General features: G+C 71.4%; 49 protein-coding genes, 1 tRNA gene and 6 pseudogenes. 23 read left to right on the top strand and 33 right to left on the bottom strand.

Annotated features, from left to right (window positions below; translation table 11 throughout):
- A partial coding sequence (locus ACTWQH_RS25340) for an NmrA family NAD(P)-binding protein (protein ID WP_443289045.1) occupies positions 1 to 699 on the top strand: 699 nt, incomplete at its 5' end.
- A 186-nt stretch (positions 700 to 885) separates the two neighbouring features.
- Here ACTWQH_RS25340 and ACTWQH_RS25335 read toward each other — a convergent pair.
- Positions 886 to 1,392 (bottom strand): MarR family winged helix-turn-helix transcriptional regulator, encoded by a 507-nt coding sequence (locus ACTWQH_RS25335; RefSeq protein WP_443289044.1) that lies wholly within the window; start codon positions 1,390 to 1,392, stop codon positions 886 to 888.
- Positions 1,393 to 1,480: 88 nt separating this feature from the next.
- Here ACTWQH_RS25335 and ACTWQH_RS25330 point away from each other — a divergent pair, with 88 nt between their 5' ends.
- Together ACTWQH_RS25330 and ACTWQH_RS25325 are read left to right on the top strand one after the other, a co-directional pair.
- The gene (locus ACTWQH_RS25330) at positions 1,481 to 2,527 is read left to right on the top strand and encodes a zinc-binding dehydrogenase (RefSeq protein WP_443289043.1); all 1,047 of its coding nucleotides are present in this window, start codon (positions 1,481 to 1,483) and stop codon (positions 2,525 to 2,527) included.
- Between the two features lie 13 nt (positions 2,528 to 2,540).
- Positions 2,541 to 3,158 (top strand): NAD(P)-dependent oxidoreductase, encoded by a 618-nt coding sequence (locus tag ACTWQH_RS25325; RefSeq protein ID WP_443289042.1) that lies wholly within the window; start codon positions 2,541 to 2,543, stop codon positions 3,156 to 3,158.
- 66 nt (positions 3,159 to 3,224) lie between these two features.
- Here ACTWQH_RS25325 and ACTWQH_RS25320 read toward each other — a convergent pair.
- The 7 genes and pseudogenes from ACTWQH_RS25320 to ACTWQH_RS25290 all read right to left on the bottom strand — a co-directional run.
- Positions 3,225 to 3,344, bottom strand: a pseudogene (locus ACTWQH_RS25320) (IS110 family transposase); the annotation flags it as partial.
- 258 nt (positions 3,345 to 3,602) lie between these two features.
- Positions 3,603 to 3,959 (bottom strand): hypothetical protein, encoded by a 357-nt coding sequence (locus ACTWQH_RS25315; protein WP_443289041.1) that lies wholly within the window; start codon positions 3,957 to 3,959, stop codon positions 3,603 to 3,605.
- Positions 3,960 to 4,084: 125 nt separating this feature from the next.
- A pseudogene (locus tag ACTWQH_RS25310) lies at positions 4,085 to 4,252 on the bottom strand (recombinase family protein); the annotation flags it as partial.
- A 375-nt stretch (positions 4,253 to 4,627) separates the two neighbouring features.
- A pseudogene (locus ACTWQH_RS25305) lies at positions 4,628 to 4,897 on the bottom strand (Tn3 family transposase); the annotation flags it as partial.
- Between the two features lie 35 nt (positions 4,898 to 4,932).
- The gene (locus ACTWQH_RS25300) at positions 4,933 to 5,634 is read right to left on the bottom strand and encodes a DUF4158 domain-containing protein (RefSeq protein ID WP_443289040.1); all 702 of its coding nucleotides are present in this window, start codon (positions 5,632 to 5,634) and stop codon (positions 4,933 to 4,935) included.
- Positions 5,635 to 6,085: 451 nt separating this feature from the next.
- Positions 6,086 to 6,778: a metal-dependent transcriptional regulator gene (locus tag ACTWQH_RS25295; RefSeq protein ID WP_443289039.1), complete on the bottom strand. Its 693-nt coding sequence runs from the start codon at positions 6,776 to 6,778 to the stop codon at positions 6,086 to 6,088.
- Positions 6,779 to 6,786: 8 nt separating this feature from the next.
- Complete coding sequence (locus tag ACTWQH_RS25290) at positions 6,787 to 7,326, bottom strand: YbhB/YbcL family Raf kinase inhibitor-like protein (RefSeq protein WP_443289038.1); 540 nt, start codon at positions 7,324 to 7,326, stop codon at positions 6,787 to 6,789.
- Positions 7,327 to 7,452: 126 nt separating this feature from the next.
- Between ACTWQH_RS25290 and ACTWQH_RS25285 the strand changes: the two genes are divergently transcribed.
- Positions 7,453 to 8,157, top strand: a complete 705-nt coding sequence (locus ACTWQH_RS25285; protein WP_443289037.1) for a GntR family transcriptional regulator — start codon at positions 7,453 to 7,455, stop codon at positions 8,155 to 8,157.
- Between the two features lie 291 nt (positions 8,158 to 8,448).
- A complete protein-coding gene (locus tag ACTWQH_RS25280; RefSeq protein ID WP_443289036.1) occupies positions 8,449 to 8,907 on the top strand; it encodes an ISL3 family transposase in 459 nt (152 codons plus the stop codon).
- Positions 8,908 to 9,477: 570 nt separating this feature from the next.
- On the opposite strand, the gene ACTWQH_RS25275 is transcribed toward ACTWQH_RS25280, so the two are convergent.
- Both ACTWQH_RS25275 and ACTWQH_RS25270 read right to left on the bottom strand, forming a co-directional pair.
- On the bottom strand, positions 9,478 to 9,927 hold the full coding sequence (locus tag ACTWQH_RS25275; RefSeq protein ID WP_443289035.1) for an ester cyclase: 450 nt from the start codon (positions 9,925 to 9,927) through the stop codon (positions 9,478 to 9,480).
- A gap of 86 nt (positions 9,928 to 10,013) precedes the next feature.
- A pseudogene (locus ACTWQH_RS25270) lies at positions 10,014 to 10,742 on the bottom strand (NADPH-dependent F420 reductase); the annotation flags it as partial.
- Between the two features lie 138 nt (positions 10,743 to 10,880).
- Between ACTWQH_RS25270 and ACTWQH_RS25265 the strand changes: the two are divergent.
- A complete protein-coding gene (locus tag ACTWQH_RS25265; protein ID WP_443289034.1) occupies positions 10,881 to 11,462 on the top strand; it encodes a TetR/AcrR family transcriptional regulator in 582 nt (193 codons plus the stop codon).
- A gap of 37 nt (positions 11,463 to 11,499) precedes the next feature.
- Here the strand turns inward: ACTWQH_RS25265 and ACTWQH_RS25260 are convergent.
- The 3 genes and pseudogenes from ACTWQH_RS25260 to ACTWQH_RS25250 form a co-directional block, all read right to left on the bottom strand.
- Positions 11,500 to 12,141, bottom strand: a pseudogene (locus ACTWQH_RS25260) (helix-turn-helix domain-containing protein); the annotation flags it as partial.
- 79 nt (positions 12,142 to 12,220) lie between these two features.
- Positions 12,221 to 13,822: an MFS transporter gene (locus ACTWQH_RS25255; protein ID WP_443289033.1), complete on the bottom strand. Its 1,602-nt coding sequence runs from the start codon at positions 13,820 to 13,822 to the stop codon at positions 12,221 to 12,223.
- A gap of 102 nt (positions 13,823 to 13,924) precedes the next feature.
- Positions 13,925 to 14,932, bottom strand: a pseudogene (locus ACTWQH_RS25250) (NAD(P)/FAD-dependent oxidoreductase).
- Positions 14,933 to 15,020: 88 nt separating this feature from the next.
- Between ACTWQH_RS25250 and ACTWQH_RS25245 the strand changes: the two are divergent.
- Positions 15,021 to 15,641, top strand: a complete 621-nt coding sequence (locus ACTWQH_RS25245) for a helix-turn-helix domain-containing protein (protein ID WP_443289032.1) — start codon at positions 15,021 to 15,023, stop codon at positions 15,639 to 15,641.
- A complete protein-coding gene (locus ACTWQH_RS25240) occupies positions 15,642 to 16,028 on the top strand; it encodes a transposase (RefSeq protein ID WP_443289031.1) in 387 nt (128 codons plus the stop codon).
- 363 nt (positions 16,029 to 16,391) lie between these two features.
- Here ACTWQH_RS25240 and ACTWQH_RS25235 read toward each other — a convergent pair whose 3' ends face one another.
- From ACTWQH_RS25235 to ACTWQH_RS25225, 3 genes are all read right to left on the bottom strand, one after another.
- Positions 16,392 to 16,601 carry a hypothetical protein gene (locus ACTWQH_RS25235; protein ID WP_443289051.1) on the bottom strand — a complete coding sequence of 70 codons (210 nt, stop codon included), beginning with the start codon at positions 16,599 to 16,601 and terminating at the stop codon, positions 16,392 to 16,394.
- A 199-nt stretch (positions 16,602 to 16,800) separates the two neighbouring features.
- Positions 16,801 to 17,745, bottom strand: a complete 945-nt coding sequence (locus ACTWQH_RS25230; protein WP_443289030.1) for an NADP-dependent oxidoreductase — start codon at positions 17,743 to 17,745, stop codon at positions 16,801 to 16,803.
- Positions 17,746 to 18,200: 455 nt separating this feature from the next.
- The gene (locus ACTWQH_RS25225; protein WP_443289029.1) at positions 18,201 to 19,034 is read right to left on the bottom strand and encodes an enoyl-CoA hydratase/isomerase family protein; all 834 of its coding nucleotides are present in this window, start codon (positions 19,032 to 19,034) and stop codon (positions 18,201 to 18,203) included.
- A 106-nt stretch (positions 19,035 to 19,140) separates the two neighbouring features.
- Between ACTWQH_RS25225 and ACTWQH_RS25220 the strand changes: the two genes are divergently transcribed.
- The 5 genes from ACTWQH_RS25220 (at position 19,141) to ACTWQH_RS25200 (ending at position 25,713) form a co-directional block, all read left to right on the top strand.
- Positions 19,141 to 19,533 (top strand): winged helix-turn-helix transcriptional regulator, encoded by a 393-nt coding sequence (locus tag ACTWQH_RS25220; RefSeq protein WP_443289028.1) that lies wholly within the window; start codon positions 19,141 to 19,143, stop codon positions 19,531 to 19,533.
- A gap of 405 nt (positions 19,534 to 19,938) precedes the next feature.
- The gene (locus tag ACTWQH_RS25215) at positions 19,939 to 20,721 is read left to right on the top strand and encodes an IS5 family transposase (protein WP_443289027.1); all 783 of its coding nucleotides are present in this window, start codon (positions 19,939 to 19,941) and stop codon (positions 20,719 to 20,721) included.
- 827 nt (positions 20,722 to 21,548) lie between these two features.
- Positions 21,549 to 21,719, top strand: a complete 171-nt coding sequence (locus ACTWQH_RS25210; protein WP_443289050.1) for a helix-turn-helix transcriptional regulator — start codon at positions 21,549 to 21,551, stop codon at positions 21,717 to 21,719.
- 94 nt (positions 21,720 to 21,813) lie between these two features.
- On the top strand, positions 21,814 to 23,421 hold the full coding sequence (locus ACTWQH_RS25205; RefSeq protein ID WP_443289026.1) for a tyrosine-type recombinase/integrase: 1,608 nt from the start codon (positions 21,814 to 21,816) through the stop codon (positions 23,419 to 23,421).
- Positions 23,422 to 24,117: 696 nt separating this feature from the next.
- Complete coding sequence (locus ACTWQH_RS25200) at positions 24,118 to 25,713, top strand: N-acetylmuramoyl-L-alanine amidase (protein WP_443289025.1); 1,596 nt, start codon at positions 24,118 to 24,120, stop codon at positions 25,711 to 25,713.
- 1,358 nt (positions 25,714 to 27,071) lie between these two features.
- On the opposite strand, the gene ACTWQH_RS25195 is transcribed toward ACTWQH_RS25200, so the two are convergent.
- Positions 27,072 to 27,144 (bottom strand) — tRNA-Arg (locus ACTWQH_RS25195).
- Positions 27,145 to 27,372: 228 nt separating this feature from the next.
- Between ACTWQH_RS25195 and ACTWQH_RS25190 the strand changes: the two genes are divergently transcribed.
- The 6 genes from ACTWQH_RS25190 to ACTWQH_RS25165 all read left to right on the top strand — a co-directional run bounded on the left by ACTWQH_RS25190 (position 27,373) and on the right by ACTWQH_RS25165 (position 35,457).
- Complete coding sequence (locus ACTWQH_RS25190) at positions 27,373 to 29,103, top strand: dynamin family protein (RefSeq protein ID WP_443289024.1); 1,731 nt, start codon at positions 27,373 to 27,375, stop codon at positions 29,101 to 29,103.
- 61 nt (positions 29,104 to 29,164) lie between these two features.
- The gene (locus ACTWQH_RS25185) at positions 29,165 to 30,865 is read left to right on the top strand and encodes a GTPase (RefSeq protein WP_443289023.1); all 1,701 of its coding nucleotides are present in this window, start codon (positions 29,165 to 29,167) and stop codon (positions 30,863 to 30,865) included.
- Positions 30,866 to 31,028: 163 nt separating this feature from the next.
- Positions 31,029 to 32,438, top strand: coding sequence for a Cys-Gln thioester bond-forming surface protein (locus ACTWQH_RS25180; RefSeq protein WP_443289022.1), 1,410 nt, complete (start codon positions 31,029 to 31,031; stop codon positions 32,436 to 32,438).
- Positions 32,439 to 32,623: 185 nt separating this feature from the next.
- Entirely contained in the window at positions 32,624 to 34,288 is a 1,665-nt protein-coding gene (gene ettA / locus ACTWQH_RS25175; protein ID WP_443289021.1) for an energy-dependent translational throttle protein EttA, read from the top strand.
- A gap of 50 nt (positions 34,289 to 34,338) precedes the next feature.
- Entirely contained in the window at positions 34,339 to 34,755 is a 417-nt protein-coding gene (locus tag ACTWQH_RS25170) for an acyl-CoA thioesterase (protein WP_443289049.1), read from the top strand.
- 36 nt (positions 34,756 to 34,791) lie between these two features.
- On the top strand, positions 34,792 to 35,457 hold the full coding sequence (locus tag ACTWQH_RS25165; RefSeq protein ID WP_443289020.1) for a hypothetical protein: 666 nt from the start codon (positions 34,792 to 34,794) through the stop codon (positions 35,455 to 35,457).
- A gap of 63 nt (positions 35,458 to 35,520) precedes the next feature.
- Here the strand turns inward: ACTWQH_RS25165 and ACTWQH_RS25160 are convergent, their stop codons facing one another.
- The 3 genes from ACTWQH_RS25160 to ACTWQH_RS25150 all read right to left on the bottom strand — a co-directional run bounded on the left by ACTWQH_RS25160 (position 35,521) and on the right by ACTWQH_RS25150 (position 36,927).
- A complete protein-coding gene (locus ACTWQH_RS25160; protein ID WP_443289019.1) occupies positions 35,521 to 35,655 on the bottom strand; it encodes a hypothetical protein in 135 nt (44 codons plus the stop codon).
- A gap of 203 nt (positions 35,656 to 35,858) precedes the next feature.
- Complete coding sequence (locus ACTWQH_RS25155) at positions 35,859 to 36,056, bottom strand: DUF397 domain-containing protein (RefSeq protein WP_443289018.1); 198 nt, start codon at positions 36,054 to 36,056, stop codon at positions 35,859 to 35,861.
- A gap of 16 nt (positions 36,057 to 36,072) precedes the next feature.
- A complete protein-coding gene (locus ACTWQH_RS25150) occupies positions 36,073 to 36,927 on the bottom strand; it encodes a helix-turn-helix domain-containing protein (protein ID WP_443289017.1) in 855 nt (284 codons plus the stop codon).
- Positions 36,928 to 37,083: 156 nt separating this feature from the next.
- Here ACTWQH_RS25150 and ACTWQH_RS25145 point away from each other — a divergent pair, with 156 nt between their 5' ends.
- A complete protein-coding gene (locus ACTWQH_RS25145) occupies positions 37,084 to 37,467 on the top strand; it encodes a globin (RefSeq protein WP_443289016.1) in 384 nt (127 codons plus the stop codon).
- A gap of 57 nt (positions 37,468 to 37,524) precedes the next feature.
- Here ACTWQH_RS25145 and ACTWQH_RS25140 read toward each other — a convergent pair whose 3' ends face one another.
- From ACTWQH_RS25140 to ACTWQH_RS25100, 9 genes are all read right to left on the bottom strand, one after another.
- Positions 37,525 to 38,772: an acyltransferase family protein gene (locus ACTWQH_RS25140; protein ID WP_443289015.1), complete on the bottom strand. Its 1,248-nt coding sequence runs from the start codon at positions 38,770 to 38,772 to the stop codon at positions 37,525 to 37,527.
- A gap of 141 nt (positions 38,773 to 38,913) precedes the next feature.
- Positions 38,914 to 39,984, bottom strand: a complete 1,071-nt coding sequence (locus tag ACTWQH_RS25135; protein WP_443289014.1) for an FHA domain-containing protein — start codon at positions 39,982 to 39,984, stop codon at positions 38,914 to 38,916.
- 84 nt (positions 39,985 to 40,068) lie between these two features.
- Complete coding sequence (locus tag ACTWQH_RS25130) at positions 40,069 to 41,421, bottom strand: vWA domain-containing protein (protein ID WP_443289013.1); 1,353 nt, start codon at positions 41,419 to 41,421, stop codon at positions 40,069 to 40,071.
- A 63-nt stretch (positions 41,422 to 41,484) separates the two neighbouring features.
- The gene (locus ACTWQH_RS25125) at positions 41,485 to 42,921 is read right to left on the bottom strand and encodes a protein phosphatase 2C domain-containing protein (RefSeq protein WP_443289048.1); all 1,437 of its coding nucleotides are present in this window, start codon (positions 42,919 to 42,921) and stop codon (positions 41,485 to 41,487) included.
- 2 nt (positions 42,922 to 42,923) lie between these two features.
- Positions 42,924 to 45,713 carry a tetratricopeptide repeat protein gene (locus tag ACTWQH_RS25120; protein ID WP_443289047.1) on the bottom strand — a complete coding sequence of 930 codons (2,790 nt, stop codon included), beginning with the start codon at positions 45,711 to 45,713 and terminating at the stop codon, positions 42,924 to 42,926.
- 11 nt (positions 45,714 to 45,724) lie between these two features.
- Entirely contained in the window at positions 45,725 to 47,068 is a 1,344-nt protein-coding gene (locus ACTWQH_RS25115) for a hypothetical protein (RefSeq protein WP_443289012.1), read from the bottom strand.
- A gap of 106 nt (positions 47,069 to 47,174) precedes the next feature.
- Complete coding sequence (locus ACTWQH_RS25110) at positions 47,175 to 48,260, bottom strand: glutamate ABC transporter substrate-binding protein (protein ID WP_443289011.1); 1,086 nt, start codon at positions 48,258 to 48,260, stop codon at positions 47,175 to 47,177.
- Positions 48,261 to 48,312: 52 nt separating this feature from the next.
- Positions 48,313 to 49,752, bottom strand: coding sequence for a hypothetical protein (locus ACTWQH_RS25105; RefSeq protein WP_443289010.1), 1,440 nt, complete (start codon positions 49,750 to 49,752; stop codon positions 48,313 to 48,315).
- 259 nt (positions 49,753 to 50,011) lie between these two features.
- The gene (locus ACTWQH_RS25100; RefSeq protein ID WP_443289009.1) at positions 50,012 to 50,647 is read right to left on the bottom strand and encodes a GNAT family N-acetyltransferase; all 636 of its coding nucleotides are present in this window, start codon (positions 50,645 to 50,647) and stop codon (positions 50,012 to 50,014) included.
- Positions 50,648 to 50,819: 172 nt separating this feature from the next.
- On the opposite strand from ACTWQH_RS25100, the gene ACTWQH_RS25095 reads away from it, so the two are divergent.
- Positions 50,820 to 51,476 carry a TetR/AcrR family transcriptional regulator gene (locus tag ACTWQH_RS25095; protein WP_443289008.1) on the top strand — a complete coding sequence of 219 codons (657 nt, stop codon included), beginning with the start codon at positions 50,820 to 50,822 and terminating at the stop codon, positions 51,474 to 51,476.
- A gap of 46 nt (positions 51,477 to 51,522) precedes the next feature.
- On the opposite strand, the gene ACTWQH_RS25090 is transcribed toward ACTWQH_RS25095, so the two are convergent.
- The 4 genes from ACTWQH_RS25090 to ACTWQH_RS25075 all read right to left on the bottom strand — a co-directional run bounded on the left by ACTWQH_RS25090 (position 51,523) and on the right by ACTWQH_RS25075 (position 54,539).
- Entirely contained in the window at positions 51,523 to 53,037 is a 1,515-nt protein-coding gene (locus tag ACTWQH_RS25090; protein ID WP_443289007.1) for an MFS transporter, read from the bottom strand.
- Positions 53,038 to 53,221: 184 nt separating this feature from the next.
- On the bottom strand, positions 53,222 to 53,587 hold the full coding sequence (locus ACTWQH_RS25085) for an ArsR/SmtB family transcription factor (protein WP_443289006.1): 366 nt from the start codon (positions 53,585 to 53,587) through the stop codon (positions 53,222 to 53,224).
- Between the two features lie 52 nt (positions 53,588 to 53,639).
- A complete protein-coding gene (locus tag ACTWQH_RS25080) occupies positions 53,640 to 53,876 on the bottom strand; it encodes a hypothetical protein (protein ID WP_443289005.1) in 237 nt (78 codons plus the stop codon).
- Between the two features lie 126 nt (positions 53,877 to 54,002).
- Positions 54,003 to 54,539 (bottom strand): HNH endonuclease, encoded by a 537-nt coding sequence (locus ACTWQH_RS25075; protein ID WP_443289004.1) that lies wholly within the window; start codon positions 54,537 to 54,539, stop codon positions 54,003 to 54,005.
- A gap of 188 nt (positions 54,540 to 54,727) precedes the next feature.
- Here ACTWQH_RS25075 and ACTWQH_RS25070 point away from each other — a divergent pair, with 188 nt between their 5' ends.
- Together ACTWQH_RS25070 and ACTWQH_RS25065 are read left to right on the top strand one after the other, a co-directional pair.
- On the top strand, positions 54,728 to 55,585 hold the full coding sequence (locus ACTWQH_RS25070) for a mechanosensitive ion channel family protein (RefSeq protein ID WP_443289003.1): 858 nt from the start codon (positions 54,728 to 54,730) through the stop codon (positions 55,583 to 55,585).
- Between the two features lie 12 nt (positions 55,586 to 55,597).
- Positions 55,598 to 55,858 (top strand): hypothetical protein, encoded by a 261-nt coding sequence (locus ACTWQH_RS25065; RefSeq protein WP_443289046.1) that lies wholly within the window; start codon positions 55,598 to 55,600, stop codon positions 55,856 to 55,858.
- Positions 55,859 to 55,872 lie beyond the last annotated feature (14 nt).

Raw genomic sequence — 55,872 nt, 5'->3', positions numbered from 1 at the left:
CCCGGCAGTCTCAAGCACGCCTTCGAGGGTGCCGAGCGCGTCCTGGTCGTCTCCGCGGCCATCCGAGGCGGCGGCGCGCTGACCGCCAACAGCGCGGCCATCGACGCGGCACGGGAAGCGGGCGCCCAACGCATCCTCTACACCAGCCACCAGGCCGCCTCTCCCACGTCGCTCTTCCCGCCGCAGAAGGTCCACGCGGCCACCGAGGAGCACCTCAAGCAGCAAGGAGTCCCCTATACCGCCCTTCGCAACGGGTTCTATGCCTCCACCTTGGGCTACTACATCGGCGCGGCGCTGAAGACCGGCACACTCGCCGTGCCGCAGGACGGCCCGGTGTCCTGGACGGCCCACGAGGACCTGGCAGAAGCCGCGGCCTCCGCCCTGACCGAAGACGGAGCACTCGAGGGGATCACGCCGCCGCTGACAGCCCCCCACACGCTGGACTTCGCCGACGTTGCCGACATCCTCAGCCTCATCGCCGGCCGGACCATCACCCGAGTCGTCATGGACGACGACGAGTGGACATCCGCGGCCGTCGCCGGCGGGATGCCGCGGCCGGCTGCGGAGTTCTCCTTGACGATGTTCGCCGCATCCCGCAATGGTGAGTTCAACACCACCGACCCCACGCTGGAAGCCACCATCGGCCGCCCCGCGAAGACCGTCCACGAGGTCTCGGAGGCCGTCGTGCGCTCCCGGTAGACGGGACCAGTCCATGGAGGTGCAACGCGGTCTGTGTGGCGTCCGGGCCGCTCGGAGGCCTCGAGCGCCTGGTCGACCATGCGGCCAATGGCGATGACTGTGACGTCCATCCCGGATCACCCGCACCCCGGCGACGACGAGCGGGAGCAACAGCCCGCATGAGTCCGCCGAGACTGCGTGTTCTGGTCAATCCCCGTGCGGACCGAAGATCGTGGTGCCTCGGGGGGAGAGGGCGTCCCGTATCCGGCGGTGGATCTCGCGCAGCTGCCGGATCTGTGCCTTGGTGAGCGGGTCCAGCACCAGCCTGCGGACCGTCTCGACGTGCCCGGGCGCGGCCTCGTCGACCTTGGTCCGGCCCTTGGGCGTGAGGACGGCCAGGGTGGTGCGGCCGTCGTTCGGATCGCGGCTGCGCCGCAGCCAGCCGCGGGCCTCGAGCCGAGTCGCGACCTGAGAAAGCCGCGACAGCGACCCGTTCGTGAGCAGGGCCAGGTCCCGCAGCCGCAATGTCCCGTCGGGGGCGTGGGTCAGGCTGGAGAGCACCATGTACTCGTAGAACGACAGCTGTGAGTCGGCCTGGAGCTGCGCGTCCAGCGCAGCCGGCAGGGTGGAGAGCACCGATACGAGTGCCAGCCACGCGGCCGTCTCGTCGTCGTCGAGCCAGCGTGGCTCGTCCGCCTCACGTCCCGGTTCCACGACCCGATCATAAAGCCTGGGAATAACTTCACGCATGAAGTGTTGTTGCTTCATGCGTGAAGTTATTGACGAACAGGACGAGAGGTCCATGATGCGTGCATCCGTACTGCGCAACGGCAGGATGATCTACCGCGACGACGTCCCCGAACCCGTTCCCGGGCAGGGCCAGGTCCTGGTGGAGGTGACCGCTTGCGGCGTCTGCGGCGGCGACCTGCACTTCGCCGCCCACGGCGCCAGGATGGTCGAGCTCGCCGACCAGATGACCGGCGCCCCGAGCCTGACCGACGGCCTTGACCTCGGCCGCGACGTGTTCATGGGCCATGAGTACGCCGCCGAGGTGATTGGCGCCGGGCCGGACACAGACGCACCCGCCCCGGGCTCCGCGGTCACCTCGGTCCCGGCCCTGGTGACCGCCCAGGGGATCGCACCGCGTCTCTTCTCCAACACCCAGCCGGGCGGCTACGCCGAGCGGATGCTGCTCAGCGCGGATCTGCTGCTGCCGATCCCGAACGGGCTCGACCCGCGGCTCGCCGCCCTCGCCGAGCCGATGGCCGTCGGCCTGCACGCCCTGAACCGGTCCGGGATCGAGGCGGGCACCGGGGCGGTCGTCATCGGCTGCGGACCGGCCGGACTGGCCGCCGTCGCCGAGCTGCACACCCGAGGGATTGAGCCGATCGTCGCCGCCGACTTCTCCCCCGCCCGACGCGAGCTCGGCCGGCTCATGGGCGCGCACGAGGTCGTTGACCCGGGCGTGGAGTCCGTGTGGGACGTGTGGCGGCGGACTGGCACTGGTAGAGGCGCGCCGGTGGTGTTCGAGGCCGTCGGCGTGCCCGGAGTGCTCGACGCCATCCTGCGCGAGACTCCCGTTGCCACCCGGATCATCGTGATCGGGGCGGCGATGGAGCCGGACGCCCTCACGCCCTACTTCGGCATCGCCAAAGAGGTCGAGTTCCGGTTTGTGCAGGCTTACACCCCCGCGGAGTTCACCGAGACGCTGTGCCAGATCGCCGAGGGCGAGCTGGACGTGGCTCCCCTGATCACGGGTGAGGTCGGTCTGGCAGACGTCGGTTGGGCTTTCGACCAGCTCGGCGATCCCGAGCAGCACTGCAAGATCCTCGTCCTGCCCAACGGCTGACCCGGAGGCCACCATGAGGATCGTCCTGTTCGGTACCGGATTCGTCGGCGACGCCCTGGCCCGCGAGCTCTCCGCCCGCGGGCACGAGCTGACCGCCGTCGCCCGCCGCCCCTCCCCGGCTGCCACCGCGACCGGGAGCGTCCACGACCCGTCGTTGGTCGCCGAGGTGACGGCCGGGGCCGAGGTGATCGTGTCCGCCCTCCCACCGATCGACGACGACGGCGGGCTCGCGGCGAGCACCCCTGTCCTCGTCACCGCGGCCAAGGCGACCGGTGCCCGACTCGGCATCGTCGGCACCTCAGCGCTGCTCCCGCTCACCCCCGGCGGCCCGCCCCTGGCCGAGACCCCCGGCTTCCCCGACTGGCTGGCTCCGCGCGTGGCCGCCCACCAGCACACCCTGGAGCTACTCGGATCCACACCGCACTCGGTTGAATGGCTCTACCTCGCTCCCGCCGCCGAGTTCGGGCCGCACGTCCGCAGTGCCCGGACCGGCCGGTACCGCACTGCGGCCACGCAGCTCATCGACCCCGACGGTCGCTCCTGGATCGGCGTGGCGGACTACGCCCTCGCCTTCGCCGACGAACTTGAGCGACCCACCGTGCACCGTGGCCTGCTCGTTGTCGGCTACTGACCCCGAAGGGATTTCCAATGCTGAAGTCAAGCCCTGGCGGTGACCGGACGTGATGGGTCCTGTCGCTGCGGCGGTGGCCCGTGGCGCGGTGGCTTCGAAGGTGCGGTTGTCGCGTCTCAGCGCCCAGAGCACGTTGAGGCGGCGTCTGGCGAGCGCGAGGATAACTAGCTTGTGGTTCTTCCCCTCGGTGGCTTCGTTCGCTTCCGGTGGTTCTGGCTCGCTTTCCGTGACGCGGTCACGCGAGTGACTGCTGACGCTCGGATCGGACTCCGGGAGGTTGCCTGAAAATGATCAGTGATGATCTTGGTGTGGCCGACAGTTCGGTGCCATGGAAGTGACGACGCTCCGGCTGGAGGAGCTGCCGTTGCCGTCCATCACGGACGTGGCGGGCCCTCGGGGAGTATCGGAACGGGAATTAGCGGTAGCCGCTGACGCAGCCTCGCGTCACCGCGCGTGTTCCGCTGTGGCGCGCGGGCCGGGGAGTTCACCGGCGTGGAGGGCGGCGAAGTCGGCGTGCGCCTGCTCGACGGCCTCGGGGTACGCCTCGCGTTCGGCGTGCTCGGCGAGCGCCCGGTAGATGCTGGCGACGGACGGGTTCTGTCCCTTGCGCTTGCCGGTGGGGATGATCAGGTCGGGCTGGATCTGCGCGACGGACTCGCCGAGCGCCTTCCGGCGGAGCACGGTATGCAGCATGTCCTCGGTGATGACCGGTGGCCGACCGCCGTGCTTGCCCTTGCGCGCGGCCGTGTCGAGCCCCTCCAGTGTCGACTCCCGGATCTTCTCCCGCTCGGTCTCCACCATGGCCGCGAAGAACGCGAACAGCAGCTTCTCCCGGGGCCGGTCGGGTCGTAGATGCCGGGCAGGGGCCCGGCGAGCATCTCCAGGACCAGGCCGTGGGCGGTGAGGTGGTCGGCGAGCGCGGTGAGTTCGGTGGCGTCGCGGCCGAGCCGCTTCATCTCGTACACCGTCAGGATGACCCGGCAGTGCGGCGCGTGCGCCTTGATCTCCCGCGCCGCGCGCAACGCCTCATCGAACGTGGGGCGGACCCGGAGGCAGGTGCTGATCTTTTCGCTGAAGACCTTGTCGCGGGGGATGCCGTGCGCGGTGAGCGCGTCGAGCTGGGAGTCTTTCCTGCGTCACATGCGAGCACCGGGCGTAGCCGATGCGGATGTCCGCGCCCGTGATATTCCTCAACGACCGGGGCCGGGGCCGGGGGCGGGGAGCCGGGCGGCCATGGTTGCCCCGGTCCCCGGTCGGCCGGGGTCGGCATCCGCAGCAAATTGGCGAGCCGGGGCACCTTGGTGAACCGGCCGGTGTGGTAGGCGTCGGCGACCGCGCCGCCGCGCGAGCGGCAGGGCGAGCCGGGCTGGGCACCGCAGCGGGGGCAGGGGTGGCGCTCGACGTCGTCCGGTGACCGGGAAGCCGTCGGCGGTCAGTTGCTTGACGGCGGCGTCGATGTAGAGGCTGTTGAACAGCACCACGGCGTTGAGCGCCAGGCCGAGAGCGCTGAGCTGGTCCTCCATGCCCTCGCGGTAGTGCTGGCGCAGTTCGCCGCGCTGCCCGAAAAAGATCCTCTGGGCGAGGCGGTGGCGGGCCTCGGTGACGTTGAGCTGGGCGCCAATCATCCGCCGGTATCCCTCGTCGGAGACGAACTGGAGCAGGTGCAGGGTCTTGAAGATCCGCCCGTAGTGGGCGAACGCGTCGCCCAGCCCAGTCGGCTTGCCGTCCCGGGAGAGCATGCGGATCAGGTCGTGGCCGCGGACCTCACTGAGGGTCACGGAGCCTGCCATGCGGCGAGTTCCATCGCCCTGCCGGACACCCGCATCGGGCCCAGCCGCAACCGCTCCAGTTCCGAGACCCGCTTTTTCTCCGGCACTTCGAGTAGCCGGACCATCACGGTGCGCAGGTCGTACGGCACCGCCTCGTACAGCGTGGCGTGCAGGCGGTCGTTCTCCTCCTGGCGGAGCGCGGCCACCATCCGGGCCAGCGTCGTCACACCGGGCAGCAGGACCCGGTTGTTCACCAGCCACACCACCGCCCGGTCGAACACGGCCCGCGGCCCTTCCGGCGAGGACCACACCCGCGCCGCCAGGAACTCTCGCAGCCCCGCCTCACCCGCGGCGAAGTCCCGGTAGCCGTACTCGCTGCGGATCTCCCACGCGTGCTCGTACGCCGTCAGTGAGCGCGCCCCGTACCCGGCGAAGTGCTCGTCATCGGTGCCGAACTGCTCGGCGACGAACTGCACCACGGAGGCCGGGACCGCCGTGGGGTCCTCAGTCAGGAACGTGCCGAGCATCCGCACAGTGCCCCACTGCACCGCCCACCCCAACCGGGTTGCCAGACGGCGCTTGGCCCGTGCTAACTCCAGGGCTTTGGGGTCCAGACGGAAGAACTGTTCCAGCTCGCCAGGCGACGGTTCTGTGGCGAACCGCCCGTAGCGGGCCTCTTGCTCAGCAGACAAGTACTCGACAGGCATGCCGAGGAACGCACGGCCCGCTGACCAGGCAAAACAGGAACGTCACCGAACCGGAATCAAGATCGCCCTGCTACCGCTAATTCCCGTTCCGATACTCCCCGAGGGCCTGGCGGTGCTGTCGATGGACGTGAACAACGAGGCGATACGCATCGAGGCCCGCAGTACGGCGGCCGGAGCGGCATGTCCGGACTGCCGGAGCGGGTCGAGCCGGGTGACAGCTCCTACCTGCGGTTTCCGGTCGATGGGCCCGCTGCGGGGCGGCGGGTGTCGGCGTACAACCGAACGTGCCCAGGCAGGTACGGCTGACTGTGACCAATGCTCCCGCTGTGGGTGCCGGGGTCACGTGCCGGGTTCTCACCGTACAGACGAGGATGGCCCTCGGCTACGGTCGTGGTCGAGGGCCATCCTCGTGCCCACACGGGCCACGGCAATGGTCGGTGGCCGGTTGGGCTCAGCGCTTGGCTACCAGGATGTGCGCGGCGGTCTGGGTGGGGAGTTCGGCGGCCTGTCTGCCGTTGCCGACTGTCACGCCGCCGGGCGAGGCCGTCACGCTCACGACCGCGCCGGGTTGCACTCCGGCGTGCCGCAGGGTGTGCATCAGCTCGGGGTCGGTCTGGATCGGCTCGCCGATGCGCCGTACGACCGCGCTTGCGCCGTTGGGCCCTGGCTCCAGGGAGTTGAGGCTGACCACGCTCTCGTCGGGGTACGGCTCCGCGGTGGGCTTCTCGCCGAGCTCTTCCAGGCCCGGGATGGGGTTGCCGTAGGGCGACTGTGTCGGGTGCCGCAGCAGCTTGAGGATGCGGCGTTCGACGGCCTCGCTCATCACGTGCTCCCAGCGGCAGGCCTCGGCGTGGACCTGCTCCCACTCCAGCCCGATCACGTCGATGAGCAGGCATTCGGCGAGCCGGTGCTTGCGCATCACGCGTACGGCGATCTGTCGGCCCTCGTTGGTCAGCTCCAGGTGCCGGTCGTCGGCGACGTGCAGCAGACCGTCGCGCTCCATGCGGGCGGCGGTCTGGCTGACGGTGGGGCCGCTGTGGTTCAGGCGCTCGGCGATGCGGGCGCGCAGGGGGGCCACGCCTTCCTCCTCGAGCTCCAGGATCGTGCGGAGATACATCTCGGTGGTGTCGATGAGTCGGGACATGGGGTGTGTCAGGCGGGGGTTTCTGCCGTGGCGGTCAGGACCGCGCGGCCGAGGATGTGGCCGGACATGGTGAAGCCGAGGAGGGCCGGGGTGGCGTCGGCCGGGACGCCGATGGATTCGGTGTCGAGGGCGTGCACCACGATGACGTAGCGGTGCGGGCCGTGGCCGGGTGGCGGGGCGGCGCCGGTGAAGCGGGCCGCGCGGGCGTCGTTGGGCAGCTGGAAGGCGCCCTCGGGCAGGCCCGAGCCGGTGTCGTCGCCGGCGCCCTCGGGCAGCTCGGTGACGGCGGCGGGGATGTCGGCGACCGCCCAGTGCCAGAACCCGGAGCCGGTGGGGGCGTCGGGGTCGTAGACGGTGACGGCGTAGCTCTTGGTGCCTTCCGGGGCGCCGCTCCAGGACAGCTGCGGGGAGAGGTCCTTCCCGCCGGGGACGCCGAAGATGCCGGAGAACTGCTCGGGCGGCCAGGCGGCGCCGTCGGCGACGGTGGTGCTGGTGACGGTGAAGGAGGCTGCCTCGGGGAGGCGGGCGAAGGGGTCGTTGGCGCTCATCGCGTGGTTCCTTTCTGAGCGTGCTGTGGGGTGTGGCGGCGATGCCGCCGTCGGCTTTCATCGGCCAACCTAGATCGACCATAGCACCAATAATCGATTATTTGCTGCATCGTCTATGATGGCGGCATGACTCAGACGGCCCACACCTCGACCTCGCCGCGGAAGCGGATGCTCTCCGAGCAGGTCTACGCACACCTGCGGGACGCGATCATGCGTGGGGACCACGCCCCCGGTGACGCCCTCAAGCCGCAGGATCTCGCCAAGGAACAGGGCGTGAGCCTGGCCGTCGTGCGCGAGGCGCTGGTGCGGGTGGTCGGCGAGGGCCTCGCCGACCGGCTGCCCAACCGGGGCTTTGCCGTCCCGGCCCTCTCCGACCGCCGCTGGCAGGAGATCGCCGAAGCCCGCCGGACCATCGAACCGGTCGTGCTGCGCATGTCCATCGAGCGCGGCGACGTCGACTGGGAGGCCCGCGTACGAGCCGCACACCACCGTCTGGCCCGCACCCCGGCGTACGTGCCGGAGGAGGGGGCCCATTACAGCGGCGCGTGGTCCGAAGCCCACCGGGCCTTCCACCGCACCCTGCTGGAGGGCTGCGGCAACCCCGTGCTGCTGGAGACCTTCGACCGGATGTGGACCGCGAGCGAGCTTGCTCGCCGCTGGTCGGCACACCGCACCCCCGAACGGGACGGCATTGACGAGCACCGCCGGTTGGAGGAGGCGGCGCTGGCCCGCGACGCCGACACCGCGGCCCAGGTCCTGGTCCAGCACCTCACCCAGACCGCAGCCGCACTCACCGGCCGTACCCGCCACGAACCCCCGAAGGACGCCTGACCCGCCCCGGGCGCTCTACCGGCGGATCAAGGCGGTGGAACGCCTGGACCACGCGGACTCTGCGTGCGTGTCTGCCGAAGGGCCGTCGTCCAGGCCGTCGAGTCCTGCGCGGTGACGACACGACACCGCCGCTGTTCCTGGGCACGTTCGGCGCGTACCCGGCTGGGTATCTTCATGCGAACGACGGGTGGTCGTCTGCCTGCGCGTCCGCCGTTTCTTCTGCCCGAATGCTTCGTGCGGACGGCGGACGTTCGTCGAGCAGGTGCCGGGGCTGACCTGGAGATGCAGCCGGTGGAGCGACGTCTGCGTTCGACACTGGCCGCGGTCGGCCTCGTGCTCGCCGACCGGGCCGGTGTGCGGATGGCGCGGGTCATCGGGGTGTCCATCAGCCGCAGCACCGTGCTGCGGCTCGTCAACGAGCTACCAGACCCGCAACCTCCGGCCCCGTGGGTGGTCGGCGTCGACGAGTACTCCACCCGCAAGGGCCACACCTACGGCACCGTGCTGGTCGACGTCGAGACCCACCGTCCGGTGGACCTGCTGCCCGACCGCCAGGCGTCCAACCTGGCCAGGTGGCTCGCCACGCGCCCCGGGATCGAAGTCGTCTGCCGCCACCGGGGACCGTTCGACGCCGAGGGAGCCGCCGCCGGGGCGCCCCAGGCGGTGCAAGTCGCCGATCGCTACCACCTCTGGCACAGCCTCGGCGAAGCCGCTGAGCGTGAAGTCGCCCGCCACCGCGGCCGTCTATAGGTCCTCGTCCCCCAGCCGGCATCGCCGGACCAGCTCCCAGGCCGACGGAGACGACGGCGGCGACGCCGGAATCGCCGTGGCCCACCGGGCACCGCTGCTGGCGCCGGGCAATGCTCGTCCGCGCTGAATGTCCCTCTTCCCGTGGTGACTCTTGGTCATGTGGGCAGGCGTTGGTCGCCGAGTGCCGATGGGAGGGCGGGTAACCGAGCAGGAGTGCGAGTCTGAGCTGCTGAGCCGCCCGCCGAGCGGGCGAATGAGTGCTTCCCGACACCAGGTCTACGACGCTCGTCTGTCGCCTTCCTCGCTGTGCACCTGTCCAGTCGATCACGCAACTGGACTGCCGGTGTGCCGTGGCTTCCGACGGCCCGAACGAGGGCGGACGGCCGTTGCTGCCACGGCCAGATCGATGTCGCGACGAACACGATCGCGGCCAGTGCTTTACGGTCACCGTGCCGACGTCGACCCCTCGCCTTGTGGACGCCTAGGCTCTGGTGCCACCGGTTGGAACAACGCCCACACAGCTCATCCGCTACCAGCTGCTCAATGGTCCTCACCTCGGCCCGTTATCGCTCACGGCGGTGATCCGTCAGCCTTCATCTGCTGGACCCACCCGTGAAGATCCTCGAGATGCCAGCTGCGGACTATGCGGCCGTTCTCGATCTGGTGGAACTCGTGGATCGTGATCGAACTCGGCCTGCCGGTCGGGGAAACGCCGAGGAACTCTCCGCGGTGGGTGCCGGTCAGCTCGCCTCGCACGGCCACTCGCCCCGACGCGGCGACGACGTCGTGCAGGAGGACGCGAGCGTTCGCGAAGCACGCGTGGAGTTCCTTGATGTGCGGCTTGAGGCCCTCCGGTCCCGGAGGCTGACCGGGGATGCTGGGGATGTCCTCCCAGTTGGGGGCGAGGACCTCGTCCAGGAGGTCCGGCTCCCCTCCGATCGCCCGGTAGAGCGCTTCGACGATTCGTCGTTCATCATCGGAGGCTCCGAAGACTTGGGGGCCGTCGTGAACGTCGGTCATGTGTTCCTTCTTGACGGGGGTGGGCTTGAGGCGGCGGAGCTGAGGGGTGGGGTATCCGGCAGGCGGGATGAGTCCTCGCCGATGCTTCAGCGGGTCGCGGCGGCGAGGGCGTTGCGTACCGTCTCGGCGTTGCCGGGTTTGGCGACCTGGATCGTTTCCCCGGCGTAGACGACGTGGGCTGGGGTGCCGGGTTGCCAGCGCCAGCCCTCGGCGAGAAGGCCGGCGTCCACTGTGTCGTAGCCGATGGCGTCCAGGAACCGGGATACTTCCGCCTTGGCGTCGGGGTCGTCGCCGGCGATCGGCAGCGCGGTGCGGTCGGCTGCCCCGCTCGGGCGGGCGAGCGCGCGCAGTGTCGGGAAGAAGATGTTGTTGAGCGCTTTGACGACGTGTGACGCGGGCAGGTGTTCCTGCACCATTTCACTGGTGGTGGTCGAGGCGTTGTCGAGTTCGGCGATGTGGCCGTGGAGTCGGGGATCGTAGTTGATCGTGTCGATGACGGTCTTGCCCTTCAGGGGCTCGACCGGCACCTGGGTGTAGGCCCGCGCCGGTATGGAGATCACGACCAGATCGCCGGCCTCGGCCGCTTCGGCCGGGGTGGCTGCCCGAGCTCGTGGACCGAGCTCGGCGACCAGGTCGGTGAGTGTCTCGGGGCCGCGGGAGTTGCTGACGACGAGGGAGTAGCCGCCCGCGACGGCGAGCCGGGCGACCGTGCCGCCGATGCGCCCGCTTCCGATGATTCCGACAGTCCGCATGGTCGTCCTTTCCTTCTGTTCGGGAGCCGAGTGCCGTGGCCGTTCGTGGGCACGGTTGCCGGCCGAACAGTGCCGCGTAGCGCGCTCTCAGTCAGACCGGTGCATCCACTAGGGTGGAGGCACCCCTCCACCGGAGGGGTGCCTCCAAAATTAGCGGAGGGGGCCCTCCGCTAGCAAGTGTTCCGTCGAAAGGAAGGTGCGATGGCCACCGCCCGTGGCACGTCCGAGACACCCCGGGTCGGCGTGCGCCGGCCACAGCGCGCCAGCAGCCGACAGAAGTTTGACGCGCTGATCGCCGCAGCTCGCGAGGTCTTCGCCGACGACGGCGTCAACGGATCACTGGAGGAGATCGCTCGGCGCGCCGGGGTCGGCATCGGCACGCTCTACCGCAACTTCCCGACACGCCAGGCACTGCTCGAAGCCGTGTACGTCGACGAGGTCGAAGCCCTCGCCCGCGTCGCCGACGAACTGGGGAACCTGGACCCGTGGGACGCACTGGCGATCTGGCTACGCCAGTTCGTCGCCTACGCCACCACCAAGAGGGCAGTCGTCGAGGGTCTCAACCTCGACTCGCCGATGTTCGGCGCCTGCATCGCACTGATCCATCGCGCCGGGGAGCCACTGCTGGAGGCCGCCCAGGCGGCGGGGAAGGCCCGCGGCGACGTTGACTTCGAGGACGTGCGCCTGCTGATCAACGGCATCGCGACCTCGAACTTCGCGGACGACGCCCAGCGAGAACGAGTCATCGGCATGGCACTGGACGGCATCAGGACGAGGAACTGACTGCCCGTCGGGTGTCGTGTGAGTGATGGCGTCTCGGTCGTCCCGCCGTGATGCCGTGCGCCGTGAAGAAGGCGTTAGCGCGTCGCCAGAAGGCGGCGGCGGTCTCCATACGCTCGTCGGTCAGAACCTCGCTGTACGCAAGCCGGGAGTGGTCGTCGGTGGCGGTATGGATGAAGCTGTAGCCGATCGCGGGACGCCGTGGCTACGCGTGCCGGTCGTGGCCTGTCTGTTGGCGAGGGCTTGCTGTGGGGACGTCACGCGGTGGCAGCCGCCGTCGGGAATGTCGCCGAGTTTCTTGATGTCGACTCTTGATGTCGACGTGGACAAGCGGTGGATGGCCTGGCCGGTGGGCCGGTCCATCCACCGCAGCCGGTTCAGGCCGTGGCGGGTCAGGACACGGTGGACTGTCGAGGCGGGTATTCCCAGGATCGGGCCGATGCGGGCGGGACCGAGCTTCCGCTCTCGGCGCAGGGCGCAGATCACGGCTTCGGTGTCCGCGGAGGTGCGGTGCGGAGTGGTCTGGGATTGCCTCGTCCGGTCGTACAAGCCGGCGTTCGCCTTCGGCGCGCCAGCGGCGGACCCACTTGTGGGCGGTGGTGCGGGAGACGCCCATTTCGTCGGCCACGTGGGCGATGGGCCTGCCGGAGCGGACCCGATCGGATGGTGGACTGTGCCGCACAGGGTGGCGAGGTCCACACCCGTCGGTGGCCGGGGCGTCACGGGATGCCTGGGGGCTGGTTCGCGTAGCTGTTGCCCGGTTACCGCGAGGGCACGGTTTCGGGGGCTGGCGCGTCGTTGTCGGGTGTGGGGGTGGTGTTCTTCGGGCCTCGGGTGAGGATGTACAGGAACAGGGCGCCCATGACGGCTACGCCTGCCCACATGGCCTGCTGCCAGCCGTCGACGAAGGCCTGCTGCGCTGCGTGTTCGAGTTGCTGCGCGTGGGAGCCTGCGCCGCCCGCGGCCTCGACGGCATTGGCGACGCCTTCGCGTGCGGCATCCGCGGTCCCCTGGGGGACGCCGTCGAGTTGGCCGTCGATGGCGCTGCGGTATCCGGCCGACAGGAGCGCGCCGAGGAGGGCCACGCCGAGGGCGGTGCCGAACTCGCGGGTGATGTCATTGAGCGCGGAGGCCACCCCCTGGCGTTCCTGGGGCAGGGAGCTGGTGATGGCCTCGGTGGAGGGGGTCATCGACAGACCCATGCCGATGCCCATGGCGAGCATGCCGGGCAGGACGGACAGGTAGCCGCCGTCGACGGAGACGATGCTCGCCATGAGCGCCAGTCCGGCGTCGGCCAGCGCGATACCCGTGGCCATGGTCGAGCGGGAGCCGATGCGCGCGGCCAGTTTGGGGGCCAGGCTGGAGGTCATCATCATCGCCACAGCCATGGGCATCAGCGCGAGCGTGGACAGCAGCCCCGACCAGCCGAGCACGGCCTGCATGAACGGGAAGAGGACCACGAAAATGCCCGCCTGAACGCCGAAGACGGTCAGCAGCGTGATCGAACCGCCGGCCAGACCGTGTTCGCGGAACAGGCGTACGTCCAGCAGAGCGGCGTCGTGGCGGCGCAGTTCCCAGGTCACGAAGAAGACGGTGGCGACGAGGCCGATGGCGAGGCTGGTCAGGGTGACCGGGTCGGTCCAGCCGCGCTCGGGGCCCTCCTGCAGGACGAAGATGAGGCCGACAACGGCGACGAGGGAGGTCAGTGCGCCGACGGTGTCGAAGGAGTGGCCGGAGTGCTCACGGGAGTTCGGCACGGCGCGCAGGGCCATGGCGAGTGCGATGACCACCAGGACGACGGGCAGGACGAACAGGTAGCGCCAGCTGGCGATGTCCACGAGGGCGGCGGAGAGGAACATGCCCAGGATGCCGCCGCCTCCGGCGACGCCGGTCCAGACGCCGATCGCCTTGCCGCGTTCCTGCGTAGGGAAGGTGGAGGTGATGACGGCGAGCGTGATCGGCATGATCATCGCGGCACCGATGCCGCTGAGCACACGTGCGACGAGCATCACCTCCGCCGACTGCGCAAGACCGGCAAGCGCGCTGGCACCACCGAAGACCAGCAGGCCGGTGATCAGCATGGGCTTGCGGCCCAGCCGGTCACCGACCGCGCCGAGCGGGAGGAGCAGCGCGGCCAGAGTGAGGGTGTAGATGTTGATGATCCACAGGATCGTGCTCTGCGAGGCGCCGAACTCGACGGCGAGGTCGGGCTGAGCCACGTTCAACCCGGACACCGAGGCGATGACCGCCATCAACGCGGCACAGACAGCGATCAGGATGGTGCGCAGCTGACGTGCATCCAGTGCGCGCACGTCGGGAGCGGCACCGCTGGCTGTCGTTGGTGCGGGCTGGTTCGTACTCATGGATTCCTCTCGAAAAGGGCAGGAGGACGCGACGGCGGACCGGTATTGGCCGCCGAGCGGGCTGGGGATCGCCAGTGCGGCGCGTGGGTGCGCCGGGCGGTGTTAGGTGGTGGTGGTGGCGCTGTCCACCGCGGCGAGGGCCGCGTCGGCGGTGGCCAGGTGGGCGTTGATGTGGGCTCCGGCCAAGGTGCCTGCCGCGGCCGGGACGCCGAGCTGGGCGGTCGGGTCGGTGGCGTTGCCGGCCACCCATACGCCTGGGACGGTGGCGTTGCCGGCTGTGCCGGAGGAGAAGTGGTGGCCCATGCCGTCGGGCAGGTCCTCCGTCGGCACGCCCAGGCGTTGCAGGCCCTCGGAGCGGGCCTGCATGCCGGTGGCCACCGCCAGGATGCGGCGGGCGACGACCTGGCCGTCGGCCAGGCCCACCTCCGCGATGCCGCCGTCCGCGGTGTTGACGACCGCGTCGACCGTGGTGTCGGTGAGGCGGATGCCGCGTGCGGTGAACCGGGTGCGGGTTTCCTCGTCCAGACGGGTGCCGCGGGTGAAGTGGATCAGATCGTTGGTGAGTTGGCGGAACATCCATGCGTGGTGGGCGGAGGGGGACCGGTGGCGTGGATGCCGATGGGCTGGTCGCGCACCTCCCAGCCGTGGCGGTACGGGCAGTGCACCACGCTGTGTCCCCGGTGTTCGGCCAGTCCTGGCACATCGGGCAGCACATCGCGCAGGCCGGTGGCCATCAGCATCCGGCGGGCCGTCAGGGTGGGGCCGTCGGCCAGAGTGACGGTGAAGCGCAGGTCGCCGTCGCTGGACGGGGTGGTGGGGGCGGCTGAGGGGACTGCGCCGGAGGCGGCCAAGGCCACCGTAGTGGCGCACCTGCAGTCTGCCCTTGGCGAGGAGTTCGGCGGGCGGGATGCCGTCAAGGACGATGAAGCCGTGCATGGCCTCGGGCGGGGCATTGTGCGGGGTGCCACTGTCGATGACAACGTCGGAGCGGCGGGAGCGGACGAGCATCAGCGCGCCGTTCAAACCTGCGGCGCCATCGCCGATCACCATGGCGTCGACGGTCCCGGCCGGCAGTGTGTCGCTCGCGTCCACGGAGGTCGTGGCAACCATGGCATCCGCCTTTCCATCGCCGCGTGGCCCCATCTGCTCCGGGCCTCTGCCAAAGGACGCTAACCGTGTTTTGCGTCACGGGCATACGATGTTGCCTATGGCGCAAGACAATGGCGACCTGGACAGCCTCGTACGCAAACGCATCCGCGCCCTGCGGGTGGCACAGGGCTGGTCCCTGGAGGAACTGGCCGCCCGCGCGCACGTCAGCCAGTCCACACTCTCCCGCATCGAGAACGGTCGGCGCCGCCTCGCCCTGGACCAGCTCGTCACCCTGGCCCGCGCCCTGGACACGTCGCTGGACCAGCTGGTCGAGACTGCCTCCGACGATGTCGTCACCAGCCCGATGATCGACGGCGCGCACGGCCTGATGCGCTGGCCTGTCAAGGGCGACCCCGGCATGAGCGTCGTGCGCCAGCGCATGACCGAGCCCCCGCCGGACAACTCCTCCCGCTTGCGCGCGCACCCCGGACGGGAATGGCTCGTCGTCCTGTCCGGCACCGCGATCCTCATGCTGGGCCACCGGCGCTTTCGCGTCGAGACCAACCAGGCCGCCGAGTTCCCCACCATGCTGCCCCACGCCATCGGTGCCGAGGGCGGCCCCTGCGAGATCCTGGGCATCTTCGACCGCGACGCCCGCCGCGGCCACCAGCGCGACAGCGCCGACCAGCACTCCGACGGCGACCGCGATACGGGCGGCCCCCGCGCGTAAATGCCCGCCTTCGAAGGGCGCCGTTTGCGCCGTCAGCATCTCCCACGGCGACCACCTTGCGGATTCCGCAAGTCACCATGCCGTAGGTGCATGGCTGTCCGTCTTCAGGAACAGGACGCCGTGCTGGAACGCTTCCGTGCCGAGCAGGCCACGGACGAGTGGAAGGACCGCTGCGCGGCCCGCGCCGGACTCGAAGGCACCATCCACCAGGCCGTCGCGACTGCCGGAGTCCGTCGGACCCGCAATGTCGGCTTGGCCAAGACCCATCTCGCGCAGGTCCTCACGGCGGTCGACATCTGCCCGATCCGCCTCGATGCCTGGTGGAACGACACCCTGCTCGCCCGCACACGCACCTCGCGGCTGGCCGCCCTCGACCTCGCAGCGTGACATCAATTGAGCAACAGAGTCCTTGAGATCTTCCACAACGGGCACGCAGACACGCCGCCCTCGCGATGCTGACTCCCGTCGAGTACGAACTGCGCACAGCGCCTGTAGCGTAAAGCCACGTAAAACCAAGTGACTCGGCTCCACCGAACCCGGGGCACTGCTCGGACTCCACGAAACCCGGGGACCGGGCTGGAGCTGCCGGGGCACGGACACTGCATAAGCTGTACGACAACCCCGAGCGCGGACACGGCGTCGCTGACAGCCTCGTGAAGGCAACCCCACGGCCGGGCACCCACGCCCACAGCATGGTGCTTGCCGATGTGGGCGCCCAGCGCTGTCCCTTTATCGGCGTCTGCACCGGCGTCAGGCCACGTGCGCTCCCAGTCCGGTCAGGCCCGGTGCCACGTCCGGCCGCAACACGAGGTTGTGGTCGTAGTCTCCGCCGTTCTGCGTTCGGTACGCGATCGGCTCGGTCATCGGGATCGCGAGCAGGCGCTCGCACAGCTCCTTGGCCACTGCCTCGCCTTCCTCGGGCGTGAACCGGTCGGCACCCAGTCCCGCAGCCGTCGCCAACTGGTCACCCCGCTGCAGCCGATGGCTTCCGGCCGGGGAAGCGGGCCGACGGGGCGGGCGGGGATTAGCGGAACCATCCGCTCCCACAGATCATCAGGCACAAGATCATCAACCATCTGGCAGACCCTGCCTGACAACACCCCCAACTCCCAGCCGCCACACCGAACTCATACGATCCGTAACCCGACACATCGCAAGGTCAGGAGAAGTCGAGCACCAACCGCCCACGCAAGCCGCCAGCCTCCAGCATGCGGTGGGCCTTGACCGCCTCGGCGGCCGGTAGCACCTCTGCGACGCGCAGCGTCAATGTGCCGTCCTCGGCCTGGCGGCGCAGCGTGTCCAGCCCTGGGGTATCGGTGATGCCATCTGGCACCATCACAGGGCGCACTCGGATGCCGCGCTCGGCCGGGCCGGACCAGCCCCGGAACTCGGCCAGCGTCCCGCCGTCGGCGATCGCATGCAGGATCCGGGCGGTCTGCATTGAGCCGTCCACAAAGCCGGGGACACCTTCGGGTGCCAGCGCGCGAATTCGCGTGGCGACGTCGGTGCCGCGCTCGACGACATGGTCAGCGCCGAAACCGCGGACCAGCTCGGTGTCGCGCTGGGCGGCGTCTGCGATCACGGTCAGCCCGTCGGCCTTTGCCAGCTCGACCGCGTAACCGCCAACGGCGCCGGCCGCACCGGTCACGGCGACTGTCCCGCCGTGCGGCACGGACAGCGCGTCCAGGGCGAGACGGGCGGTCATGGCGTTCATGAGCAGAGTGGACGCCGCGGGGAAGCCTGCTCCTTCCGGGGCCGGCACCACCGACGCGGCAGGCACCACGACCTGCTCGGCGTAGGCGCCGCCGTGTGGGCCGGTGAACAGCACCATGGCGACCACCCGCTGGCCTATGGCAAGTCGATCGTCGGTCTCGGGCCCCACCTGGTCGATCACCCCAGCAGCGTCCATGCCGAGCACGAACGGGGGCTGGCGGTCGGGCATGCGGACGGCGTGGCCGCCGGTACGCAGCATGACATCGGTCGGGTTCACGGCGGCTGCATGCACCCGGATACGGACCTCACCGGGACCGGCCTGCGGTTCGGGCAGATCCAGGACCTGCAGCGCTTCCGGGCCGCCGAAGTTATGGACACCAATAGCCTTCATGCCCCCGGGCAACCTGCCGCGCTGGACTGTATTCCCACGCGGCGAGGCCACTCCACCAGCCACATGGCCCTGGCCGTCGCGACCTCGTGAAGTCATTCTGTAACGACCTCTTAGGGAGCTGTAGAGCGTTCTGCGGTTCCGGACGACCTTGCCGGCGTGGTCCTACTCAGCGATGTACGGCGAGGTACTCGCGGCTCCTAATCAGCGGTCAGGCCGTCGTGAGACACGGGGCGGCCAGGTTGGAGGAGCCATCGACGGCGACCCTACGAGAGCCATGCCCGGTGTCTCTGGGCCTCCAGACCCTACAACCGGCCTTGATCAACCCGCTCAACAACGTAGGACCCTACGCATGGCTCGCTCAGCCCAGTCAACAAGGTAGGGACACCTGAACTGCCAGATGCCCCGGCGCGTTTCCGGGCCGGGGGCCATCGGTTGTGCAGGTGGAGGTCCGACAATCAGTGCGCGACGCTGCGCATCAGTCCCTCCAGATCGCGTTCGCCGGCCGGTGTCTGTGCCCCGCCCCGCAGGCCCCCGCTGATCAGCTGCTGAGCGGCCAGCAGACTGAACGTAGCAGCCCAGGCGTCGTTCTCACGCAGGAGTCCTTCCTTGAAGTCATCGGCGGGCAGCGAGCGCTTGGCTGCTTCGATGACACCGTCGGGCAGCGCGGCGATATTGCGAGCGACACGTTCGACGTACTCGTCGAGCTCGTCGGCGGGCAGGGCCCGGTTGATCCAGCCGTAGGACGCCGCGGTCTCGGCATCGAACAGGTCGGCGGTGAGGACCACCTCCAGTGCGCGGTTGCGACCCACGCGGTCCCGGAGGTACTGCGTTCCGCCTCCGCCGGGGATGATGCCCATGAGCGCTTCGATCTGACCGAGTCCGGCGGTCTCGACGGCGGCGAATGCCATGTCCGCTGCGGCCACGAATTCCGCTCCGCCGCCGCGGGCCTTCCCGGCGAGCTTGACGATGGTTACCTGGGGCTGGTGGCGGATGAGCTCGCCGACAGCCTGGAACACGTTGATGTCCGGCGGCGCCGACGCAGCGAGCTCCTGGAGGACGTCCATCTTCTCCCCGATCCGCATGTCCACGTGAGCGAGGAAGAATTCCGGGTCGGCGCTCGAGAAGACGATCACCCGGACCGATGAATCGTCCGCGAGCGTGGTCAGCACGGTGCGGAGCTCGCGCATCATCGTGGCGCCGATCACGTTCACCGGGGGATTGTCGAGGACGATCCGTGCGACGCCGTGTTCGCTGCTCACGCGCATGGTGGAGTAGGCATCGTTCGTCATGAAGGTCTCCATAGGTCGCCAAAAGGCATGTAGGTTTGCGATGCATACCTACCGTCGGCGGCGCCGCTCGGATCGTCAAGAACGCACTTTGGGAGCACCAAGGCACATGAAGGACACCGGCCTGCACGGAGTTGACACCGAAACACCTACCATTTTCCGGGCGGACTGCCCCAGTCGGCCGATCCTCGACCAGATCGCGGACAAGTGGTCGATGATGGTCATGGCGCTGCTGGAACGGCCCACCCGGTTCAATGAGCTGAAGCGCGGCCTGGAGGGTGTGACGCAGCGCGTCCTTACCCAGACACTGCGTCGCCTCGAGCGGAACGGCATGATTCAGCGCAAAGTACTGCCGACATCACCCGTTGGCGTGGAGTACTCCCTCACGCCGCTGGGCGAGTCCCTGCGCGAGCCATTCGGGCGCCTCTACGACTGGACCGTCGAGCACAGCAAAGAGATCCAGAACTGCCAGCGGGCGTATGACAGCAGGGCTGACGCCTGACCGCCTGTTCGATGGTGTCGATGCGTAGGTGGGTCGCAGTGACATGGACGAGCGCCGGCCTCGCGGTTACGCTCCGGCATTCCTCGTCGACGCCTGACAGTTCAGGCTCTGACCAGGGCGTCGTGACGTTACGTAAGAAGCCGTTGCTCTATCGATCATGGTGATCACCGGTTCGAGTGCGGCGACTCGGTTGGATGATCTCCAGCCGAAGCAGGCATGAAAACAGGGCCTCCTGCTCAGCTCGGGATTGCTGAAGTCCTTCGAGCGTCAGGAGGCCCTGTGCCGCAGTCTTGCGTTCCGTTGTCCTCGTCGTCCAACTCGGTTGCCCGGTCGTGTGATTGCCTCGCGCACGAGTACGGCAATGCGGGGGATCGTTCGGATAGACGGCCGAGGTATCCGTCGGACATGACGGACGCCGAGTGGGCCTGGGTGCGGGGCTTGTTGCCGGTGCCGGGATGGCTGGAGGGCAGGGGCGGGCAGCCGGAGGGCTACTGCCACCGGCAGATGATCGACGCGGTCCGCTACCTCGTGGCCGGCGGCATCACGTGGCGGGCGATGCCGAGCGATTTCCCCGCGTGGGACCGCGTCTACGCCTTCTGGCGGCGGTGGCGGGACAAGGGCTGGGCCCGCGAACTGCACGACCGACTTCGCGACCGGGTCCGCGAGACCGAGGGATGGGACGCGGAGCCGACGGCCGCGGTCATCGACGCGCAGTCGGTGAAAGCGGCCGCGTCGGTGCCGGTCGCCACCCGGGGCTTCGACGGCGGCAAGAAGGTCAACGGCCGCAAGCGGCACATCGTGGTCGACACCCTCGGGCTGCTGCTGACCGTGATGGTCACGGCAGCGTCGGTCACCGACCGGGACGCGGGCCGGGGCCTGCTGGCTCGGCTGCGGCACAGGCATTGGCGCGTGAGCAGGGTGTGGGCCGACGGCGGCTACACCGGGCCGCTGGTCGACGTCGCCCGAGGCCTCTGGCAGATCGCACTGACGGTGGTCAAACGCAGCGACAACGCGGCGGGGTTCACCATGCTGCCCAAGAGGTGGCTGGTCGAGCGCACGTTCGCGTGGCTGATGCGCTCCCGCCGCCTGACCCGCGACTACGAGGGCCGCACCGACAGTGCGGAGGCGATGATTCTGTGGTCGATGAGCATGGTCATGAGCCGCCGCCTGGCCCGGCAGCGACACTGAACCTGCCCGGCGCCGTCTCGACCAGCCAGCCCCGCGCTGCAGGCGCTTGACCTTCGACCGCACCCCCTCGACTTTCGCCGGGACCACAGCCAGACCGAGCGCCGCAGCGAGCTGCCGGCAGTCCACCGCCTCCCCGCCCCGGTCGGCCACGATGGCCATGATCCGCCGATAGTCCGGCGCCAGCACGCCGGCGTCAAGTCCTTCCCTCCACACCGGCACCACCGAGCCGGGCACCGCACCCACGACCGGCCGCCCTTGCCCATCAGGCACCGTCACCGGAGCGTTCCCACACCCGCTCGGCTCTGCCAGGACCTGCCCGACCATCTCGCGAGCGATCACGAACCGCTCGCACACGGCCTCCGCCTCCCGCAACTCGGCCTGAAGGGCCTCCACCCGCTGCCTGGCAGCACGCTCCCGCTCCTCCAGCAACCCCATCACCGACGGCACCCGACACCTCCACCGAGGAGACAACGACATGCCATCACTGCCACACGGCAGCCGGACTACGCCTGACCAGCGGAAACGCAGCAATCACGCCCGGAAAGACACGGCTTCTAAGACATTCGGGGGGTGGGCGACTCGTTCGCTCACCCCCGTTGCGGCGTAGCTGGGAAAGAAGCCACCCCGCCGCGGGCCGTGGCTTCTTCCCACCACAAGCGCAGACGGCGCTGGGGGGCTCGACGCCCGCCAGACCATTCCCACAGCCGAACACCACGATCCGAGCGGCGGCACTCCGGCCAGAGACGGCCGCCGCGCGGTGACCCAACCCAGCCCATCCATGAAGAAGGGACTAAGCCGTGACGGCGGCAGCATTCCGGCCGCGCGCCATGCTCACTCTGAGCCAGGTGTGCGAAGAGCTACAGATCTCGCAGTCCACGTTCTACGACTGGCGCCAGAAGGGCCGTGCCCCTCGCTGCATCAAGCTCCCGAACGGCGCGCTCCGCGTCCGTCGCAGCGACCTGGAGACCTGGCTGGACGACCGCGAGGACGAGGACTGATGGCCAGCTCCTACGATGTCAGGATCTGGAAGACCCGCGTCTACAAGGGCAAGCGGAACACGACCTACACCGTTCGCTGGACGGTCAGCGGACAGTGTTCCGCGACACCTTCGGCACCGAGGCACAGGCCGACGCCTTCCGCTCCGAGCTGGTCACCGCGACCCGCAAGGGCACGGCGTTCAGCACCTCAACCGGGCTACCCGTCACCCACAGGTCACAGGCCACGTCAACGACCTGGTACGACTTCGCCGTTCAGTTCGTCGACAGCCAGTGGGCGCGGGTGTCGGGCAACCACCGCAAGAACGTCGCCAAGACGCTGATGACGACCACCGTTGCCCTGCTGAGCAAGCAGCCTGCTCGCTTCGATCCGGTTGAGGTCCGCACGGCCCTGCGCGAGTACGCCTTCAACACGAACCGGCGGGAGGATGCGCCGCCGGAGGTGGCGGCCGTGCTGCGGTGGGTGCGCCGCAACACCCTCACCATGGCGGCCTGGGAGGACGCGGAGCAGGTGGAGAAGGTGCTCCGGGCATTGGCCACGAAGCTGGATGGAACGCCCGTCGCGGCGTCCTCGGTCAAGCGTCACCGCCGGGTGCTGAACGTCGCCATGATCTACGCGGTCACGCGGGGCATCCTGCTCGCCAATCCGCTGCCCAAGGGAAAGGGCAGCGGTCCCAAGACTTCCACGGCGGTGGACAAGCGGTGCCTGGTCAATCGGCACCAGGCCGCGCGACTGCTCGGCTGGATCCGCCGGCGTCCCCGCGGCGGCAGACGGCTCCATGCCTTCTTCGCAACGATGTACTACACCGGGGCCCGGCCGGAAGAAGTCGTGGCGATGGACGTGGCGGATACGACCCTGCCGGACGAAGCCGACGCGGACCAGTGGGGAGAGCTCCTCATCCACACCGCCACCCCTGAGGTGGGCAGCGAGTGGACCGACACGGGCGACACTCACGAGGTGAGGCACCTGAAGGGGAGGGCCGAGGGCGATACGCGCCCCGTACCGTGCCACCCCGCGCTGGTGAAGATTCTGCGCGAGCACATTGCGGCCGAGGGGCTGAAGCCGGGGGACCGGCTGTTCCAGGGGGAGCGAGGCGGCACGCTGGCAGGCTCGGTGATCCGCCGTGCGTGGGGCGCCGCCCGTCGGGAGGTGCTGACGGAGGCGGAGTGCGCCTCGCCCCTGGGCAGGCGCGTCTACGACCTGCGGCACACCTGCCTGACGACCTGGCTGAACAACGGCATTCCTCCGGCGCAGGTCGCCGAATGGGCGGGCAACAGCGTGCCGTCCTGCTGGCCACCTACGCCCGGTGCCTGTCCGGCCAGACGAGGGAGCTGCAACGGCGGATCGAGGCGGCACAGGACATCTCCGGACTGCTGGGTGACGCGGAGGAGGAGGCGGGGGAGGCGTAGGAGAACTTCGCCGCGTATTCGCCGCAGCGACCCGCACAGACCCGGTGACAACCGGAGACAGCCGGGCCCGCTCCCTCTGCGTGGGGGAGCGGGCCGGGCTTCGTGCGTTCTGCGTTACATGGCCTCTGACCTGCGGAAATCTCGTGTCGAGGGATGGCGGAAGAGGCTGGGTGAGGTGCGCCCCCGGCAGGAGCCACCACAAAGGGTTGGTCGTGCCGCAATCCCGCTGACCTGCGCAGACGCGTTGATCGTGCGGTGGGCTACCTGTCTGCCGAAGACCCGTGATGTCAGCTGATCGGGCCAGTTGCGGGTCGATGGTGGCATGGGACCTGCTGGTGGGGACGAGAGCGCCGCAGAGTTTCGGACCGTCACGCCCTCCGGTCGATGGATTGATCTGGGCATAAACCGGAAGGCTCTGCGCTTGCCACCGACCCCGAGCCGGAAACCTACGGGGGACGGGAAGGGATGAACGAACACGAGGCCCAGGACCAAGGCCTCAAATCCTGAATATGATGCAAGCGTTGAGCATTCGGCGAGCCGGCCGGCCACCCCGCTCAGCGCAGCAGGCTGGCCGTTGACACTGGGTTCATGGGCCAGGACCGGCGGCAGTATGCAGCGCGGCATACTGCTGCGGTGCATGGCTCCTTCACATCTTCCGTGATCGGGATGCGTCGTTCGATGTGCAGCCCGTGATCGAACGGTCCGTTGTTCAGGGCTCAACTCGGACACGAGACGGAGGGCCAGCCAATCACGGACGCGGTAGACCTCGGTCAGCCTCAGTCAACGCCTCTCCTCGCTCCGTGGACCCGCACCGCCCCGACCGCGGGATCGGGGCATTCACGTGAACCAGGGGGCTTGAAATTCTGCGCGCGTAGATCCATCGTAAGAGGCGCGCGAAAATGACTGCCCGCTCGCCTCGTTGGGTTGATTGTGTGTGAGTTGTGAGTTGTCATGACCGCGCCATTTCCCCCCACCCAGGAGGAGCCCTTCGATGGCACACACGCGCGAGCGGGCCCGGCTCCGCAAGAGCTTGGGCCTGGCAGCTACCGCCGTCCTGGCCATGGGCGTCATCGCCGCCCTGCTCGGCACGCCCGGGTCGGCCACCGCCACCACCTCGGCCACACCAGCCCAGTCCCCCCACACCGACACCCCGTTCAACGCCGCGTTCGACGACGCGGCCCAAGAGTTCGACGTGCCGCGCGACCTGTTGGTCGCCGTCGGCTACGGCGAGAGCCGCCTCGACGGCCACGACGGCCTGCCGAGCCAGGCGCGCGGCTATGGCGTGATGCACCTGGTGGACAACCCGACCCACCGGACGCTGGATCTCGCCGCCCACGAAACCGCCCTTACCGCCGCGGAGTTGCGGTACCAAGACTCCGCCAATATCCGCGGCGGCGCAGCCGTGTTGCGCGCGTACGCCGACCGGCTCGGTCTGTCGGCCGCCGACCGAGGCGACATCGACGCCTGGTACCAGGTCGTGGTCCGGTATGGCGGGGCCACCGAGGACGCCACCGCACGCCTGTACGCCGACCACGTCTACACCCTGCTGCGCGAGGGCATCCACGCGCCCGTCGACGGCGGTGAAACCGTCGAGGTCGCACCGCGAGCCGTCGCGCCCGAACGCGGCCCGTACTCCGCCACCTCGGTCGACACGCTCAGCGAGGACTACCCAGACGCCCTCTGGGTCCCGGCGAGCTCCGCCAACTTCACGAGCGGCCGGTCGCAGTCGATCAGCGCCGTCGTCATCCACGTGACCCAGGGCTCGTACGCGGGGACGATCAGCTGGTTCCAGAACCCGGAGGCGGAGGTGAGCGCCCACTACGTCATCCGGTCCTCGGACGGCGAGGTGACCCAGATGGTGCGGGACGCCGACACCGCCTGGCACGCCCGCTCCGGGAACGCCTACAGCATCGGTATCGAGCACGAGGGCTGGGTCGATGAGCCAGAGTGGTTCACCGACGCGATGTACCGTTCGTCCGCGGCGTTGACCAGCCACCTTGCCGACGAGTACGGCATTCCCAAGGACCGCGAGCACATCGTCGGCCACAGCGAGGTGCCGGACAACGACCACACCGACCCCGGGCCGAACTGGGACTGGGACTACTACATGGAGCTGCTCGGCGGTGACCCCGGTGACCCCGGCACTCCACCGCTGGACTTCCCGTCGTACCCGACGCTGCGCTCAGGCTCGATGGGCCCGGAGGTGGCGGCCCTTCAGCACCTACTGACGGAGAACGGGCACGAGGCCGGCGCGAGCGACGGCGAGTTCGGCCCGCAGACCGAGGCCGCGGTCCGTTCGTTCCAGACGGCGCTCGACCTGACCGCGGACGGCGTCGCCGGCCCGCAGACGTGGACTGCCCTGCTGGCCGCGGGCAGCGCGGACGCCCTGAGCGAGGGCAGCACGGGCGAGCCGGTGTCCCGGCTGCAACGAGCGCTGACCGCGGCGCTGGGCCGCACCGTCGACATCGACGGCGTCTTCGGCCCGCTCACGGCCGAGGCGGTCCGCGAGTACCAGGAGGGCCGTGGGCTGACCGTGGACGGACTCGTCGGCCCTGAGACGTGGACCATGCTCCAGACCGGGAAATAGTCCGGGGCGGGGGCCGCCACCGCGACCCCCGCCCACCTCGCGCGGCGTAGCGCGCCCCTCGGAACCGGATGCCCGTACCGACGAAGAACTTCGCCGCCCCTGGGAACGGCCCGCCGAACCCGGCCATCCCCGGCCCGCGTTCGGCGCGGGTTTCGCGACCTCCGCCCACACTTGACCGGCCCAGCCAGAGCACCGAAACAGCGAGGTGTGGAACGCCGCCCGGAGCAAGGCGCTGACCCGGGAGGAGGCCGCCACGCCGCTGGCCGAGGTGCCCTACTCACTGCGGCACGCCGGCATTTCGAACAGCGCGAGCAGGGCACGCTCCCTCGCCTGCTGCCGCCGCCGGAACTCGCTGTCTCCGTTACTCCGACGTTGAGCCACTGCTCCCCTCCCCGCGATCGATACCTACGACTCACGTACACGCTTCCCCTAGCAGACGCAAAGTCACCCATCAGCGACAGTCCACTCAGCTCCAGCATCCCCCGCCCAACGGCTTCGGCCGACGCGAACGCGCTCTGCGCGGGCGGGCCGGTCGCCATGATCCCAGCCCATACCGGTGGAGACACCCGCGCCCCAAGACCGACCACACCGTTCGCCTCTCCCGTACGAGGAAGCGTGGGCCCTGCCGACTCGGGGCCGGGCTCCGTGCACGGACGAGTACATGATCGTCGACCATGGCATGCTCGGCCATCATCGCGCATCCTGATCCCTCCGACGTCACGGGTCAGCGGCGATCTCACCATCGAGGCGGTGGTCCCGGTGAGGCGAGCGTGTCTGACGGCGGTTCGAGTCCGCCGAAGCACGCAAGACCTGGGTGTCACGGCGTTGCGCGGCCACGGCGACACTCACTCTGGACCTCCCCGGCGTTGCGGCAGCGCAGAACCCCCCGCGTCGGCGGATTCTGGTGGGCATGGATGCTGATGGGAACGAGGACGGACGGGACTGCGTGAGGCAGGTCGGGCAGGGGAAGCGGAACCCGGGTCTTGCTGTCCGATACGAGTACGTCGTGGTCGACGGACCCGACGGCGAAGCCTTGCGTGAGCCACAGGTGAGTGCGATCCGCCGGGGGCTTCAGTGGCTTGCCGACCACCCGGGCGGCACCGAATCGGAGTAGCGGAGGCGTTACCAGCCCTTTGCCGTGTGCCCCCGAGGGACTCGAACCTGCGGCCAGGCCAGGGGCACCATCCGCACGAGGCGCCATGCGGTCTGACCTGCGCTGATCGAGCTCGAGGCGCGTGGGGGAAGCATCATGCACACGCTGTGTGCGCCCCCCAGGGGCACGCATGGCATCTGCTGACTTCTGGTGTGAGTACCTCGCCTGACCTGCGTCTTTCCTTCGATCAGGCGCCAGGTGTGTGCGCCCCCGGCAGGACTCGAACCTGCGGCCAAGCGCTTAGAAGGCGCCTGCTCTATCCACTGAGCTACGGGGGCCGGTCTCCCTCATGGCTGGGACGGTGCCCCCGTGGTGACCTCGCCGCGCACAGGATAGGGCTTCGAGGGGGCCGTTCCCGTTGCTTCACGGCAACACCGTCGTGTGGAGATCCAGTGAAGCAGACCTGATAATCGCAGTCGAGTGCCACGCGCGCAGCGTTTTTGGAGGCTCGGGATGTGGGTGTTGCGCACTCGTTATGCCCGAGGGTGGGGCGCGCATGGGGGAATATGCTTTGGAAAACGCTCCATGTTGGGCATTCTGCGCATGTGGCGATCTTGGAAGCACGGCCCGAGCTGGTGGACGCGCTGACCGCATTGCGGGAGTGCCTTGTCCGCGCACGCTTCCCGCTGGAGTTGCCCGGCGCCGAGCGGGCGCGGCGTACGCGCGATGAGCTGCTGGCACAGCTCGACGGCTACCTGCTGCCCCGGCTGCGCGAGCCGGGGGCGCCGCTGCTGGCCGTCGTCGGCGGCTCCACAGGCGCGGGGAAGTCGACGCTCGTCAATTCCCTCGTCGGACGGCGGGTCAGCGAAGCGGGGGTGCTGCGGCCCACCACGTGGACGCCGGTGCTCGTCTGCCATCCCGACGACCGCCGCTGGTTCACAGGGCGGCGCGTGCTGCCCAGCCTCGGGCGGGTCACCTGGCAGCGGCGGGACCTCTCGCAGCGAGAGGATCGGGGGGAGCCGGTGATGGTTGTGGAGACCGACAGCGCCGTGCCGACCGGGCTGGCGCTGCTGGACGCGCCCGACGTCGACTCCCTCGTGCCCGGCAACCGCGAGCTGGCGGCCGAGCTGATCTGCGCCGCCGACGTCTGGGTGCTGGTCACCACCGCCACCCGGTACGCCGACGCCCTGCCCTGGCACCTGCTGCGCAGCGCCCGCGAGTACGACGTCACGCTCGTCACCGTCCTGGACCGGGTGCCGCACCAGGTCGCCGCCGAGGTGTCCCGCCACTACGCCACCCTGCTGGAGCGCGCCGGGCTCGGCGACGTCCCCCGCTTCACCGTGCCCGAGCTGCCCGAGTCGGCCGGCGGCTCCGGCGTGCTGCCCGCCACCGCCGTCGCCGGGCTGCGCGAGTGGCTGGTCCGCCGGGCGTTCGACCCCGCCGCCCGCGCCGCGGCCGCCGCCCGCACCGCCGAGGGCGCGCTCGCCTCGCTGCGCGGCCGCGTCGGCGAGCTGGCCGGGGCGAGTGCCGCGCAGTACGCCACGGCCGTACGCCTCGACCTGCGGCTCGACGAGGCGTACGAGGAGGCGGCCCGCCGGATCCGCGCCTGCCTGGCCGGTGGCGGGCTGCTGACGGGTCAGGTCCGCGCGCTGTGGCTTGCGTTCCCCGACGACTCCAGCGGCGAGGAGCTGCTGGACGCCCTGGTGGAGACGCTGACCGGGCTGCTGGCCGAGGCCGTGGCCGCCGCCGACGCCGCCACGGACGCCGCGTGGCGGCGCGAGCCCGGCGCGCCGGCCGGGGGCGACGACGGGGCCGGCTCGGTGCGGGACCGGGTCGGGATCCAGGCGCGGAAGCTGCGGCGTTGCCTGGAGGAGCTGGTCGAGGAGGCGCGCGCCGTCAGCGGGGTCGGCGTGCCCCTGGGGACCGGCTCGCTGCGGACCGGGCCGCTGCGGGGGGCGGCACCGCCCCCCGCGCAGGTCCTTTCGGGTGAGGAGACGGAGACGGCCGCGCTGCTGGCCGTGGCGCTGCTGGGCGGCAAGACGGCCGCCGTGGCGCAGCAGATCCTCGCCGGGGCGCTGGGGGCGGCGATCACGACGCGGCTGCGCCAGCAGGGCGCGCGGATGCTGAACGACTGCGTGGACCGGGTGCTCGCCACCGAGCGGGCCCGGCGTGGCGAGCCGTTGCACCGGCTGGCGGTCACCCCGGACCACCAGGTCGGGCTCGTCGCCGCCCTCTCCGCCGTTCGCGCCCGCCACGCCGCCCCGTCCGCGCCCGCAGCCCCGGTCCGGTCGACATAGGGATTCAGGGACAGGGACACATTGGGACCCATAAAAAAGAGGAAAGAAGAGGAGAGGGAGCGTGAACGAAGCCATCGAGGAGGGTGACCGGGAGGAGGCCGCGCTGCACCGCAGGCTCGGCGCGCTGCGCGAGCTGCTCGGCCTCTCCCGGACCCGGCTGCAGGGCGCCGCCGACCCGGACCCGGACGCCGCCCCGTCCGCCCCCGCCCCCGCCGATCCCGGCACCGAAGCCCTCACCCTCGCCGGGCGCGTGCTCGACGAGGCGGCCGCCCGCGAACGCCTGCCCAAGGAGTACACCACCGTCGCCATCGCCGGCTCCTGCGGCAGCGGAAAGTCCACCCTCTTCAACGCCCTCGCCGGCGCCCAGCTCTCCGAGAGCGGCGTCCGCCGCCCCACCACGGCCGGGCCCGTCTCCTGCACCTGGGACGCCGGCAAGTCCGGCCCCGGCCCCGACGGCCTGCTGGAGCGGCTCGGCATCCCCGCCCGCTCCCGCCGCCGCGCCCACGTCGTCGACCCCACCCTGCGCGGCCTCATCCTGCTCGACCTGCCCGACCACGACTCCCTCGACGCCGCCCGCCGCCGCCAGGCCGACCGGCTGCTCGGCCTGGTCGACGCGATGATCTGGGTGGTCGACCCCGAGAAGTACGCCGACGCGCTCTTCCACGAGCACTACCTGCGCGCCTTCGCCGACCACGCCGAGGTCAGCATCATCGTCCTCAACCAGGCCGACCGGCTGCCCACCGAGGCCGTCGACGCCGTCCTGCACGACCTGCGGCGGCTGCTCGACGAGCGCGGCATCGCCCTGGGCGAGCACGGCGAGCCCGGCGCCCGCGTCCTGGCCCTCTCCGCGCTCACCGGCGAGGGCGTCGCCGAACTGCGCCACGAGGTGGCCCAGCTGGTCGCCTCGCGCGGCGCCGCCACCCGCCGCCTGGCCGCCGACGTGGACGGCGTGGCGCGCCGCCTGCGCCCGCTGTACGTCGCCGACGGCGGCCGGGCCCCGGCCGGGCTCACCGAGGAGGCCCGGGAGGAGTTCGAGGAACGCCTCGCCGCCGCCGTCGGCGCCCCCGCCGCCGGGCAGGCGGCCGAGCGCGGCTGGCTGCGCCGCGCCGACCGCGCCTGCGGCACGCCCTGGTCCCAGCTGCTGCGGCGGCTCGCCGTGCACCAGGCGGAACGCCGCGGCGAGCCCCCCGCGCTGGCCGCGAAGCGGCTGCGCGCCGCCGAGCCGCCGGTGGTCTCCCGCCCCGAGGTCGAGCAGGCCGTCCGCCAGCTCGTCGACGGAGCCTGCGACGGCCTGCCCGCGGCCTGGGCCGAGGCGGTGGGGGAGGCGGCGTGGCGCGGCGCCGGGGGCCTGCCGCGCGCCCTGGAGTCGGCGCTCGGCGAGCAGGCCACGGGCGCGCTGCCCCGCCCCCGGTGGTGGTCGGCCGCCGCCGTCGGGCAGGCCGTGCTGCTGGCCGCCCAGCTGCTGGGGCTCTGCTGGCTGCTCACGGCGTTGATCGGACAGCCCGTGGTGGGCCGCTGGCTGCCGGTGGCGCTGATGGCGTGCGGCGCGCTGGCCGGGCCGCTGCTGGCGTGGGGCTGCCGGATCGCGGCCCGCGGGCCCGCCCGCGCGTACGGCCAGCAGGAGGAGTGGCGGCTCGCCCGGCTGGCGGCCGACCAGGGCCACCGCCACGTGCTGGAGCCGGTGGCGGCCGAGCTGATGCGCTATCAGGAGGTGCGGGAACGGTACGCCCTCGTCGATTCCAACGCGCCCGGTCTTACATAACGATTCAAGCAAGGTATGTGTAACTCTCGTATGGGCGGGGGACTTTGGGCGACCGCCCTCTCTACGATCCAGCGTACGCACGGGGACAACGATGAGCGTGCGGCAGGCGCACATCCGTGCGCCTCGCCGCGTGCCCTGTGAATCACGTGGAGGGGACACACCCATGTTGTTTGCGCGCAGGCGGGCCGCCGCCCGCCTTGCGGCCACCACCTTCGCCGCCGGCCTCTTCGCCGCCGGCGCCATCGCCACCGCGGGACCGGCCGCCGCGGATGTAATCAACCCGCGCGACGGTGGCATCACGGCCACGCTGGATGGCCTCACGATCTTCGACCGGGTCGACGTCGTCGTCGACGGCGAGACGAGGACGTACGGGGGTGGCCTGTTCAGCCTGACCGCCGACGACGGCGGCACGCTGCAGACGTACTGCATCGACTTCGAGACCGCCGCCCAGGCCGGCTCCCAGTACAAGGAGACCGGGTGGGAGTCCTCCTCGTTGCAGGGCAACCCCGAGGCCGGCAAGATCAACTGGATTCTCCAGAACTCCTACCCGAGCGTCGACGACCTCAGCGCCCTCGCTTCCCAGGCCGGCGCCGAGTCGCTCACCCCTGAGCAGGCCGCCGCCGGCACGCAGGCCGCGATCTGGCACCTCTCCGACGGCGTCGACGCCACGCCGCAGGACGAGAACGCCGCCCTGCTGACCGAGTGGCTGCTGGCCAACGCCGCCGAGGTGGCGGAGCCGGAGGCGTCGCTGCGCCTCACCCCGCCGCAGGTCTCCGGCAAGCCGGGCGAGATCGTCGGCCCGGTCACCGTGAACACCACCGCCGAGGCCGTCTACGTCGCCCCTGACCAGGCCGCCGCCGACCAGGGCGTGACCATCGTCGACGCCAACGGCGAGACCGTCTCCGAGGAGGTCGCCGTCACCGACGGCACCGAGCTGTACTTCTCCGTGCCCGAGGGCGCCGAGGACGGCAGCGCCTCGCTGACCGCCACCGCCACCTCCGAGGTGCCGGTCGGCCGCGCCTTCACCGGCACCGAGACCGTCACCCAGACGATGATCCTGGCGGGCTCCTCCACCTCCGAGGTGACCGCGAGCGCCAGCGTCAACTGGGCGACCGAGGGCCCGGTTCCGGCCGTCACGGCGAAGGAGAACTGCGCCGAGGGCGGCGTGGACATCACCGCCACCAACGCGGGCGACGAGCCGTTCGTCTTCCAGCTGGGCGGCGAGGAGTACGAGGTCGCCCCCGGCGCGGAGGAGACCATCACCTTCCCGGTCGAGAACGGGCAGGCGTACGAGATCAGCATCGCCGGCCTGGAGGAGAGCCAGGAATGGGTCTTCTCCGGCGTGCTGGACTGCGACACCGGCGGCAACGGCGGCATGGAGGAGATCGACGAGAACGAGCCCGCGCCCGCCAGCACCGGCGGCTCGGGTGAGTCCGGCCCCGACCTGGCCGAGACCGGCAGCGACAGCGGCAGCCCGGTGATGATCGCCGGCATCGCGGCCGTGCTGCTGGCGGCCGGCGGCGGCACCGTGCTGTACCTGCGGCGCAGGGCGGCCACCGCGTCGGCCGGGTAACGCCGCACCGCGCAACGCCGCACCTCTGCGACACCAAGGGGCGGGTCCGGCCATGCCGGACCCGCCCCGTCGCGTCGCGCCGACCCGAGAAGGTGGGTGGGCGCGTTTTCTCCCTGGAGGGACCATGCGGCAGGATGGATTCGTTCGCTCTCCTGCCCGCTTCGTGATCGCCCGGACGGTTTGACTTGGCTGAGTACATCTACACCATGCGCAAGGCGCGCAAGGCCCACGGCGACAAGGTGATCCTGGACGACGTCACCCTGAGCTTCCTGCCCGGCGCCAAGATCGGCGTCGTGGGGCCCAACGGCGCCGGCAAGTCCACGGTGCTGAAGATCATGGCCGGCCTGGAGCAGCCCTCCAACGGCGACGCCTTCCTCTCGCCCGGCTACAGCGTCGGCATCCTCCTCCAGGAGCCGCCGCTGAACGAGTCCAAGACGGTCCTGGAGAACGTCCAGGAGGGCGTGGCCGAGATCAAGGGCAAGCTCGACCGGTTCAACGAGATCGCCGAGCTGATGGCGACCGACTACTCCGACGAGCTGATGGAGGAGATGGGCACACTCCAGGAGCAGCTCGACCACGCCGGCGCCTGGACGCTGGACCAGCAGCTGGAGCAGGCCATGGACGCCCTCGGGTGCCCCCCGGGCGACTGGCCCGTGACCAACCTCTCCGGCGGCGAGAAGCGCCGCGTCGCGCTGTGCAAGCTGCTGCTTGAGCAGCCCGACCTGCTGCTGCTCGACGAGCCCACCAACCACCTCGACGCCGAGTCCGTGCAGTGGCTGGAGCAGCACCTCGCCAAGTACGAGGGCACCGTCGTCGCCATCACCCACGACCGGTACTTCCTGGACAACGTCGCCGAGTGGATCCTGGAGCTCGACCGCGGCCGCGCCTACGCCTACGAGGGCAACTACTCCAAGTACCTGGAGACCAAGCAGACCCGCCTGAAGATCGAGGGCCAGAAGGACGCCAAGCGCGCCAAGCGGCTGAAGGACGAGCTGGACTGGGTCCGCTCCAACGCCAAGGGCCGCCAGGCGAAGTCCCGCGCCCGCCTCGCCCGCTACGAGGAGATGGCCGCCGAGGCGGAGAAGACCAGGAAGCTCGACTTCGAGGAGATCCAGATCCCGCCGGGCCCGCGCCTGGGCAGCATCGTCGTCGAGGTCGACGCCCTGGCCAAGGCGTACGACGGGAAGGTGCTGGTCGAGAACCTCTCCTTCACGCTGCCGCGCAACGGCATCGTCGGCGTCATCGGGCCCAACGGCGCGGGCAAGACCACGCTGTTCAAGATGATCCTGGGCATGGTCGAGCCCGACGCCGGCGGCGTCCGGGTCGGCGAGACCGTGCAGATCTCCTACGTGGACCAGTCGCGCGCCAACATCGACCCGGACAAGTCGCTGTGGCACGTCGTCTCCGACGGCCTGGACTACATCAACGTCGGCCAGGTCGAGATGCCCTCGCGCGCGTACGTCAGCGCGTTCGGCTTCAAGGGCCCCGACCAGCAGAAGCCCGCGGGCGTGCTCTCCGGCGGCGAGCGCAACCGGCTCAACCTCGCGCTCACCCTCAAGCAGGGCGGCAACCTGCTGCTGCTGGACGAGCCCACCAACGACCTCGACGTGGAGACGCTCTCCTCGCTGGAGAACGCGCTGCTGGAGTTCCCCGGCTGCGCGGTGGTCATCTCCCACGACCGCTGGTTCCTGGACCGGATCGCCACCCACATCCTCGCCTACGAGGGCAACTCCCAGTGGTTCTGGTTCGAGGGCAACTTCGAGTCGTACGAGAAGAACAAGGCGGAGCGGCTCGGCCCGGAGGCGATGCGCCCGCACCGGGCCACGTACAAGAAGCTGACCCGGGGCTAGGTGGGAGCGGCGTGCGCCACGTGTACGAGTGCCCGCTGCGCTGGGCCGACATGGACTCCTTCGGGCACGTCAACAACGTCGTCTTCCTGCGGTATCTGGAGGAGGCGCGCATCGACCTCTTCTTCCGTGTGGCGCGGGAGGCGACGTCCGGGGGGTTCGAGAGCGGCGTGGTGGTGGCGCGGCACGAGATCGACTACCGCAGGCCGCTGACCTACCGCGCCGAGCCGGTGACCATCGAGATGTGGGTGACCCGGATCGGCGCCGCCTCCCTCACCGTGGCCTACGAGGTCAAGGACGTGGCGGCCGACGGCGAGGAGACGCTCTACGTCCGGGCCGCCACCGTCCTCGTGCCCTACGACCTGGAGCGAGGCAGGCCGCGGCGGCTCGGGGACGAGGAGCGGATCTTCGCGGAGAAGTACCTCGAGGCGGCCGGGGAGGGCGGGGCGGAGACGCCATCCATGGCATGACGCGTGATGACCGGCGATGACGGGCGATGACGGGTGATGAAGACGACGCACGGCCGGCTGGCCTTCGCCGAGCCGGGAGAGGCCAGGGACCTCGCGGCGTTCCTCAAGCGGCAGCTGGGGTGGGACCGCGCCGCCTCCGTGCGGCTGACGGCGGGCGGTGAGGTCGCGGCGCTGTTCACCCGGCCCGCGCGCTTCGGCGTGCTGGCGGTGCGTCCGGGCCGGCTGCGGGAGCCCGCGCGGATCGATGCCACCGTCTCCGCCGGCGAGTTGCTGGAGGGGATCGACGAGGAGCGGGACGCCGTCGCGGTGCCCGCCCCGGTGACCGGGCCCGCCTGGGCCGGCGTGCTGCCGCCGCGCGGCGGCTGGCAGCAGCTGGCCCAGGTGCCGCACGGCGAGCTGGGGTCCACGGCGGCGGCGGTGGTCGCGGAGTTCCGCGAGCGGTCGGAGCGGCTGGCCGGGGCGGAGCGCACCCGCGAGGCGCTCGACGCCATCGCCGAGGAGATCTGGTCGCGCACCCTGCCCGGTACGCCGCTGCCGTTGCGCGTCGTGCACGCCGCCCACGCGCTCGGCTTCCTGCGGGCGCGGGACGCCGCTCCGGCGACGGTGCTGAGGTGCGGCGTATGGCTGCGTCTCGGCACGCCGCCGGGCTCCATCGCCGTCCGGACGGCGGGCGTCGGCGGGCTGTCGGTCACACCTCTGTAGGCCCCCGCCCGGGGATTCCCCACCGCGACCGCCGCCGGAGTGCTTGCCGCCTGTGTCCTGCCTCTACTTGCCGCCCTTGCTCAGCCGGTTGGCCTCGCTCTGCGCGTTGGCCTCCCTGACCTTCTCGCGCAACTGGTCCGCGGTGCTGGGTGTGTCGTTCTGATGTCCGGTATTCGTCGGTTGGGGTGCGGTAGACATGATCGGGTGCCCTTCGCCATGTCATGGAGGGAAGTGGCCTCGCGAGGGTGTCAGCGACGGCCGGGCACTGCCCCGGCGTGCTGACGTACAGCAACGGTAGCGCTACAGGGCGGCGGCGGCAACGGTATCCCGGGACACCATTGCCAAATTAATCTTGGATTGATATAGGCCCCTCCCGCGGGGGTGAGGGGCCGAGGGGGAAGTCAGTCCGTCAGGCGGTCGAAACGGCCCGCCTTCGAACCCTCCAGGAGCGCGGCGAGGCGTACGCGGCTCGCGCGGATGACGGTCCCGGGCACGTCGCTCTCGCGGATCGCCACCCCGCCGGGGAGGCCTGCGATCTCGACGCAGTTGTCGCCGGTGCTGGAAAAGCTGGACTTCTGCCAGGTGAACTCTGCCGTCATTGCTGTCATTCTCTGCTCACATCTCTCGCGCGATGTACCGGATGAGCTGCCGGGAATCCTCGGCATCCAGCGCAAGGTGGCTTGAGGTCACGAACAGCCTCCGGTACTTCTTCAGTTCGGGCTCGGTGTGCAGGAAGGCGCCGCCGAACGGTGTGTCCAGCTGCACGGTGTCCAGTTGGGGAACCGGGCCTTCCGCATAGAGCATAGACTGCGCGTGACCAGGGACATCCTCGAGCGCGAAGGGGATCGCCCGGAGGGTGACGGAGGGCCAGTCCGCCACGTCGAGCAGGTGTTCAAGCTGGGCGCGCGCCACGCTGCGCCCGCCGTAGCGCATGCGCAGCGCCGCCTCGTGGATGATGACCTCGCACGGGGGCGGGTCGGGCCGCCGGAAGATCTGGGCCCGGCTGACGCGGTGTTCGACCCGCGCGTCCAGTTCCTCGTCGCGCGGCCGGGGAATGGCGCTGCCGAAGATCGCCCGCGCGTATCCGGGCGTCTGGAACAGCCCCGGCACCAGAAGCATGTGAACCGTGCTCAGCCGCCTGGCGTGGTGTTCGAGCTCCGACATGTCGAGTGAGCCCGGCGCGAGAATTCCGCGATAGCGCTCCCACCAGTGCTGCCCCCGGTGTTCGCGCGCGATGGCGCACAACGCGTCGATGAGGGGCTCGTCGTCGCACAAATAGAAGTCCGCGAGCCTCCGAATGCGCTCCTCGCTGATTCCGCGCCTCCCCGACTCGATGTTCGACATCTTCGCGCGGTCGGTCCCTATGTGCGCCGCCGCTTCGTGGGCGGCTTTTCCGGCCCGTTCCCGCAGCTTGCGCAGTTCGGCTCCCAGGCGCGCCTCGCGAGCGGTCGGAACGTCCCTCGGCGGCATATATCCCTCCTACGGTCGCGCTGTTTGATCGGTTCTTTGATCAAGCTCCGCAGTCTGCCGCTCCCTGGAGATCCGGTCTAGTTCGGCCCGAGCTTGCCACGGGATACCAGTGCCCCGGATGGGGTGTGGGTGGGGTCTGCGACCATGGGAGGTGTGATGGACAAGCAGCAGTCGTTCTACGAGCAGGTCGGGGGCGAGGAGACCTTCCGGAAGCTGGTGCACCGTTTCTACGAGGGGGTCGCGACCGATCCGGTGCTCCGGCCCATGTACCCGGAGGAGGACCTGGGCCCCGCGGAGGAGCGCCTCAGGCTCTTCCTCATGCAGTACTGGGGCGGGCCGCGCACCTACAGCGACAGCCGGGGGCACCCGAGGCTGCGCATGCGGCACGCGCCGTTCGCCGTGAACCGGGCGGCGCACGACGCGTGGCTCGCGCACATGCGCGAGGCGGTGGACAGCCTGGGGCTGGATCCCGAGCACGAGCGGCAGCTGTGGGACTACCTGGTGTACGCGGCGGCGTCGATGGTCAACACGCCGGGCTGACGCGCCGGTGGGCGGCCCGTCGTCCGCCCCTGGCCGCCGCCATCCGCGTCACCCGCGTCATCTGCTTCCGGCCCGCTCGGACGCCTTGGCGCGGGGCACCGGGAGCGGGCGCAGGGCCCCGGCGGCGGACGCCTCGTCCGGCCGGGCGGGGGCGAGGGCACCCTCGGGGGCGGCACCGGCGCGGATCTTGGCGCGGGCGGCGGCGCTGGTTCCGGCGTTGGCACCGGCGTTGGCACCGGCGTTGGCGTTGGTGTCGGCGTTGAAGAGCCACGGCATGCGGGGCTGGATCACGGGGCGGGTCAGCCAGCGCACCGGGGGCGAGGCGAGGGCGGCGGCCAGCAGCGCCGCGAGGACCAGCGCGCCCGCCACCCGAGGCGCCGAGTCGGCCCAGGAGAAGGTGTCCCGCTGGTGGAGCGGCCGCAGCACCAGCGGGTGCAGCAGGTAGATGTACAGGCCGCCCGCGCCGAGGTAGGTGATGACCGGCAGCCGACGGCGGGGAATGAGGCGGATGAAGCTGAGCGCGATCACCATGCCGCCCAGCAGGATCATGCCCCGCACCGTCCAGGCCAAGGGCGCGCCGAGCATCTCCTCCGCCTCGTACGGGCCCTTCATCCGCAGCCAGTTCGGCCGCAGGGTGTCGCGCAGGAGCCAGGCGGCGACGAAGGTCGCCCCGATCACGCCCAGCGCCGCGTCCCGCGTCCACCGGGCGCGCAGCGCCCCGGAGAACAGGCCCTCGCGGATCTTCCACCCCAGCAGGAAGAAGGGCAGGAAGCCGAAGGTGCGGCCGATCGACCACGTGATGCCGAATTCCGATACATAGCCGGCGACCAGCGCCATCGCCACCGAGGCGGCGAGCGGGTAGCGCAGCTGCGCCAGGTACGGCAGCGCGGCGCGCCAGAACACCAGCGACAGCAGGAACCACATCCCCCACGCCGGTTCCCCGAGGTGGAAGCTCCACTCCCCGGAGTGGTCGGGACCCATCTGCAGGGTGTGCAGCAGGCCTATCGCGAGGTACGGCACCACGACCGACTCGATCAGGCGCCGCGCCTCTCTGGGGGTGAGCGCGTCGGCGCGGCTGAAGTACCCGGCGACCAGGACGAAGACGGGCACCCGCATCGCCCAGGTCGCGATGTACAGCCAGCGCAGGCCCTCGTAGTTCTGCACCGTGTTGGTCATGTGGATGAAGACCACGAGGGTGCCGGAGAAGTACCGGATGTTGTCCCAGTGCGGGTCGCGGCTCGCCCGGCGTTCGCCCCGCCGCTCGGCGGCTCGGCGCCGCCAGTCCCTTAACGCGTTGAGCAGCACCGCTCGATCCCCCCGTCAATGTGCATGATGTCGTGCGTGAAGTCCGTCGTCACGTTCTGTTTGACGGCCGAACCACGCGACGGGATGCGTTTTCGCGGGGATACGAAGGATAACGATCCTGTCACTGTCAGGCGTCGCGCGTCAGCTCCGGTACAGGGTCAGCGTGGTCCAGGCGCCGATGTGGACGCGGTCGCCCTCCTTGAGGGGGACCGGCACGAAGGGCTGGATCGGCTCGTCCGCGCCGTTGACGGTGGTGCCGTTGGTGGAGTCCTGGTCCACCACCGCCCAGCTGCCGTCGGCCTGCTGGATGAGGATGGCGTGCTGGTGCGAGACGCCGGGGTCCTCCGGCGGGCGGGCCAGGTCGATGTCCGGGGACTCGCCGGTGGACTGGCGGCGGCGGCCGATGGTGACCTGCGGCTTGGTCAGCGGCATCTGCTGCTCGGGGGCGTACGCCGGGAGGCTGAGCTGCGAGGCCTCGGGGCCCGAGCGGCGCATCATCGCCTGGAAGTACTGCGGGTCGGCGCCTATGGAGACCATCCACGTGCCCGGCTGCGGCGGCGGGTACCCGCCGGGGCCGGGCGCCTGTCCCGGGCCGGGGCCCTGCTGCGGCGGAACGCCCTGGTGCTGGCTCGGGGGCGAGATGACCCAGTCGCCGCTCTGCTGGAGCTGCTGAGGCTGCTGATGCTGCTGAGGTTGCTGGTGGTGCTGGGGCTGCTGCGGATGCGGCGGGAACTGCTGATGCTGCGGCTGAGGCGCCTGCGGGGCCGGTGGGGCCTGCGGGAACATCGGCTGGCCGTGCTGGCCGTGCTGGCCGTGCTGGCCGTGCTGGCCGTGCTGGCCGGGGGCGCCCATGTGCGGCGGTGGCTGCTGATGCTGCGGCTGCTGTTGCTGCGGGGCCGGCGGCGTCGGCGGTATGTAGGTGGTGGGGGAGTTGGTCAGGAAGTTGAACCGGCACTGCTCGCAGAACGGCGCCTGGTCCTCCCGGGGCGTGTTGCACTGCGGGCACAGCTCGGGCGGGGCGCCGGGCATGGGGCCAGGACCGCCGTGGGCGGGACCGGGGCCGGGGCCACCGGGCATGGGACCTGGCTGCGGGAAGCCGGGGGGTGGCGGAGGCGGGGGCACCGCGGTGGCGGCCGGGGCGAGCATGCGGTGGCCGCACACCTCGCACCAGTCCTCGGCCACCGACTGGTGGCCGTTCGGGCAAGTCGGCATGTTACTGCCTCCCCCTTACGTCCCAACGTCTGCGTATATCCCTCTGGCTGTGCGGGCGAAGCGCAGAAGTGCACGTCGGCCGCGCTACTTCTTCACCCTGACGGTCTTCGTCGACCGCGTCTCCAGGGTCATCTCATCGGCCTCGGTGACTCTTGCCTTCAAACGAACAGTACCTGCCGCCGCGTCCTCCACGTCTACCACCTTCGCCAGCAGCTTGGCAGTCTCGTCGTTTCCGGAGGAGTGCGCGAGCTGCACGGCCCGCCCCAGCTTGGCCGTCGCGCCCGCCTCGTCGCCGTCTTTGCGCAGCTGAAGGCCATCCTGGATGGCGTCGGCCAGCTCGGCCTGCCCGGTGTAGTGGGCCACCTGCGGGTTGATCCGCGTCGACGCGGCGAGGTCGTCGGTCCACACCGCCCGGATCAGTCCCTGACCCAGCGTGGTCGCGGGCGGCCCGGCCGGGTCCGAGACCTCGCGGATGATGAGCGCCACCCGGGCCGCGAGCATTTCGTGTCCGACCTCCGCCGACGGCACCCGGACGCACACGTGATAGTCACGGGACTCGTCTCCCCACGAGCCCGTCGGGTAGTCGCCGGAGCGCGGCGGCGACTCGGTGCGGCGCGCCGTGAGGTCCTCCACGGCCGGCGCGACCTGCTTGACGAACTGGATCTCCGCGCCCTGCGGCGTCCACAGCCGCAGGCTGACGTCGCCGACCTCCTTGCCCATCGCCTTCTCCATCATCGCGGTGAAGTCGGCGGCCAGGCCCTCGGGCTCGGCCACGATGTCGGCGGTGCCCAGCAACGCCGAGGCGATGCCGGTGACCTCCTTCACCTCCCAGTCGGTGCCCACGCCCCGGGCGTCGCAGGTGAACGTTCCGGCACAGTCGTCCAGCGCCGCCTTCAGCTCCTCCGGCTTCTCGTGCTCGTTGCGCCCGTCGGTCAGCAGGATGCCGTGGCGGATCGAGGCGGGGGAGGCGGCCAGCAGCCGCTGCGCCAGCCGCAGCCACGTGCCGATCGCCGTGCCGCCGGAGGGCGTCAGGCGCCGCAGCGCCTCGCGGGCGCCGGCGCGGGTCTCGTGGGACGCGATCGCCAGCCGCCCGTCGCCCGGGTAGATCTCGATCGCCTTGTGGGTGCCGGCGACGACGGCGAACGACACGCCGTCCCGGACCGTGTCGATGGCCGCCTCGGTGGCCTGCCGGGCGTTGCGCATCTTGGTGGGCGGGTAGTCCATCGACCCCGAGCAGTCCACCATGATCACCACGGCGGCGCGGGGCCCGCTGCCGTCCTCACCGCCCGCGGGGAGGGGCCGCCCGCCCGTCGTGCCGCCGCCGGTGGAGGTGACCGTGACGATGGCGTTGACCTCCCGCGCCGCCTGCGGGAGGTACTCGTTCTGGTAGACGTCGATGGCGAACTGCGGCACGTTCGACTTCGCGAAGTTGGCCATGTGAGGACCCTCCAGTCGTGCGAGCGGCATCGCGCGGGGTTGAGAGAACGGCGCCCGAGTGGGTCAAGCCGTTCCTGCCCGGTCGGTGGCCACGGGGAACGGGATGACGGCCACCGTTACGTTGTCGTGGCCGCCGGAGTCGAGGGCGTGCTGGACGAGTTGGCGGGCGGAGGGCAGCGGCGCGGCGTGTGCCTCGCTGGAGACCAGCCGCGCCATCTGGTCGGCGGACTCGGCGTAGTTCCACAGCCCGTCGGTGCAGACGATCACCACGCCCGGCCGGTCGGGCTTGAACGACGCGGTGTGCGGCTCGATCTCCTGAGCGTCCGCGCCGAGCCAGGCGGTGATGGCGTGCGCCCGGTGGTCGGCCATGGCCTCGGCCTCGCTGAGCAGCCCGGCCGCCACCATCTGCGCGGCCCAGGAGTCGTCCTCCGTCAGGCGCGCGGGCGCGCCCGCGCCCGGGCCGCCGTCGATGGCGATGGGGACCCAGTAGGCGCGGCTGTCGCCGATCCAGCCGATGGTGAGGGTGCCGCTGGCGGTGACCGCGCTGACGATGGTGCAGGCCGGGGCGTTGCGGCCGTGGGCGCGCTCGGACTCGTCGGCGAGGTCGGCGACGGCGTGGGCGGCGGACAGCAGCGCGTCGTGCATCGCCTGCTGCCCCGAGACGCCGCGCGGCAGGGCCTGCAGCAGGTACTCCTGGGCGGCCTCGGCGGCGGCGGCCGACGCCTCGTCGGGGCGGGAGGAGGAGGAGACGCCGTCGCAGACGACGGCGATGACGGCCGGGGAGCCGTCGGGCAGCGCGGTGGCGGAGACGGTGAACGCGTCCTCGTTGCGGTGGTGGCGCAGCCCCAGGTCGCTGACGGCGGCGACGCCGCCCAACGCCCGCTCCACGTGGTCCCGTTCGCCCGGCTGGGCGCGGCCGCACTCCTCGCAGTAGCCGTCGGTGTCCACGTAGCCGTTGCCGCAGACGGCGCAGGGCACGGGGTGGGTCCCGCGGCCGGGGGGCCGGGAGTCGCGGGTGCGCGGGTCCTGGCCGGGCGAGGACGGCGGCGCGGCGGGCGCCGGACCGGCGGGCGCGGCGGCGCGCGGGTCCGAGCCGGACGCCGGTGACGGCTGCGGTGGCCCGGGTGGCCCGGGCGGCGCCGGGGGAGCCGACGGGGGCGGCGGCGCCGCCGGGGAGGTCCGCGGGTCGAAGGTGGGCAGCGGCCCGGCGGCCGGCGGCTGGAGGGGCGGCGGCGGGGCGATCGGCTCGGCCGCCGCGGCCGACTGCGGCGGCGGCAGCGTGAAGTCCGGCTCGGTGGGCGTACGCAGCGGCTGGTCCGGCTGGGTCGGGGTGCGCACCGCCACCGTCGGGTCGTCCACCGCGGGACCGTCGGAACCGTCCGCCCGGGCCACGGCAGGCATGGCATGCCGCGCCGTGCCGCAGACGCCGCAGAAGCGGTCGTCCTCCTCCAGCGGCTCCCCGCAGCCGGGGCAGGCGGAGACTTGGTCGAGCTGCGGCATTGTCACACCCATGTCCTTGGCCTGAAGCGGTTGGCCGCTTCCACTAGTCCGATCCGTTCCGTGCTGGTTGGCGCCAGTCGGGCAAGCCGACGGTAGCTGCGTTCCAGGCCGAGCCTGACCCACTTCTCGTCCAGCGGCAGGCCGAGCAGCCGCTGCTGCTGCGCGTGGTCGGGGTGAGGCGCCTGCCCCGATCGCCCGGTGAGTACCCAGTCCAGGGCGGTTCCCAGCACTTCACAGGACAGTTGTTCACCTAGTGATGGTTCCAGGCCCGCGTCACGCAGACCGGCGAGCTGCTGACCGGCGGCCAGCAGGTCCGGCAGCAGGTCCTCGGCCGCCGTCCGCTGCCGCAGCCGGGCGCGGACCGCCGCCACCCGGGCCGCCGTGAAGTGGGCGGAGGTCTCCGGCACCGACTCCAGGGCGGCCACCGCGCGCTGCCGGTCGCCGCTGGCCAGCCGCACCCGCGCCAGGCCGAAGCCGGCGCTGACGTGACTGGGGTCGGCGCGCCACACCAGCTCGTAGTAGTCGGCGGCGTTGTCGAGCTGGCCCAGCACCTCGGCGCACAGGGCCAACGCCAGCTTGGGCGCGATCTCGCCGGGGAAGGCGTCGTAGACCGCGTCGAAGGAGAGCGCGGCCGTCTCCAGGTCCTCGGTCACCAGGGCGTGCAGCCCCCGGTACCACACCACCCGCCAGTCGTCGGGGTACTCGTCCTCCAGCTCCGTCAGCGCCTTGCGGGCCAGGGTGCCGGGAGACCCCGAGGCGGCTTCGGTGACGTCGGCGGTGCCGATCATCTCCAGCCACGCCCGCAGCTCCCGCAGCCGCAGCTCGACCGACTCGGCGGGGGCCGAGCGCACCGCGGTGATGATGTCGGAGGTCGTGGTGGCCATCAGGCCCGCCAGGAAGCCGGCGTTGGGGTCGGAGGGGTCGACCCGGGGGACCGGCAGGGCGAGCGCGGACTGCCGCACGTCGGGCTGGATGGTCCGGGGGGCGGCCGGCAGCGGCGGACCGGTGGCGGGCCGGGGCGGCGCGCCGCCCAGGCCGGGGGCGGGCTGCCGCGCGGGCGGCTGCCCGGGCTGCGGCGGCACCCCGGGCTGTGCGGGCGCCCCGGGCACCCCGGGCACCCCGTGAGTCCCGGGCATTCCGGGCGCCCCGGGCTGTGCGGGCACCGCCGGCCCCGCGGGTTGCGCGGACAGCGCGGGCGGCGAAGCCTGCGCGGGCAGGGCGGGCAGGGGGGCGGCCTGCGCGCGCCCCCCTCGCCGGCCGCCCCGGGTGCGTCTGGCACCCAGCGCCGACGCCTCCGTGTACGGCTGGCCCGGCATCAGCTCGGTGTCCGCCACCCGCAGTTCGGGCCCGAACAGCTGCGAAAGCGCCGGCTGAGGCTGCCCGGTGTTGATCGCCACCACCTCGCGCAGCACGCCGGTCAGCTGCTCGGCCATCTCCTGCGCCGAGGCGAAGCGGCGCTGCGGGTCGGGGTCGGTGGCCCGCACCAGGAAGCGGTAGAAGGACTCGTACCGCTGGAAGACGTGCACGCTGTCCGGCTCGGGCAGGCTGTCGGCGTACACCGAGGTGTAGCCCTGGAAGTCGAAGGTGAGCACGGCCAGCGTGCGCGCCACCGTGTACAGGTCGGAGGCGACGGTCGGGCCGGTCTCGGCGACCTCCGGGGCCTGGTACCCGACGGTGCCGTAGATCGCCGACTCCTCGTCGTCCATGCGCCGCACCGCGCCCATGTCGATCAGCTTGAGCTGGTCGTCCTGCTGGATGGCGTTGTCCACCTTGAAGTCGCAGTACAGCAGGTTGCGGGTGTGCAGGTAGTCCAGCGCGCCCAGCGCCTCGATGCCGTAGGCGCAGGCCTGCTCGACCGGCAGCGGGTCGCGGCGGCCGTCCAGGGTGCGCCGGGAGTTGGCTATCTCCTTCAGCGACTTGCCGCCGACGTACTCCATCACGATGTAGCCGTCGAGGCTGCCGGTGCGCTGGTCGAGGTGCTCGACGAAGTTGTAGATGCGCACGATGCTGGGGTGCTCGATCTCGGCGAGGAACTGCCGCTCGGAGATGGCCGCGGCCCGCGCGTCCTCGTCGCCCGTGTCGAGCAGACCCTTGAGCACGACCCACCGGTCGGAGACCTTCTTGTCCCTGGCCAGGTAGATCCAGCCCAGGCCGCCGTGGGCCAGGCAGCCCTCGATCTCGTACTGCCCGTGGTGCACGGCGTCGCCGCGCCGCAGCTTCGGCACGAACGAGTAGGGGTGGCCGCACTTGGTGCAGAACCCCTCGGTCCTGCCCGCCCGCCCGCCGCGCGAACGCCCCACCGGCGCGCCGCACTCGCTGTTGCCGCAGAACCGCTTCCGCTCGGGCACCTCCGCGGTCTCCAGCACCGCCTGGCGCGGGTCCGGGCGCGGCACCTCCGGGACACTGACGACGCCCGCGCCCAGCCGCGAGCGGGAGCCCGCGCCCGTGGCGGAGCGGGAGCTCCGCACCGACACCGAACGCGAGGAGACCCGCCCCGAGACGGAGCGCGAGAGCCGCCCGGAGACCGAGCGGCGGGAGAACTGCGAACGCGAGGTCGAGGATCGGGAGGAGCGCGAGGAGGTGGGCGTGCTCGTCGAGCCCGATCCCCGGCCCGAGCCCTGGCTGCCGGTGCCGCGCGCGTGGCCGGTCACGCCCGTGGGCGCCGCGCCGATCAGGCCGTGAGAGGAGACCACGGGAGCCAGCCCGCAGGTGTCGCAGTACAGCTCCCCGCCGCCGACGTCCTCGTACGCCCCCCGGCACCCGGGCCGCTGGCACGGCTTGGCGTGCTGCATCGTCTCGTCACTCACGGCTTCCCCCACTCTCCCCGGTTGATCCTGTCTCGCACCTCGGCCTGCGCCTGCGCCTGCGCCTGCGCCTGGTCCTGGTCCCTAGGACGGGCCGGCTCCGTCAGGATCTCGGCCGCGGCCTCCTGGTACCGCAGCACCGCGTACTCGGCGGCCCGCAGGTCGCACGGCGCCGTCCACAGCAGGCGCCGCGCCGCGTCGTACCGCTCCACCATCAGCGGCTCCTCCGCCTTGCCGAGCCGGGCCGCCTTCGCCTTGTACGCGTCGAGGCGGCCGCGCAGCTCCGCCCGCACCGCCAGCGGCGCGGTCACCGCCGAGAGGGAGGCGCGCGCCCGCTCCAGCTCCTCCTCCGCCCGCTGCTCCAGCGACTCGAGCAGCGGGGAGAGCCGGTGCCACTGGGCGCGCCTGCGGTAGTCGGCGGCGGTGGCGAGCTGCTCGTGCAGCGCGGTGGCCGGGCCGTTGACGGCCGGCACCTCCGAGGCGGCGATCTTCGCCAGCACCTCGCCCCGCGCGGTGCGGGCCTCGGCGAGGGTGCGGTCGGCGCGGGAGAGCAGGTCGCGCAGCCGCACCAGCCGTTCCTCGGCGTCCTTGCGCACCCCGATCACGGCGTCCACCTCGCGGCGGATGTCGTCCAGCGCGCGGGCCGCCCGGTCGTAGCGGGTGGTGTCCGGCCGCCCGCCGCCGGGCGCGCTGGAGCCGCCCGCCGGGAGCCAGAACGCCAGCGGGTCGGCGATCACCTCCTCGCGCAGCGCCGCCAACTCGTCGGTGACGCGCCGCAGCTGGTCCCCGGACGGGTGGGCGCCCGGCCGCACGCCCACGGAGTGCGCCAGCTCGCTGAGGCGGTGCAGCTCGGCGGCGAGCAGGTCGATGCGGGCGGGCAGCGCCGACCAGACCGCGTCCGCCGCGGCGACCACGTCAAGCACCTCGGCGTACCCGGCGTTCATCCGCTCCACCAGCGCGGGCCAGCCGACGCGCTCCGCCAGCCGCTCGCCCGTCACGGCCCCGCCCGCGATGACGAGGTTCTCGCCGTCGAGCAGCGCGCTGAGCTGGACGAGGTCGTCGCGGGTGGGGGAGCGGCGCTTGGCGCGCAGCTCCCGCGCGGTGGTGAGGGCCTCGGTGCAGGTGTCGAAGTACGCCCACAGCAGTGAGACGGTCCGCTCGGCCCTGACCCAGCGCTCGCGCGTGATCCCGGACAGCTCGGCGCCCTCCAGCAGTCTGCGGCCCGCGTGGTCCTGCAGGGCCAGCAGGGAGGTCTCGATCGCCTCGTGCTCGGCGCCGAGCCGCGCCAGCGCGCGGTCCACCTCCTCCCGGCTGAGGACCTTCCCGCCGGAATCCGGGGCCATCGCTCTCCCCTCTGGGCCGTGACGCTTTCGGTCTGTCGTGTGGGTCTGTCGTGTGGGTCTGTCGTGTGGGTCGGTCGGTCGGGTCGGTTCGGTCGGCTGTCGGTCGTCAGTCGCGGTACAGCGGCTCCGGGGGCGAGACCCCCTCGCCCATGTATTCGGCGAGCCACTCCTCGTACGCGGCGTCCCAGGCGCCGCTGGCGGTGTAGTCCTCCAGCACGCCGTTGACCCAGCGCACCAGGTCGACGTCCGCCAGATTCATGGCGACGCCGTAGGACTCCACCGTGACCGGCTCACCCACGAGGTGCATGGTCGGGTCCTGGGCGGCGTGGCCGGCAGCCAGCGCGCTGTCGGTCATCAGCGCGTCGGCCTGGCCGAGCTGGATCGCCACCAGGCAGTCGAGGTGGCTGCCCCGGTGGATCAGCTCCACGTCCGGGATCGACTGGGTGCGGGCCTGAAGCTGGTCGGAGGCGGTGGTCTCCTCGCCGCTGCACACGGTGTGCCCGCTGAGCGACTCGTCGACCCCGGTGATCCGGGAGTCGCGGGGCGCAAGGAGCTGCTGGCCGGTCTCGAAGTACGCCGCGGAGAAGGCGACCTTGTCCCACCGCTCGCAGGTGATGGACATGGTGCGCACCACCATGTCCACGTCCCCGTCGCGGATCGCGTTCTCGCGCTCCGCGGTGGGGATGGCCTTGTAGATGATGGTGGGGTTGTCACCCAGCAGGCTCTCGGCGATGGCCTCGACCAGGTCGATGTCGAAGCCGACGACGTCGGTGCCGCTCGGCTCGCGGTACCCCCACCGGTAGCTGTTCTGGTCGACGCCGACGACGAGCCGGCCCGCGTCCTGGATGCGCTCGACGGCGTCGCCGCCGTCGAAGCCGGGGCCGTAGCTGGTGGCGGCGTTCAGGTCCTCGTTGATGCCGTCGGGACACACCTCGGGTTCGGCCACCCCGCCCACGTCCGGGTCCTCCTGGCCCGGGTTGGCGGCCCGCTCGGCGTGGGGGAGTCCGCCCCCGGCCGGGCCCGGGCGCCCGTCACCGCCGGAGGACGGGAGGGACGCCACCAGCATCGCCCCGGCCAGCGTGAGGCCGCCGGCCGCGACGAGCAACGCCCACGCGCCGCCCCGGCGTCCACGGGCCGGCCCTCCCGGCCCCGCCACCGCGGCCTCCTCGGCCGCACTTCTCGACGTGCTCACCGGCTCGTTCCCTCCCTCGCGCTCCCTCACGTTCGTCACGTTCCCCCGGCTCTCACCGGTACTCCGCGAGGCGGCGCCCGATGCCCGCCACCACGCAGGCCGCGCCCAGCACCGCCAGCGCCACCGCCCCGACGAGCAGGCCGCCGAGCGCGCCGCGCCCGCTGTCCGCCGCCGCCTCGAACTCCTCCTGCTCGTGAGCGACGGCGTTGCCCAGCTCCTGGTCCACCTGGCCGAAGAACTGGCCCGAGGAGTCCTCCGGGCCGATCACCAGGCCCAGCGCCCGGTTGTAGTCGCCGGCCAGCTCCGCCTCCCGGGCCATCTCGTGCCGGTTGCGCCACTCCTCGGTGGCGGCCATGGCCTCCTCGATGGGCTGCCGCCCCTCGTCGTCGTCGGCCAGCGAGGAGGCCCGGCCCAGCAGGCTCTCGCCGTCGGCGCCGCCCGGCTGGGCGTTGCCCTCGCCCGCGAACTCCGCCATGTGGTCCTGGTAGTTGGCCTCGAAGGTGTCGCCCGCGCCGCGCGCCACCAGCACCAGGTTCTCCTGGCCGCGCGCCTTCAGCGCCTCGGTCCGCGCCTCGTTGAGGGCGTTCAGGGACTGGACGCCGCTGCTGTCCGCCTCGTTGAGGTTGCTTCGGGCCAGCGTCTGCGCCCCGGCGAGCCACAGCAGCAGCACGGTGGCGGCGGTGGCGGCCAGCATCCCCGGGTTGAACACCCGGTTGGTGCGCTGGTAGTTGCGGCGCTGCGCCCAGGCCAGCACGACGAGGGCGACCACGCCGGCGGCCATCGCCGGCCACGGCCAGGACTTGGCGGCGGAGATGTCGTCCCTGAGGCGCTGCGTCTCCAGGGCGTACAGCTCCTCGGCCAGATCCAGCATGCCGTCCTGCTTCTGCATCTGCTCGTCGGCGTAGCGCAGGTAGGCGCCGCCCAGCGGGAAGCCCTGCCGGTTGTTGGCGCGCGCGGTCTCGACCAGGCCGGTGTAGGTGAGGAACTGCTCGTTCAGCTGCTCGATGATCTCCTGGGAACGCCCGGTGCCGGCGCCGTGGGCCGCGGCCTGGGCGAGCAGCCGGCCGGCGCGGTCCACGTCCCGCTCGTACTGGCCGCGGGCCTCGGCGTCCCCGTTGGCCCCGGCGAGGAACTCGGCGGCGGCCGTGGTGTTGGCGTCGGCGAGGAGGCGGTAGATCTCGGCCGCGTCGGTGCTCAGCGGCTGGCTGGAGTCGACGACGGTGTCGGCGGCGGCCGAGCGGTCGGCGACCTGCCAGGCCGAGACCCCCCCGAAGAGCACCAGCAGCCCGGCGATGACCGCGCCCATGATCCGCAGCCTGCCCGGCTCGGTGCGGGCGGCGGCGCGCACCCGGGACCAGCCCTCGGCGAGGGCCGAGCGCCGCGGCGGCTCCGGCGACGCGCCCGGCGGCGGCCCGGGCGGGGCGGCCGCCGGGCCGGGCGGCGCCGGCGCCACAGGCAGGGACGCGGGCGGTGCGGTCGGCGGATGTGTCACGTTCCGGGCCCTCCCCCTCACATTTCTGGTCGGTCCGCGCCACCGGGTTCACGCGGTTCACGTGAGGCACACGGTGACGCGGGCCACGGCCAGCAGTATGGCCGTTCGTCCGGCGACGACACAGCCCTTCCCGGGATCTTGTCACGATCGCGATGCGCCTTCTGCCGGCGCCGCCGCCTTCCGAAGTGACCACGCGGTAGGCGCGCCCCCGGTTCCCCTTTTCCCGCCGCCCCTTTCGCCGGGTTGGCGGCCGGCGCCGTCAGCCGAGGGCGAGCCCGAGGAGGACGACGCCGCCGTCGCCGTCCGGGTGGGGGAGCTCGGTGAAGCCGAGGCGGTCGTAGAAGGCGCGGGCGCCGGTGTTGGCCGGGTCCATGGCCAGGTGGACGCCGGGCACGCCGCGCTGCCGCAGCGCGTCGAGGTAGGCGTTCATCAGGCGGCGGCCGAGGCCGCGGCGCTGGCCCTCGGGAAGCAGGTCGATGTGGAGATGCGCCGGGAAGCGGGCGGCGACCTCCGGCACGAGCATGCGTTCGGGGTGGTGCAGCAGGCCGCGTATCGTCTCGTCCAGGTCGCGGGGCGGCGCGTCCGGCGCGGGCGCGGGGAAGCGCTCGGCGACGGTGGGCAGCCACTCCGCGCGCAGGGCGGCGTAGAAGGCGGCGGAGTCGGCGGTGCCGACGATGTAGCCGATGACCCGCTCGCCGGTGTCGGCGACGAAGACGATCCCGGGCGCGAGGACGGCGTACGGCTCGGCGAAGACGGCGGGCAGCACCTCCGGGTCGCGGTAGTGATCGGTGGCGTCGCCGCCCCGGTAGCCGGTGCGGACGCAGATCTCGCGCAGCGCGGGCAGGTCGCCGGCCTGGTAGGGGCGGACTGCGGGAAGGGCGGTGGTGGCTGTCATCGGCGGCCTCTCTGGGATCCTCGCGTCCCGTTATACGCTGGACGCGGTGTCAACGTAAGTTGGCAAATAGACGTGGGTCAATAGATGGCTCAAATGCTGGCCAACTACTGGGACTGGCCAACTGCTGAGTCGCCTGCCGGCAGGCACTGGCGACTGGACTCTGGGAGGCGGAATGCGAGGCGAGGGCAGGAGCGAGGACGAGGCGGCCGGCGTCGGCAAGGGCGCCGACGTCGAGGTGGAGGAGGAGGCGTGGGCGCCCCGGCACCGGTTCGGGCCGCGCTCGGTGCCGGCGCGGCGGGCGATCCTCAAGGCCGCGCGGGAGCGCTTCGCCGAGGAGGGGTTCGACCGGGCCACGATCCGCGCCATCGCCGCGGACGCCGGGGTCGACCCGGCGATGGTGATGCGGTACTACGGCAGCAAGGCCGACCTGTTCGCCGCCACGGTGCGCGTCGCCAGCGAACTGCCCGACCTCGCGCAGGTGCCCAGGGAGGAGGTCGGCAGGCGCTTCGCGGACGCCATGCTCGGGCGCTGGGAGCGCGGGGAGAACCGGACGGAGGAGGCGATGCTGCGCGCCTCCGTGACCCACCCGGCGGCGGAGCGGGCCATCCGCACCACCTTCGAGGAGCGCCTCGTTCCCGCGCTGCGGCGGGCGTTCCCCGACGACCCCGACCTCGACAAGCGCGCCGGCCTGGTCCTCACCCAGGGCCTCGGCATGGCGCTCTGCCGGTACGTGCTGCGGATCGAGCCGATCGCCTCGATGGACTACGCGCTGATGCTCGACGCCGTCGGCGCCAGCATGCAGCAGCACCTGACCCGCCCCCTGGCGTAGGGGACGGGTCGGGGCGGGCGGGCTCGCGGCCCGGCCCGTTCGGCCGTCAGCCGAAGTGGGCGGGGAGCACCTCGCCCTCGCCCCCCTCCCGTCCGGCCGCCGCCGTGGCGCCGGCGGCGCGGCGCCGGGGGCCGGGGGTGTTCATCAGCACGCCCACGATGAGCGCCGCGACCGCGAGGATGCCCGAGGCCCAGGCGAACGCCGTGGTGTAGCCCTCGACGAGGCCCTCCCGCAGCACCGCGGGGTCGCCGGCCGCCCGCGGCCCGCGGTCGGCGAGGAAGTCGTCGGTGGCGCCGGTGGCGATCGTGTTGAGCAGCGCCGTGGCGATCGACCCGCCGATCTGCTGCGCGGTGTTGACCGTGCCGGAGGCCACGCCCGCGTCCATCGGCCGGACGGCGTGGGTGGCGTAGTTGATCGACGGGGCCATCACCAGCCCCATCCCGAAGCCGGTGATCAGCATCCCGGTCAGCGGCCCGGCGGCGTAGGAGGTGTCCGGCTCCAGCCTGGTCAGCCAGCCGAGGCCGGCGGCGGCGATGAGCAGGCCCGGCACGATCAGGACGCGCGGCGGCACCTTCGGCAGCAGCCGGGTGGCGATGCCCCCGGCACTGACCGCGATGGCCAGCGTCATGGGCAGGAACGCCAGCCCGGCCTTCACGGGCGAGTACCCCATGACGATCTGCACGTGGTAGGTGAGGAAGAAGAGCGTGCCCAGCATCCCGATGATGGCGAACCCCACCGCCAGGTAGGCGCTGCCGCGGGTGCGGTCGAGGATCACGCGCAGCGGCAGCAGCGGCTCGCGGGTGCGTGCCTGCACCGCGATGAACGCCGCCAGCAGCGCGCCGCCCGCGGCCAGCAGGCCGATGACGGTCGCGGACGACCAGCTCTCGGACTCGGCCTCGCTCAGCCCGTAGACGACGGCGACCAGGCCGCCGGTGACCAGCAGCGCGCCGGGGATGTCCAGGCGGGGGCGGGCGGCGGGGCGGGACTCGCGCAGCAGGGGCGTCCCGGCGAGGGCGGCCACGGCGATGACGATGTTGACGTACATGCACCAGCGCCAGTCGAAGGCGTCGGTCAGCCAGCCGCCCAGCAGCAGCCCGATGGCGCCGCCGCCCGCGGCGATGCCGCCGAAGATGCCGAACGCCTTGGCGCGCTCGCGGGTCTCGGTGAAGCTCACGGCGATCAGGGAGAGCGCGGCGGGCGCGAGCAGCGCGCCGAAGACGCCCTGGAGGGCGCGGGCGGCCAGCAGCAGCTCGAAGCTGCCGGCGGCGCCGCCGAGCGCGGAGGCGGCGGCGAAGCCGAGCGCGCCGATGACGAACGCCCGCTTGCGGCCGGTGTAGTCGGCGATCCGGCCGCCGAGCAGCAGCAGGCTGCCGAAGGCCAGGGTGTAGGCGGTGACCACCCACTGGCGGTCGCCGTCGGAGAAGCCGAGGTCCTGCTGGGCCGAGGGCAGGGCGATGTTCACGATGGTGACGTCGAGCACGACCATCAGCTGGGCGAGGCAGATGAAGACCAGCGCCAGCCAGCGACGGTGGTCGGCGGGTGATTGCGGTGAGTGAGACATGGGGACGTCCTCCGTGACGGCCGAGGTCAACGGCCGATAGTCAACAGCGAAAGCCAACGCAAGGTAGTCAACGTCTGTTAGTCAACGACTGTTGTCAACGCTTGTTGTCACCTTAGGCCCGCCCACGGGCGTTAGTCAACGCTGGTTGGCAATGCTGCCCGAGGAGGCGGAGGGGGGAGGCTGCTCAGCGGGTGGTGAGGATGCCGCCCATGGCGGCCAGCACGGCGGGGGCGACGCGGTAGTAGACCCAGGTGCCGCGGCGTTCCGAGGTGAGGAGGCCGGCCTCGCGGAGCTTCTTCAGGTGGTGGCTGACGGTGGGCTGGGAGACCCCCACGTCGGAGATGTCGCAGACGCAGGCCTCGCCGCCCTCGTGCGAGGCGATCAGCGAGAACAGCCGCAGCCGCACCGGGTCGCCCAGCGCCTTGAACATCGCGGCGGCCCGCTCCGCCTCCTCGGCGGTCAGCGGTCGCTCCGTCAGCGGCGGGCAGCAGGGCTCGGCGGCGGACGGCGGGGCCTGCGGGGCGAGCAGATCGACGGTGCGCGACGACATGCGTCTATTTTCACACATGTCGAAACAGCTGCGGGCCGGGCCGGGCGTCGAGTCAGACGTCGCGGGGCTGCGAGCCGGTCGGCTCGGCGGTCAGGGGCCGCTCGCCGGTCAGCGGCGGCTCGCTCGTCAGCGGGGTGGCGTCGGACAGCGGTGGCTCGCTGGTCAGCGGCGCCTGCTCGGGCATCGAGATCAGGGGCGGGGCTTCGAGCACGGAGGTGACTTCCGGTTCGTCGACGGGTGGTGCGTGCGCGGGTGCGCCTACCCAGTCAACGTCACCGCATCCGCGCACGCCACAGGAAGTGGCCGGAAAGCGCGGGTTCTCACGGAAAAGAGACTGAACTCACGCGGGTGAGGCGTAAGACTTTCTGTATTGAACTGTGTCGAGCTGTGTCGGGATCGGGTGCGGATCGGTGCGTCAGGCCGCTCTGCCGTCGATTCTGGCGAGCGCGTCGTCCGCGCCGTAGGGCCTGAGGTACGGCAGCCAGCGGGGGTCCCGGTGGCCGGTGCCGATGATGCGCCAGGCCAGGCCGGACGGCGGGCCGGGCGTATGTCGGAGCCGCCAGCCGAGCTCGGCGACGTGCCGGTCGGCCTTGATGTGGTTGCAGCGGCGGCAGGCGGCCACCACGTTGTCCCAGGCGTGCTGCCCGCCCCGGCTGCGCGGGATGACGTGGTCGACGCTGGTGGCCACGCCGCCGCAGTACGCGCAGCGGCCGCCGTCGCGGGCGAAGAGTGCCCGCCGGGTGAGGGGGACGGCGCTCCGGTACGGAACGCGCACGAATCGCTTCAGCCGCACCACGCTCGGGGCGGGTATGACGTTGGTCGCGCTGCGCATCACGGCGCCGGAGTCCTCCAGGCTGACGGCCTTGTCGTTGAGCAGGAGGATGAGCGCGCGGCGGACGGGCACGACCCCGAGTGGTTCATATGACGCGTTGAGGACCAAAACGTGTGGCACTGCGGACGCCCTCCGTTTCCGTCGGCGGCACGTGGCTCGCGCCGGGACGATCTCCCACAGTGTGTCCTGGGTATGGGCCCGAGCGCCACCACGATCGTGAAATGCGCCGATTGTGTCGTTCGCCACATACTCCTCATCCTCCTCATCCTCCCCACGTCGCCCACACGGCGTCCCATTACGGTGGACGGGTGACCGGAGAGAACTGGGAGGCCTGGCTCGCCTCGGGACTGCGGGTCCTGCTCATCGTGGTGATAGCGCTCACCGTGCGCTTCGTCGTGCGCCGCGCCATCAGCCGGCTGATAGGCAGGCTCAACCGCGAGGACCGGCAGCGCGGGACGGGACTGCTGCTCAACTCCGAGCGGCGCAGGCAGCGTTCGGAGACCATCGGCTCCGTGCTGCGCAGCGCCGCGTCCGTGCTGATCCTCGGCACGGCGGCGATGATGGTTCTCTCCGAGCTGGGCGTCCAGCTCGGCCCTCTGGTCGCCAGCGCCGGGATCATCGGCGTGGCCATCGGCTTCGGCGCGCGCAACCTGGTCGCCGACGTGCTCAGCGGCATGTTCATGCTGCTGGAGGACCAGTACGGCGTGGGCGACCGCGTCGACGCGGGCGAGGCCACCGGCACGGTGCTGGAGATCGGGATGCGCGTGACGACGCTGCGCGGCGACAACGGCGAGGTCTGGTACGTCCGCAACGGTGAGATCAAGCGGATCGGCAACCTCAGCCAGGGCTGGTCCACGGCCACGCTCGACGTGTACCTGGCCGCCGACGCCGACCTCGACCGGGCGCGCAAGGCGATCGAGGCGGCGGCCGAGGAGCTGTCGCGCACCGCGCCCTTCGACGAAATGCTGTGGGAGCCCGCCGAGGTGCTGGGCCTGGACTCCGTCACCATGGACACGATGGTGGTCAAGGTCGCCGCCAAGACGCAGCCGGGCAAGGCGCTGGGCGTGGAACGCGAGCTGCGCTGGCGCGTCAAGCGGGCGCTGGACGGGGCGGGCATCGAGCTCGCCCCCACGCAGGTCGTCGCGGATGCGACGGCTAAGGTGTGAGGCGTGGTCGATCTGAGTGAGAAGCGTGAGAAGACGAACGGGCGCGGTAAGCGGCGCGCGGGTCGCGCGTTGCGCGCGGCAGGCGTGACGAGTGCCGCCGCGCTGGCGGTGCTGGTGGCCTCGCCGGCGGCGCAGGCCCTGACCCCGGACGACGGCGACGACCCCGGGAGCGGGCTGAGCATCTTCGAGACGCTGAGCCTCTTCGTTCTCGCCCCGATCCTGCTCTTCGCGGTGATCGCGGGCCTGGTGGTCCTGGCCGAGCGCAAGCGCTGAGGGCTGACCCCACC

This window comes from Streptomyces sp. 6N223, assembly GCF_052246635.1.
Lineage (GTDB): Bacteria > Actinomycetota > Actinomycetes > Streptomycetales > Streptomycetaceae > Streptomyces.
The sequence above is the reverse complement of the archived record's forward strand: the minus strand, read 5'-3'. Positions and strand labels throughout refer to the sequence as shown.

What these genes read in the sequence shown, in the direction of transcription:
- ACTWQH_RS25240 (WP_443289031.1), top strand. Translation starts at nt 15,642, where the DNA reads ATGCCCGCCTTCGAAGGGCGCCGTTTGCGCCGTCAGCATCTCCCACGG.
- ACTWQH_RS25245 (WP_443289032.1), top strand. Translation starts at nt 15,021, where the DNA reads ATGTTGCCTATGGCGCAAGACAATGGCGACCTGGACAGCCTCGTACGC.
- ACTWQH_RS25120 (WP_443289047.1), bottom strand. Translation starts at nt 45,713, where the DNA reads ATGCAGCACGCCAAGCCGTGCCAGCGGCCCGGGTGCCGGGGGGCGTAC.
- ACTWQH_RS25145 (WP_443289016.1), top strand. Translation starts at nt 37,084, where the DNA reads ATGGACAAGCAGCAGTCGTTCTACGAGCAGGTCGGGGGCGAGGAGACC.
- ACTWQH_RS25170 (WP_443289049.1), top strand. Translation starts at nt 34,339, where the DNA reads ATGGACTCCTTCGGGCACGTCAACAACGTCGTCTTCCTGCGGTATCTG.
- ACTWQH_RS25095 (WP_443289008.1), top strand. Translation starts at nt 50,820, where the DNA reads ATGCGAGGCGAGGGCAGGAGCGAGGACGAGGCGGCCGGCGTCGGCAAG.
- ACTWQH_RS25135 (WP_443289014.1), bottom strand. Translation starts at nt 39,984, where the DNA reads ATGCCGACTTGCCCGAACGGCCACCAGTCGGTGGCCGAGGACTGGTGC.
- ACTWQH_RS25225 (WP_443289029.1), bottom strand. Translation starts at nt 19,034, where the DNA reads ATGACGAACGATGCCTACTCCACCATGCGCGTGAGCAGCGAACACGGC.
- ACTWQH_RS25115 (WP_443289012.1), bottom strand. Translation starts at nt 47,068, where the DNA reads ATGGCCCCGGATTCCGGCGGGAAGGTCCTCAGCCGGGAGGAGGTGGAC.
- ACTWQH_RS25255 (WP_443289033.1), bottom strand. Translation starts at nt 13,822, where the DNA reads ATGAGTACGAACCAGCCCGCACCAACGACAGCCAGCGGTGCCGCTCCC.
- ACTWQH_RS25160 (WP_443289019.1), bottom strand. Translation starts at nt 35,655, where the DNA reads ATGTCTACCGCACCCCAACCGACGAATACCGGACATCAGAACGACACA.
- ACTWQH_RS25085 (WP_443289006.1), bottom strand. Translation starts at nt 53,587, where the DNA reads ATGTCGTCGCGCACCGTCGATCTGCTCGCCCCGCAGGCCCCGCCGTCC.
- ACTWQH_RS25100 (WP_443289009.1), bottom strand. Translation starts at nt 50,647, where the DNA reads ATGACAGCCACCACCGCCCTTCCCGCAGTCCGCCCCTACCAGGCCGGC.
- ACTWQH_RS25150 (WP_443289017.1), bottom strand. Translation starts at nt 36,927, where the DNA reads ATGCCGCCGAGGGACGTTCCGACCGCTCGCGAGGCGCGCCTGGGAGCC.
- ACTWQH_RS25325 (WP_443289042.1), top strand. Translation starts at nt 2,541, where the DNA reads ATGAGGATCGTCCTGTTCGGTACCGGATTCGTCGGCGACGCCCTGGCC.
- ACTWQH_RS25180 (WP_443289022.1), top strand. Translation starts at nt 31,029, where the DNA reads ATGTTGTTTGCGCGCAGGCGGGCCGCCGCCCGCCTTGCGGCCACCACC.
- ACTWQH_RS25290 (WP_443289038.1), bottom strand. Translation starts at nt 7,326, where the DNA reads ATGAGCGCCAACGACCCCTTCGCCCGCCTCCCCGAGGCAGCCTCCTTC.
- ACTWQH_RS25315 (WP_443289041.1), bottom strand. Translation starts at nt 3,959, where the DNA reads ATGGTGGAGACCGAGCGGGAGAAGATCCGGGAGTCGACACTGGAGGGG.
- ACTWQH_RS25130 (WP_443289013.1), bottom strand. Translation starts at nt 41,421, where the DNA reads ATGGCCAACTTCGCGAAGTCGAACGTGCCGCAGTTCGCCATCGACGTC.
- ACTWQH_RS25275 (WP_443289035.1), bottom strand. Translation starts at nt 9,927, where the DNA reads ATGACCGACGTTCACGACGGCCCCCAAGTCTTCGGAGCCTCCGATGAT.
- ACTWQH_RS25155 (WP_443289018.1), bottom strand. Translation starts at nt 36,056, where the DNA reads ATGACGGCAGAGTTCACCTGGCAGAAGTCCAGCTTTTCCAGCACCGGC.
- ACTWQH_RS25090 (WP_443289007.1), bottom strand. Translation starts at nt 53,037, where the DNA reads ATGTCTCACTCACCGCAATCACCCGCCGACCACCGTCGCTGGCTGGCG.
- ACTWQH_RS25190 (WP_443289024.1), top strand. Translation starts at nt 27,373, where the DNA reads ATGCTTTGGAAAACGCTCCATGTTGGGCATTCTGCGCATGTGGCGATC.
- ACTWQH_RS25165 (WP_443289020.1), top strand. Translation starts at nt 34,792, where the DNA reads ATGAAGACGACGCACGGCCGGCTGGCCTTCGCCGAGCCGGGAGAGGCC.
- ACTWQH_RS25265 (WP_443289034.1), top strand. Translation starts at nt 10,881, where the DNA reads ATGGCCACCGCCCGTGGCACGTCCGAGACACCCCGGGTCGGCGTGCGC.
- ACTWQH_RS25215 (WP_443289027.1), top strand. Translation starts at nt 19,939, where the DNA reads ATGACGGACGCCGAGTGGGCCTGGGTGCGGGGCTTGTTGCCGGTGCCG.
- ACTWQH_RS25220 (WP_443289028.1), top strand. Translation starts at nt 19,141, where the DNA reads ATGAAGGACACCGGCCTGCACGGAGTTGACACCGAAACACCTACCATT.
- ACTWQH_RS25300 (WP_443289040.1), bottom strand. Translation starts at nt 5,634, where the DNA reads ATGCCTGTCGAGTACTTGTCTGCTGAGCAAGAGGCCCGCTACGGGCGG.
- ACTWQH_RS25125 (WP_443289048.1), bottom strand. Translation starts at nt 42,921, where the DNA reads ATGCCGCAGCTCGACCAAGTCTCCGCCTGCCCCGGCTGCGGGGAGCCG.
- ACTWQH_RS25330 (WP_443289043.1), top strand. Translation starts at nt 1,481, where the DNA reads ATGATGCGTGCATCCGTACTGCGCAACGGCAGGATGATCTACCGCGAC.
- ACTWQH_RS25210 (WP_443289050.1), top strand. Translation starts at nt 21,549, where the DNA reads ATGCTCACTCTGAGCCAGGTGTGCGAAGAGCTACAGATCTCGCAGTCC.
- ACTWQH_RS25200 (WP_443289025.1), top strand. Translation starts at nt 24,118, where the DNA reads ATGGCACACACGCGCGAGCGGGCCCGGCTCCGCAAGAGCTTGGGCCTG.
- ACTWQH_RS25295 (WP_443289039.1), bottom strand. Translation starts at nt 6,778, where the DNA reads ATGTCCCGACTCATCGACACCACCGAGATGTATCTCCGCACGATCCTG.
- ACTWQH_RS25230 (WP_443289030.1), bottom strand. Translation starts at nt 17,745, where the DNA reads ATGAAGGCTATTGGTGTCCATAACTTCGGCGGCCCGGAAGCGCTGCAG.
- ACTWQH_RS25285 (WP_443289037.1), top strand. Translation starts at nt 7,453, where the DNA reads ATGACTCAGACGGCCCACACCTCGACCTCGCCGCGGAAGCGGATGCTC.